This window comes from Ancylobacter amanitiformis (genome assembly GCF_030814815.1).
In the GTDB taxonomy this organism is placed as follows: Bacteria; Pseudomonadota; Alphaproteobacteria; order Rhizobiales; family Xanthobacteraceae; genus Ancylobacter; species Ancylobacter amanitiformis.
In genome coordinates this window covers 55994-113516 of record NZ_JAUSVR010000009.1, presented here as the reverse complement: position 1 = coordinate 113516, position 57523 = coordinate 55994, and the positions used below count along the sequence as shown (strand labels likewise).

General features: G+C 67.9%; 48 protein-coding genes, 1 other RNA gene and 1 riboswitch (2 of these 50 cut by a window edge). Of the genes, 28 read left to right on the top strand and 21 right to left on the bottom strand.

Annotated features, from left to right (window positions below):
* Positions 1-644 carry the 3' portion of a class I SAM-dependent RNA methyltransferase gene (locus QOZ99_RS14405; RefSeq protein WP_306890684.1) on the top strand. 607 nt of this gene lie to the left of the window's left edge, so only the last 644 of its 1251 coding nucleotides appear in the window; its start codon lies off the left edge, out of view; the stop codon is at positions 642-644.
* A gap of 24 nt (positions 645-668) precedes the next feature.
* Here the strand turns inward: QOZ99_RS14405 and QOZ99_RS14400 are convergent, their stop codons facing one another.
* From QOZ99_RS14400 to aroC, 4 genes are all read right to left on the bottom strand, one after another.
* Positions 669-1508 (bottom strand): DUF1194 domain-containing protein, encoded by an 840-nt coding sequence (locus tag QOZ99_RS14400; protein WP_370876863.1) that lies wholly within the window; start codon positions 1506-1508, stop codon positions 669-671.
* A gap of 158 nt (positions 1509-1666) precedes the next feature.
* Positions 1667-2971, bottom strand: a complete 1305-nt coding sequence (ribB, locus tag QOZ99_RS14395; RefSeq protein WP_306890683.1) for a 3,4-dihydroxy-2-butanone-4-phosphate synthase — start codon at positions 2969-2971, stop codon at positions 1667-1669.
* A gap of 130 nt (positions 2972-3101) precedes the next feature.
* Positions 3102-3500, bottom strand: coding sequence for a translational machinery protein (locus QOZ99_RS14390; RefSeq protein ID WP_306890682.1), 399 nt, complete (start codon positions 3498-3500; stop codon positions 3102-3104).
* A gap of 132 nt (positions 3501-3632) precedes the next feature.
* The gene (aroC, locus tag QOZ99_RS14385) at positions 3633-4745 is read right to left on the bottom strand and encodes a chorismate synthase (RefSeq protein WP_306890681.1); all 1113 of its coding nucleotides are present in this window, start codon (positions 4743-4745) and stop codon (positions 3633-3635) included.
* Positions 4746-4946: 201 nt separating this feature from the next.
* Between aroC and QOZ99_RS14380 the strand changes: the two genes are divergently transcribed.
* Positions 4947-6266: a hemolysin family protein gene (locus QOZ99_RS14380; protein WP_306890680.1), complete on the top strand. Its 1320-nt coding sequence runs from the start codon at positions 4947-4949 to the stop codon at positions 6264-6266.
* A gap of 140 nt (positions 6267-6406) precedes the next feature.
* On the opposite strand, the gene QOZ99_RS14375 is transcribed toward QOZ99_RS14380, so the two are convergent.
* Both QOZ99_RS14375 and hrpB read right to left on the bottom strand, forming a co-directional pair.
* The gene (locus tag QOZ99_RS14375) at positions 6407-6634 is read right to left on the bottom strand and encodes a hypothetical protein (RefSeq protein WP_306890679.1); all 228 of its coding nucleotides are present in this window, start codon (positions 6632-6634) and stop codon (positions 6407-6409) included.
* A gap of 240 nt (positions 6635-6874) precedes the next feature.
* Complete coding sequence (gene hrpB / locus QOZ99_RS14370; RefSeq protein WP_306890678.1) at positions 6875-9364, bottom strand: ATP-dependent helicase HrpB; 2490 nt, start codon at positions 9362-9364, stop codon at positions 6875-6877.
* A gap of 133 nt (positions 9365-9497) precedes the next feature.
* Between hrpB and QOZ99_RS14365 the strand changes: the two genes are divergently transcribed.
* On the top strand, positions 9498-11108 hold the full coding sequence (locus tag QOZ99_RS14365) for a peroxidase family protein (protein WP_306890677.1): 1611 nt from the start codon (positions 9498-9500) through the stop codon (positions 11106-11108).
* A gap of 58 nt (positions 11109-11166) precedes the next feature.
* On the opposite strand, the gene aptA is transcribed toward QOZ99_RS14365, so the two are convergent.
* The gene (gene aptA / locus QOZ99_RS14360; protein WP_306890676.1) at positions 11167-12516 is read right to left on the bottom strand and encodes an omega-aminotransferase AptA; all 1350 of its coding nucleotides are present in this window, start codon (positions 12514-12516) and stop codon (positions 11167-11169) included.
* A gap of 279 nt (positions 12517-12795) precedes the next feature.
* Here aptA and QOZ99_RS14355 point away from each other — a divergent pair, with 279 nt between their 5' ends.
* The 4 genes from QOZ99_RS14355 (at position 12796) to QOZ99_RS14340 (ending at position 18807) form a co-directional block, all read left to right on the top strand.
* Entirely contained in the window at positions 12796-14700 is a 1905-nt protein-coding gene (locus tag QOZ99_RS14355; RefSeq protein WP_306890675.1) for a tetratricopeptide repeat protein, read from the top strand.
* Positions 14701-14954: 254 nt separating this feature from the next.
* On the top strand, positions 14955-16070 hold the full coding sequence (locus tag QOZ99_RS14350; protein ID WP_306890674.1) for a TIGR03364 family FAD-dependent oxidoreductase: 1116 nt from the start codon (positions 14955-14957) through the stop codon (positions 16068-16070).
* 20 nt (positions 16071-16090) lie between these two features.
* On the top strand, positions 16091-16903 hold the full coding sequence (gene phnX / locus QOZ99_RS14345; RefSeq protein WP_306890673.1) for a phosphonoacetaldehyde hydrolase: 813 nt from the start codon (positions 16091-16093) through the stop codon (positions 16901-16903).
* A gap of 233 nt (positions 16904-17136) precedes the next feature.
* On the top strand, positions 17137-18807 hold the full coding sequence (locus QOZ99_RS14340) for a hypothetical protein (RefSeq protein WP_306890672.1): 1671 nt from the start codon (positions 17137-17139) through the stop codon (positions 18805-18807).
* Positions 18808-18860: 53 nt separating this feature from the next.
* Here the strand turns inward: QOZ99_RS14340 and QOZ99_RS14335 are convergent, their stop codons facing one another.
* Positions 18861-19205 (bottom strand): hypothetical protein, encoded by a 345-nt coding sequence (locus QOZ99_RS14335; RefSeq protein ID WP_306890671.1) that lies wholly within the window; start codon positions 19203-19205, stop codon positions 18861-18863.
* A 129-nt stretch (positions 19206-19334) separates the two neighbouring features.
* Here QOZ99_RS14335 and hisS point away from each other — a divergent pair, with 129 nt between their 5' ends.
* From hisS to hisG, 3 genes are all read left to right on the top strand, one after another.
* Positions 19335-21011 (top strand): histidine--tRNA ligase, encoded by a 1677-nt coding sequence (gene hisS / locus QOZ99_RS14330; RefSeq protein ID WP_306890670.1) that lies wholly within the window; start codon positions 19335-19337, stop codon positions 21009-21011.
* 323 nt (positions 21012-21334) lie between these two features.
* Entirely contained in the window at positions 21335-22450 is a 1116-nt protein-coding gene (locus QOZ99_RS14325; protein ID WP_306890669.1) for an ATP phosphoribosyltransferase regulatory subunit, read from the top strand.
* Positions 22447-23421 (top strand): ATP phosphoribosyltransferase, encoded by a 975-nt coding sequence (hisG, locus tag QOZ99_RS14320; RefSeq protein ID WP_306890668.1) that lies wholly within the window; start codon positions 22447-22449, stop codon positions 23419-23421. Before QOZ99_RS14325 ends, hisG begins: the two co-directional genes overlap by 4 nt.
* Positions 23422-23771: 350 nt before the next feature.
* Here the strand turns inward: hisG and cysG are convergent, their stop codons facing one another.
* The 5 genes from cysG to QOZ99_RS14295 all read right to left on the bottom strand — a co-directional run bounded on the left by cysG (position 23772) and on the right by QOZ99_RS14295 (position 28252).
* A complete protein-coding gene (gene cysG / locus QOZ99_RS14315) occupies positions 23772-25301 on the bottom strand; it encodes a siroheme synthase CysG (protein ID WP_306890667.1) in 1530 nt (509 codons plus the stop codon).
* A 139-nt stretch (positions 25302-25440) separates the two neighbouring features.
* Positions 25441-25938 carry a TIGR00645 family protein gene (locus tag QOZ99_RS14310; RefSeq protein ID WP_306890666.1) on the bottom strand — a complete coding sequence of 166 codons (498 nt, stop codon included), beginning with the start codon at positions 25936-25938 and terminating at the stop codon, positions 25441-25443.
* A 278-nt stretch (positions 25939-26216) separates the two neighbouring features.
* Positions 26217-26945, bottom strand: coding sequence for a hypothetical protein (locus QOZ99_RS14305; RefSeq protein WP_306890665.1), 729 nt, complete (start codon positions 26943-26945; stop codon positions 26217-26219).
* Positions 26946-27118: 173 nt separating this feature from the next.
* Positions 27119-27772: a peptide-methionine (S)-S-oxide reductase MsrA gene (gene msrA, locus QOZ99_RS14300; protein ID WP_306890664.1), complete on the bottom strand. Its 654-nt coding sequence runs from the start codon at positions 27770-27772 to the stop codon at positions 27119-27121.
* 177 nt (positions 27773-27949) lie between these two features.
* Complete coding sequence (locus QOZ99_RS14295) at positions 27950-28252, bottom strand: hypothetical protein (protein WP_306890663.1); 303 nt, start codon at positions 28250-28252, stop codon at positions 27950-27952.
* 401 nt (positions 28253-28653) lie between these two features.
* On the opposite strand from QOZ99_RS14295, the gene ccoN reads away from it, so the two are divergent.
* From ccoN to QOZ99_RS14240, 11 genes are all read left to right on the top strand, one after another.
* On the top strand, positions 28654-30288 hold the full coding sequence (gene ccoN, locus QOZ99_RS14290; protein WP_306890771.1) for a cytochrome-c oxidase, cbb3-type subunit I: 1635 nt from the start codon (positions 28654-28656) through the stop codon (positions 30286-30288).
* Between the two features lie 10 nt (positions 30289-30298).
* Positions 30299-31069: a cytochrome-c oxidase, cbb3-type subunit II gene (gene ccoO / locus QOZ99_RS14285; protein WP_306890661.1), complete on the top strand. Its 771-nt coding sequence runs from the start codon at positions 30299-30301 to the stop codon at positions 31067-31069.
* 10 nt (positions 31070-31079) lie between these two features.
* Positions 31080-31235, top strand: coding sequence for a cbb3-type cytochrome c oxidase subunit 3 (locus QOZ99_RS14280; RefSeq protein WP_183191288.1), 156 nt, complete (start codon positions 31080-31082; stop codon positions 31233-31235).
* Between the two features lie 5 nt (positions 31236-31240).
* Positions 31241-32140, top strand: coding sequence for a cytochrome-c oxidase, cbb3-type subunit III (gene ccoP / locus QOZ99_RS14275; protein ID WP_306890660.1), 900 nt, complete (start codon positions 31241-31243; stop codon positions 32138-32140).
* A gap of 308 nt (positions 32141-32448) precedes the next feature.
* Positions 32449-33912, top strand: a complete 1464-nt coding sequence (ccoG, locus tag QOZ99_RS14270; protein ID WP_306890659.1) for a cytochrome c oxidase accessory protein CcoG — start codon at positions 32449-32451, stop codon at positions 33910-33912.
* 14 nt (positions 33913-33926) lie between these two features.
* Positions 33927-34445 (top strand): FixH family protein, encoded by a 519-nt coding sequence (locus QOZ99_RS14265; protein WP_306890658.1) that lies wholly within the window; start codon positions 33927-33929, stop codon positions 34443-34445.
* A 135-nt stretch (positions 34446-34580) separates the two neighbouring features.
* Positions 34581-36719 (top strand): heavy metal translocating P-type ATPase, encoded by a 2139-nt coding sequence (locus QOZ99_RS14260; protein WP_306890770.1) that lies wholly within the window; start codon positions 34581-34583, stop codon positions 36717-36719.
* The gene (gene ccoS / locus QOZ99_RS14255) at positions 36716-36889 is read left to right on the top strand and encodes a cbb3-type cytochrome oxidase assembly protein CcoS (RefSeq protein WP_306890657.1); all 174 of its coding nucleotides are present in this window, start codon (positions 36716-36718) and stop codon (positions 36887-36889) included. The genes QOZ99_RS14260 and ccoS overlap by 4 nt, the downstream gene beginning before the upstream one ends.
* Positions 36886-38058 carry an MFS transporter gene (locus tag QOZ99_RS14250; protein WP_306890656.1) on the top strand — a complete coding sequence of 391 codons (1173 nt, stop codon included), beginning with the start codon at positions 36886-36888 and terminating at the stop codon, positions 38056-38058. Before ccoS ends, QOZ99_RS14250 begins: the two co-directional genes overlap by 4 nt.
* 219 nt (positions 38059-38277) lie before the next feature.
* Positions 38278-41706, top strand: coding sequence for an acyl-[ACP]--phospholipid O-acyltransferase (locus QOZ99_RS14245; RefSeq protein ID WP_306890655.1), 3429 nt, complete (start codon positions 38278-38280; stop codon positions 41704-41706).
* Positions 41703-42335, top strand: a complete 633-nt coding sequence (locus QOZ99_RS14240; protein WP_306890654.1) for a TetR/AcrR family transcriptional regulator — start codon at positions 41703-41705, stop codon at positions 42333-42335. The genes QOZ99_RS14245 and QOZ99_RS14240 overlap by 4 nt, the downstream gene beginning before the upstream one ends.
* Before the next feature lie 275 nt (positions 42336-42610).
* On the opposite strand, the gene QOZ99_RS14235 is transcribed toward QOZ99_RS14240, so the two are convergent.
* The 4 genes from QOZ99_RS14235 to ffs form a co-directional block, all read right to left on the bottom strand.
* Entirely contained in the window at positions 42611-42931 is a 321-nt protein-coding gene (locus tag QOZ99_RS14235; RefSeq protein ID WP_183191279.1) for a YbaB/EbfC family nucleoid-associated protein, read from the bottom strand.
* Between the two features lie 15 nt (positions 42932-42946).
* Entirely contained in the window at positions 42947-44980 is a 2034-nt protein-coding gene (locus QOZ99_RS14230) for a DNA polymerase III subunit gamma/tau (protein WP_306890653.1), read from the bottom strand.
* A gap of 164 nt (positions 44981-45144) precedes the next feature.
* Positions 45145-45342 (bottom strand): hypothetical protein, encoded by a 198-nt coding sequence (locus tag QOZ99_RS14225; RefSeq protein ID WP_306890652.1) that lies wholly within the window; start codon positions 45340-45342, stop codon positions 45145-45147.
* A gap of 28 nt (positions 45343-45370) precedes the next feature.
* Positions 45371-45466, bottom strand: an RNA gene (gene ffs / locus QOZ99_RS14220) — signal recognition particle sRNA small type.
* Between the two features lie 169 nt (positions 45467-45635).
* Here ffs and QOZ99_RS14215 point away from each other — a divergent pair.
* Positions 45636-47279, top strand: a complete 1644-nt coding sequence (locus QOZ99_RS14215; protein ID WP_306890651.1) for an AIPR family protein — start codon at positions 45636-45638, stop codon at positions 47277-47279.
* Positions 47280-47305: 26 nt separating this feature from the next.
* Here the strand turns inward: QOZ99_RS14215 and QOZ99_RS14210 are convergent, their stop codons facing one another.
* The 3 genes from QOZ99_RS14210 to QOZ99_RS14200 all read right to left on the bottom strand — a co-directional run bounded on the left by QOZ99_RS14210 (position 47306) and on the right by QOZ99_RS14200 (position 50114).
* A complete protein-coding gene (locus QOZ99_RS14210; protein WP_306890650.1) occupies positions 47306-47791 on the bottom strand; it encodes a cupin domain-containing protein in 486 nt (161 codons plus the stop codon).
* A 91-nt stretch (positions 47792-47882) separates the two neighbouring features.
* Positions 47883-48836, bottom strand: a complete 954-nt coding sequence (pip, locus tag QOZ99_RS14205) for a prolyl aminopeptidase (RefSeq protein ID WP_306890649.1) — start codon at positions 48834-48836, stop codon at positions 47883-47885.
* Positions 48837-48905: 69 nt separating this feature from the next.
* The gene (locus QOZ99_RS14200; protein ID WP_306890648.1) at positions 48906-50114 is read right to left on the bottom strand and encodes an MFS transporter; all 1209 of its coding nucleotides are present in this window, start codon (positions 50112-50114) and stop codon (positions 48906-48908) included.
* A gap of 186 nt (positions 50115-50300) precedes the next feature.
* Here QOZ99_RS14200 and QOZ99_RS14195 point away from each other — a divergent pair, with 186 nt between their 5' ends.
* A complete protein-coding gene (locus QOZ99_RS14195) occupies positions 50301-50753 on the top strand; it encodes an HIT domain-containing protein (protein WP_306890647.1) in 453 nt (150 codons plus the stop codon).
* A 12-nt stretch (positions 50754-50765) separates the two neighbouring features.
* A complete protein-coding gene (gene nudC, locus QOZ99_RS14190; RefSeq protein ID WP_306890646.1) occupies positions 50766-51749 on the top strand; it encodes an NAD(+) diphosphatase in 984 nt (327 codons plus the stop codon).
* 6 nt (positions 51750-51755) lie between these two features.
* On the opposite strand, the gene QOZ99_RS14185 is transcribed toward nudC, so the two are convergent.
* Positions 51756-52895 carry a 2'-deoxycytidine 5'-triphosphate deaminase gene (locus QOZ99_RS14185; protein ID WP_370876860.1) on the bottom strand — a complete coding sequence of 380 codons (1140 nt, stop codon included), beginning with the start codon at positions 52893-52895 and terminating at the stop codon, positions 51756-51758.
* Positions 52896-53032: 137 nt separating this feature from the next.
* Positions 53033-53113, top strand: a riboswitch (SAM riboswitch).
* 46 nt (positions 53114-53159) lie between these two features.
* On the opposite strand from QOZ99_RS14185, the gene QOZ99_RS14180 reads away from it, so the two are divergent.
* From QOZ99_RS14180 to argE, 4 genes are all read left to right on the top strand, one after another.
* Positions 53160-54368, top strand: coding sequence for an O-succinylhomoserine sulfhydrylase (locus tag QOZ99_RS14180; protein WP_306890645.1), 1209 nt, complete (start codon positions 53160-53162; stop codon positions 54366-54368).
* Positions 54369-54626: 258 nt separating this feature from the next.
* Positions 54627-55019, top strand: coding sequence for a Co2+/Mg2+ efflux facilitator ApaG/CorD (gene apaG, locus QOZ99_RS14175; RefSeq protein WP_306890644.1), 393 nt, complete (start codon positions 54627-54629; stop codon positions 55017-55019).
* A 136-nt stretch (positions 55020-55155) separates the two neighbouring features.
* Complete coding sequence (locus QOZ99_RS14170) at positions 55156-56607, top strand: TrkH family potassium uptake protein (RefSeq protein WP_306890643.1); 1452 nt, start codon at positions 55156-55158, stop codon at positions 56605-56607.
* Between the two features lie 160 nt (positions 56608-56767).
* A protein-coding gene (argE, locus tag QOZ99_RS14165) for an acetylornithine deacetylase (protein WP_306890642.1) crosses the window boundary here: on the top strand, positions 56768-57523 show its 5' portion. The gene runs 408 nt beyond the window's last position; the window shows 756 of its 1164 coding nt (coding positions 1-756); the start codon lies at positions 56768-56770; the stop codon falls past the right edge of the window.

Genomic DNA, 57523 nt, shown 5'->3' with positions numbered 1-57523 from the left:
AGCCCCGGATGGTCGCGACGCTGGCGGAGATTGCCGGACGCCATCGCCTCGCCCGCCTCACCCGCCATGGCGAACTGGTGCTGCAGCGCGAGCCGCCGGTGGTGACGATGGGCCGCGCCCGTGTCCCGCTGCCGCCGGGTTCCTTCCTGCAGGCGACGGAACTGGGCGAGGAGACGCTGGCGCGGCTGGTCGACGAGGCCAGCGCGGGGGCGACGCGCATCGCCGATCTGTTTTCGGGTGTGGGCACCTTCGCGCTGCGGCTCGCCGAGCGCGCGCGCGTGGCGGCCTTTGAATCGTCGGCTCCGGCGGTTGAGGCGCTGCTCAAGGCCACGCGCGGCATCGCCGGGCTCAAGCCGGTGACGGCCGAGATGCGCGACCTGTTCCGCCGGCCGCTGCTGCCGCTGGAACTGAAGGCGTTCGATGCCGTGGTGTTCGATCCGCCACGGCAGGGCGCGGAGGCGCAGGCGCAGCAACTGGCGGCCAGCAAGGTGCCGCTTGTGGTCGGCGTGTCCTGCGATCCCGTGACTTTCGCACGCGATGCGGCGATCCTCTGCCAGGGCGGTTATCGGCTGGAGCGCGTCACACCGGTCGACCAGTTCCTCTATTCAGCCCATGTGGAACTGGTCGGCGTCTTCCGGCGGTGAGGGAAGGGTCGGTTTGGGGCGTGGTCAATTGCCCCAGCGCTCCATCCACATGCGCTCGCCGACGGTGCAGGAAATGCGCGGCGCATCCGCGGCGCGGTGCACGAGGTGGCGCTGCGGCGGCACCACGCCGGCAATCTCCAGCACCAGCTTGGTCTTGATGGCGTCGGCGAATTCATGCTTGCCCTGCACGGGAATGACAAAGGCGCCCGGGCCGCCGATCACGCAGTCCTCGTAATAGATGTCGAGCTGACCGATATCGAGCATCGAGCCGGCGGGCTCCTTCAGCATCAGCGGCAGACCGTTAATGGTGATGCCGCGTGCCACCACCTCGTCGCGGGCGGCTTCCACCAGCGGGCCCTGGTTGTTGGTGCCGTCACCGGAAATGTCGATCACGCGGCGCAGCCCCTTGATCGCGTTGTGCTCGATCAGGTCGGCGCCATACTCGATCGCGCCGGAAATGGAGGTGCGGTAGACGCGGCGCAGCGGTGCATCGTGGATCGCCGCGGCGAAACGCTGCGCGTCGGCCGGGCCGGCGATGAAGGTCCAGTCCACCACCAGCTTCTGCTCCTCGATCCCGGCCCATTCCACATAGGCGATGGCCACGCGGCCATGGGGGCCGAGCTTGAGCGCGTTGAGGAATTCGGGGGAGGTGACGGCGGCGACATAACCCTCGCGCTGCAGCGCCAGTTCGTCGAGGTCCATCGAATAGGAGACGTCGACCGCCAGCACGAGTTCGACATCCACCGGCTCGTCGGCCCGCGCCGGGGAGACGGTGGCCACGACGAAGCATAGCAGGGCCAGCAGGCGCGCGGCGCGCATCGCCGCGGTGGCGCAAACGGAAGGCACGGCACGGCACACACGCATGCACGACATCGCGACCTCCGTCGGTGACGGGACCTCGACGTGTCAAAGACGCGTCCCATGAATGGTGACACGCCCTATCGGTGGCCAGAAGTTGAAATTGCGGGCAGCGGGCGCCGCGCGATGCCGTTCGCGTGAGCGCCCGTTACCCCGGTACGGCGTCAGACGTCCAGCGTCTCGGTGCCGAGGATCTCGATTCCAAAGCCGGCAACGCCGACATAGGTGCGGGCGCGCGAGGCGAGGAGGCGAATCGAGGAAATGCCGAGATCGCGCAGAATCTGGGCGCCGAGGCCAATCTCCCGCCAGTTCTCGTCGCGCAGCCGCGAGCTTTCCTGCTTCTCGTCGCTGCCGATTGTGTTGACCGGCACGCCGGTCGTGCCGTCGCGCAGATAGACCAGCACGCCGCGCCCCTCGGCCTTGATGCGCTCCAGCGAGGCGCGGATCGCCTTGCCGCCGGTGAACACGTCGCCGATCGGGTCGGCGCGGTGCAGGCGCACCAGCACGTCGCGCCCGTCGCCGATCTTGCCGTGCACCAGCGCGATATGGTTCACCGGCTCGAACGGGGTGACATAGGAAATCGCGTGCATGTCGCCGACCGCGGTGGGGGCGGTGAACTCGGCGGTGCGCGTCACCAGTTTCTCGCGCAACTGGCGATAGGCGATGAGGTCCGCCACCGAAATGCGGGTGAGCTTGTGCTGGGCGGCGAAGTCGGCGACCTTCGGGCCGCGCATCACCGTGCCGTCATCGTTCACCAGTTCGCAGATGACGCCGACCGGCTCCAGATCCGCCAGCCGGCACAGGTCGACCGCCGCCTCGGTATGGCCCGAGCGCATCAGCACGCCACCTTCGCGCGCGATCAGCGGGAAGATGTGGCCGGGGCGCACGAAATCGACCGCGCCGGCATTGGGGTTGGCAAGGCCGCGCACCGTGGCGGTGCGATCCTCGGCGGAAATGCCGGTCGTGGTGCCATGCTTGTAGTCGACCGAGATGGTGAAGGCGGTCGAATGCGGCGCGTCATTGTCCGTCACCATCGGGCTCAGGCGCAGCCGCTTGGCGTATTCCGCCGGCAGCGGCGTGCAGACGATGCCGGATGTGTGGCGGACGATGAAGGCGAGCTTCTCCGCCGTGGCGAACTGGGCGGCGACGATGATATCGCCCTCGTTCTCGCGGTCGTCGTCATCGGTGACGACCAGCATTTCGCCCCGCGCGAAGGCCTCGATCGCCGCTTCCACGCGGGCTTGCAGATTGTCGCTCATCAATGCCACCTCGACGCTATCAATTCCGAGAAAGTCGTTCGGCGTCACCGCCCCGCTTGTCGCGGCGGCGATGCGCGCGCCCGCTTCCCGGGAGACCCAGGCCTGCTGGTCGTTGCACAATGCGGTGATGCTGGCCGGCGACAGGCCGGCGGCGCGCGCGAAGGCACTGCGCGTTGTGCCGGTAAGGGTCAACCAATCCGCAAGTTTCATGCGCAGGAGTATAGGATCGGCACTTTTCAGCTGCAATAAAAGATTATTGTATTTTCAGCGATACTGAAATGGCGTTTTCGCCCGAGGGGAGCCCGCCGCTGGGCTGCACCGGCGGCGGGCCAGAGGCGTGTCAGGCCGAGCGCTGCGGCGACTGGTGGTCGGCATGGAAGGCGGCGCGCGCCAGCGCGACCAACTCGTTGTCGGTGGGATGGTCCACCGTTTTGACGGCGGCGATCAGCGCCTTCAGCTTCGGGTCGTGATGCTCGACATGCTTGACGAACAGGTCCTTTTCGTTCCCCGGGCCGGTCACGAGAACAGCCTTCGCATCGGCAATGGCGGTGGCGACGTGATGGAAGAAGGCCTGGTCTTCCGCCGAGCGGCCATCGCCCACGGCGTTCGCCTTGTGGTGAACGTGCTTCACCGGGTGCTCGGGATGGATCACCACACGCTCGGCGCTGGTGCTGTCGAAATGGAAGATCCGGGCCTCGTGATGGTCGATCCAGATAACGGCATGATACGGGCTGGTCATGGCAAAGCCTCATGGTCGAATGCTAAGGGGCGGCCGCTCGGGCCGAGCCGCCAGTCTCCCCCTGCGCGCACCCTATATGGGGTGGCGCATGCCGATCTTGCCGCTGCGCACGCCTTCAGCGCGGAAATGTCGTCAGCGCGGAAACGGCCAGACGGGCGGCGTGCCGACCTGCCCGCGATGGCGCAGCACATGGTCGGCGAGCACGCAGGCGACCATCGCCTCGCCCACCGGCACGGCCCGGATGCCCACGCACGGGTCGTGGCGGCCCTTGGTGACGATGTCGGCATCCTCGCCATGGCGCGTCACGGTGTGGCGGGGGGTGAGGATGGAGGAAGTCGGCTTCACCGCGAAGCGCACCACCACCGGCTGGCCGGTGGAGATGCCGCCGAGAATGCCGCCGGCATGGTTGGCGAGGAAGACCGGCCGGCCGTCATTGCCCATGCGCATCTCGTCGGCATTGGCCTCGCCGGTAAGGGCGGCGCTGGCGAAGCCCTCGCCGATCTCGACGCCCTTCACCGCGTTGATGCTCATCAGCGCGCTTGCCAGATCCGCGTCGAGCTTGCCATAGAGCGGCGCGCCGAGGCCCGGCGGGACGCCTTCGGCCACTACCTCGATGACGGCGCCGACCGAGGAGCCGGCCTTGCGGATGCCGTCGAGATAGGCCTCCATGCGCGCCGCGGCCGCCGCATCCGGGCAGAAGAACGGGTTGCGGCCGATCTCGGCGCTGTCCCAGTTGGCGCGGTCGATGACGATGTCGCCCATCTGCACCAGCGCGCCGGTCAGGGTGACGCCGGTCAGCACCTTGGCGGCGATGGCGCCCGCGGCGACGCGCACCGCCGTCTCGCGCGCCGAGGAGCGCCCGCCGCCGCGATGGTCGCGCAGGCCGTATTTCGCGTCATAGGCATAGTCGGCATGGCCGGGGCGGTAGCTCTCGGAAATCGCCGCATAGTCCTTGGAGCGCTGGTCGACATTCTCGATGAGCAGGGCGATGGGCGTGCCGGTCGTGGTCAGCATGCCGTCCGCCTCCGCGAGCACGCCGGAGAGGATCTTCACCTCGTCGGGCTCGCGACGCTGGGTGGTGAACCGCGATTGGCCCGGGCGCCGCTTGTCGAGCGCGGCCTGGACCTCTTCCAGCCGAAAGCGGATGCCGGGCGGGCAGCCGTCGACGACGCCGCCGATCGCCGGACCATGGCTCTCGCCGAACGTGGTCACGCGGAACAGATGACCGAAGGTATTGAAGGACATGGAGCGATCCGGGGATGGAGCCGTCGGCCGCGCGGTGATCCGGCGGAGTGTGGCACATGTTCCCGGCGCTTCTAGGCGTCCGCGCGGCAGGCGTCAAACCCGCGGCGGGCCTGCTGCCGCCACGGAAAATGGCGGCAGCGCATGGCGATTGGCGGTATCCGTGGTACATAATGCCGACACGAGGTTGCCAACCCAAACCCTATGCCCCTGTTTGAAATCGCCATCGTCATCCTGCTCGTCCTGATCAACGGCGTTCTCGCCATGGCCGAGCTTTCCGTGGTCTCCGCCCGCCCGGCGCGCCTGCGCGCCATGGCCGATAACGGCTCGGCGGGCGCGCGCATCGCGCTGTCGCTGGCGGGCGACCCCGGCCGCTTCCTCTCCACGGTTCAGATCGGCATCACGCTGATCGGCATTCTGGCCGGCGCCTTTTCCGGTGCCACGCTCGGCGACATGCTGGGCGAGTGGCTGCGCGAGCAGGGCATGGCGCCGGGCCTTGCCGGTGGACTGGGCTATTCGCTGGTCGTCGCGGCCATCACCTATGTCTCGCTCATCATCGGCGAACTCATTCCCAAGCGGCTGGCGCTGCAGAGCCCGGAAAAGCTGGCGAGCTTCATTGCGCCGGCCATGATGCTGCTCTCGCGCATCTCGCTGCCGGCGGTGTGGCTGCTCGATATTTCCTCGCGCGTGGTGCTGCGCCTGCTGGGTGAAAGCGGCAAGCGCGACGAGAGCCATGTCACCGACGAGGAAATCCGCGCCATCGTCGCCGAGGCCGAGACCGCCGGCGTGATCGACCCCGACGAGCGGCGCATGATCGCGGGCGTCATGCGCCTCGCCGACCGTCCGGTGCGGGCGGTGATGACGCCGCGCACCGATATCGACTGGATCGACCTTTCCGAGGATCCCGAGGCGGTGCGCCAGACGATCCGCGAGACCCGCCACACCCGCATGCCGGCCTGCGAGGGCACGGTGGAGGAGGCGGTGGGCGTCATCGACATTCGCGACCTGCTCGAAGCCTATCTCAACGGCAAGACGCCGGACCCGCGCCAGTTCGTCAAGCCGGCCGCCGTGCTGGTGGAGACCGCCGGCGCGCTGATCGCCATGAAGGTGCTGCGCCACGCGGAATCGCCGCTGGCGCTGGTGGTGGACGAATATGGCTCGATGGTCGGCATCCTCACCCCCGCCGACCTGCTGGACGCCATTGCCGGTTCGGTGGTGCTGGACGAGGCCGGCCAGGTGAAGCCGGATGTGGTGGAGCGCGCCGATGGCAGCTTCCTCATCGCCGGCTCGACGCCGATCGACGAACTGGCCGACGTGCTCGGCATCCGCATTCCGCAGGATGCCGGCTTCCATACGGCGGCCGGCTATGTGCTGCACGAGCTGAAGGCGCTGCCGCAGGAAGGCGTCTCGTTCGAGGCGACGGGCTGGCGTTTCGAGGTCGTCGACATGGACGGGCGGCGCGTCGACAAGATCCTGGTCAGCCGCGCCGTAGTGCCGCGCCGGCGGGCGCCGGTCATGGGGTAGGACGTCGGGCGCCCTGGGCTGCGGCCACGCGCCCGGTGCCGTCGTGAAACGACAAACGGGGCCGCCGGGGTAAAAACGTTCACCCCGGCGGCCCCGTTTCGATTCGGGCGCGGCTCCTCGGCAGGCGCGCGCGCGGCAGGTCAGCGCAGGTTGCGCTCCAGTCCGCTCGCCATCGAACTTGTCGGGCTGATCGGCGCGCCGCCATAGCGCGTGCCAAGGCCCGCGACGACGGTGACGATGGCCACCGCCAGCGCGGCGGCGATGAGGCCGTATTCGAGGCCGGTGCCGTGCGGGCGGCGGGCGACTGCCCCGCGCCGCCGGTGCACGACATCGCCTCCCGCCAGTTCCCTGTCCGCCAACTCTCTCATGGGCGTACTCTTCTTGCGTTTGACTGCATCCACATCTGTCTCGGGACAGCTTTTATTGTGGAGGCACCTTGAGCCCGAGAGATTGATCGGGCGTTAAAACGCTTCCGCCGCGCCAGCGCGCGGCGGCAAGACTTGGTCCGTGGTTAATGTTTTGCAGCCGGAGGTGGTGCCCGGGCACTCCGAGGAAGGTGCGGGCCCGGCAGCTGGCCGGCGGCTTTTCAGCTGCCGCGCGGCTTGGTGTCAGCTGCCGCGCGGCTTGGCGCGCCGGGTCGGCTCGGCGGCCGCGGGATCTTCCGGCCAGGGGTGCCGGGGGTAGCGCCCGCGCATGTCGGCGCGCACGTCGCGCCAGGAGCCGCTCCAGAAGGCCGGCAGGTTGCGCGTCAGCTGGATCGGCCGGTGGGCCGGCGACAGCAGGGCGAGAGTGAGGGGCACGCGCCCGCCGGCAATGGCCGGATGCGTGGTGAGGCCGAACAGTTCCTGCACCCGCACCGCCAGTGTCGGGCCGCCCTCGCCGGCATAGTCAATGGGCAGGCGCGAGCCGGTCGGCACCTCGAAATGGGTCGGTGCGTCCTCCTCCAGCCGGCGGGCAAGCTCCCAGGGCAGCAGCCCGGCCAGCGCGCGGCCGAGCCGGTCGGCATCGATCTGGCCGAGCGCGGTGAGCCCTTCCAGCGCCGGCGCCAGCCAGGCCTCGACCGTGGCCGCGAGCGTGTCCGCCGACAGGTCCGGCCAGATGCCGGGCGCGCTGGCGTGCAGGAAGCGGACGCGGTCCAGCAACTGGCGCTGGTGATCCGACCAGGGCAGGCGCTCCAGCCCGCGCGCCGCCGCCGCGTCCGCCAGCGCGCGCGCCGCCTCCGGCCCGGCTGAGACCGGGGCGGTGCGCTCGGCCAGCACCAGCGAGCCGAGCCGGCGCACCCGCCGGGCGCGCAGGGCACCGGAAGCGGCATCGAAACCGGTCTCCGTGCGCTCGGTGATGGCTGCGCCGAATTCCGCTTCGAGCTGGGCCTCGTCCAGTTCCGCCGCCAGCAGGATGCGCGCTTCGTCCGCCGTTCCGGTCAGTTCGGCGATGCTGAGAAAGCGGGCGCGGGCGAGCGGGGACGCGGGGTCGAGCCGGGCGCCGCGCCCGTTTGCCAGCACGAAGCGGCTACCATCGCCACGGCTGCGGCCGAGCCGATCGGGAAAGGCGAGGGCGAGCAGCACGGCGGGGGAGGGCATGTCCGCCTTGTTCCGGCTCGGCAGGCGCCCGGCGGCTCGCTCGCCCTCCTCCGCCCAGCGCCCGGCGAGGCGGCGGGCCTCGTCGGCGCGGCGCGAGCGATCGCGGCGCAGATCGTCGAGGCGGTGGAGCAGGTCCGGCGCATCGCCCCCCAGCCCGCGCTCGGAGACGATGGCGGCGATGAGCGCGGCGACATCGCCCGCGCCGCGCCGCGCGCCGTCGATCACCATGCGGGCGAGGCGCGGCTCCAGCGGCAGCCGGGCCATGGCGCGGCCGCGCTCGCTCACCTGCCCGTCCGTATCCAGCGCGCCGAGCGCGACCAGCAGGGCGCGCGCCTCGGTGATCGCCGCCGCCGGCGGGGGATCGAGGAAGGCCAGCGTGGCGGGGTCTCGCACGCCCCACATGGCTAGGTCGAGCATGAGGCGTGAGAGATCGGCGGCGAGGATTTCCGGCGTCGCGAAGGCGGGCAGGCTCGCCGTTTCCGGCTCGCTCCACAACCGCCAGCAGAGGCCGGGTTCCGTGCGGCCGGCGCGGCCGCGCCGCTGGTCGGCTCCGGCCCGCGAGACGCGCACCGTCTCCAGCCGGGTCAGTCCCACATCCGGCTCAAAGCGCGGCACGCGGGCGAGCCCGCTATCGACCACCAGCCGCACCCCCTCGATGGTGAGGCTGGTTTCGGCGATGGAGGTGGCGAGCACCACCTTGCGCCGGCCGGGAAGAGCGGGGGCAATGGCGCGGTCCTGCTCGGCGGGGGGGAGCGCGCCATAGAGCGGATCGATATCGACGGTGGGATCGCGCACGGCTTCGCGCAGCGCCCTCTCGGTGCGGCGGATCTCGGCGGCGCCGGGCAGGAAGGCGAGAATGGAGCCCGGCGCGGCGGCGAGCGCGCGCTGGATCGCTCCCGCCATCTGCCGCTCGATCGGCTCGCGCGGATCGCGGCCGAGATAGCGCGTCTCGACCGGGAAGGCGCGTCCGAGGCTCTCGATCACCGGCGCGCCCTTCAGCAGCGCGGCGACGCGCGCGCCGTCCAGCGTGGCCGACATCACGAGGATGCGCAGATCCTCGCGCAGCGCCGACTGGCAATCGAGAGCGAGGGCAAGGCCGAGATCGGCGTCCAGGCTGCGCTCGTGAAACTCGTCGAACAGCACGCCCGCCACATCGGACAATTCGGGATCGTCGAGCATCATGCGGGTGAAGATGCCCTCGGTGATCACCTCGATGCGGGTCTGGCGCCCGACTTTGGAGCCGAAGCGGGCACGATAGCCGACGCGCTCGCCCGCCTTTTCGCCCAGGCTCAAGGCCATGCGCTCGGCCGCCGCGCGCGCGGCGATGCGGCGCGGCTCCAGCACGAGGATCTTGCCGCCCGCCACCCACGGCTCGTCGAGCAGGGCCAGCGGCACCCGCGTCGTCTTGCCCGCTCCCGGCGGCGCGACGAGGACAGCGGACGAGCCCGCGCGCAGCGCGGCGGTGAGCGCGGGCAGGGTGTCGTCAATGGGCAGGTGGGAGGGGAAGGAGGGGGTCATGCCGCCAGACTTAAAGCGCCGAGCCCCGAAGCGCCACTAATTGACGGGAACAGGCAGAAAACGAAAATGCTACTTTTAGTTGTTAAAATTTGAGCTAAACTTCCCTTATAAGTTGCATAATGGGGGGGTGGGCATGAAGCGGCACAATCGTGACAATTTTTTCGTTGTCGGCGAGGGCATTCTCGGATTTGACGATCAGCATCAGCCCAGAACGCTGCCGGCCTCGACGGAGGCGGAGACGCGAAAATTCCGCTTTTCGCGGCTGGGGTCCAAAGGTGGCGTGCTGCCACGGAGCCTATTGGAGACGTTGGCGGAGGCGATGATCGCGGGGCCCCAGCAGGATTCGGCTCCTGCGATACCGGCCGGCTTCACCTATCTCGGCCAGTTCGTCGACCATGACCTGACCTTCGACCGCACCTCCGCCAAGCTGGGCAGCGCCGTTTCGGTGGAAGATCTGCTGCAGGGGCGCTCGCCGGCGCTGGATCTGGACTGTCTCTACGGCAATGGTCCCAACGATATCGAAAGCGCAGGGCTGTATGCCGATGGCATCCGGTTCAAAATGGGCACAACCCAGGGGACCACGTTCGGCAACGCCAATTTTGACCTCGATGGGTTCGATTTGCCGCGGGTCGGCTTCGGCTCCAAGAAGTCGGAGCGCCGCAAGGCCGCTATTGCCGACAAGCGAAACGACGAAAACCTGATCGTCGCGCAGTTTCATCTCGCGATGATGCGATTCCATAATGAAATGGTGACGTCGCTCGCCGATGCCGGAACGCCGAGCGCGGTGCTTTTCGAACGCGCCCGCGAGGAAGTGGTGCGCCATTACCAGTGGGTTCTCTGGCACGAATTCCTGCCGCTGATCGTGGATGGCGACATTCTCTCCGACGTTCTTTCCTTCGGTCGGCGCTTCTTCGAGCACGCGCCGCTGCCGGGCGATCGGGCAACGATGCCGATCGAATTCTCCGTCGGGGCCTACCGGCTGGGACACAGCATGATCCGGGAACGCTACGAGTGGAACCGCGTGTTCAACTCCGGTGCTGTCCCCGCGACGCTGGGTCTGATGTTCCAGTTCTCCGGCACCAGCGGCACCCTCTCGCCCGACAGCGTAGAGGGCGATCCCGAGAGCGGAAGTTTCGAGCGCCTGCCGACCAACTGGATCGTCGACATGCGGCGGCTGTTCGATTTCGGCGTGACCGGTCGGCCCGAGCTGACGGTGACGGGCGACCAGTTCAATGTGATCCGCCGTATCGACACCTCGATCGTCGATCCGCTTCGCACGCTTCCGCCGGGCTCGTTCGGTGATGAGAAGGTCGACGCGCCCATCGAACGGAACCTCGCCTTCCGCAATCTCATGCGCGCCAACATGGTCGAACTCGCGAGCGGCCAGCAGATGGCAAGCCTGTTCAACCTTCCCCCGCTGGATAACGAGCAGTTGCTGGTCGGCGCGGGAGGTGCGGATTTCTCGAACCTGCCGACGCAGGAAAGGGACGCATTCCTGGCGGCAACGCCGCTTTGGATCTATGTGCTGCGCGAAGCCGAGTGCAATCAGGGCGTGTTAACCGGCGTCGGTGGCCGTATCGTCGCGGAAGTGTTTCATCGCGCCACGCAAGGTAGCGAAATTTCCATCCAGCGCACGCCGGAGTGGCGCCCAACGCTGGTGCCCGAGGGGCAGCCCTTCCGCATGGCCGATCTGCTGTCATTTGCCTTCAAGGGCCGTGCAGACCTGCTCAACCCTCTGGGTTAGGGCGCGCCCAGGCGTTCCGCAGATAACAAGGGCCGGCGGCGAGCGCCGGCCCTTCCGCTCACATCACCGCGTCGATGGTCCGGCCGATCTTCTCGACGAGTTCGCCGACCTGCGCCTCGCTGATGACGAGCGGGGGGCTCACCGCGATGGTGTCGCCGGTGACGCGGAACATCAGCCCTTCCTCATGGAAGGCGTGCTCCATCGCCTCATAGCCGCGCTTGCCGGGGCCCTCGGCCTTGGGGGCCATGTCGAAGGCGGCGACCAGGCCGACGGTGCGGATGTCAAGCACGCCGGGCTTGCCCTTCAGGCTCATCGCCGCGTCGGCGAAGGTCGGCTCCAGCGCCTTGGCGCGCTCGAACAGGCCCTCGTCGCGATAGACGTCCAGCGTGGCGATCGCGGCGGCGCAGGCCAGCGGGTGCCCGGAATAGGTGTAGCCGTGGAACAGCTCGATCACGTGGTCCGGGCCGTTCATGAACGTGTCGTAGAGCCCCTTGCGCGCGATCACGCCACCCATCGGCACGGCGCCCGAGGTGACGCCCTTGGCGAAGGTGATCATGTCCGGGATGACGCCGTAGCGCTCGGCGGCGAAGGGGGTGCCGAGGCGCCCGAAGCCGGTGATGACCTCGTCGAAGATCAGCAGGATGCCGTATTTGTCGCAGATCTCGCGCAACCGCTTGAGATAGCCCTTGGGCGCGGGCAGGCCGCCGGTGGAGCCGGCCATCGGCTCGACGATGACGGCGGCGATGGTCTGGGCATCGTGCAGCGCGACCAGGTTCTCCAGCGCGTCGGCGCGCTCGGCGCCCCATTCCGGCTCGCCCTTGGAGAAGGCCTGCTTCTCACGGTCATAGGTATGGGGCAGGTGGTCGACGCCGGGCAGCAGGCTGCCGAAGAAGCGGCGGTTCGGCGAGATGCCGCCGACCGAGATGCCGCCGAAACCGACGCCGTGATAGCCGCGCTCGCGACCGATGAGGCGGGTACGGGTGCCCTGGCCGCGCACCGCATGATAGGCGAGCGCGATCTTCAGCGCGGTGTCGCCGGCCTCCGAGCCCGAATTGCAGAAGAACACGTGGTCGAGGTCGCCCGGCGCCAGCTCGGCAATGCGCGAGGCGGCGCGGAAGGCGAGGGGATGGCCGAACTGGAAGGTCGGCGCGAAGTCCATTTCGGCCGCCTGGCGCTGGATCGCCTCGACGATGGGCTGGCGGTTATGGCCGGCATTGGCGCACCACAGGCCCGCCGAACCGTCGAGGATCGGGCGCCCTTCGGGCGTGAAATAGTGCATGTCCTTGGCGCGCGAGACCATGCGCGGGCGGCGCTTGAACGCCCGGTTGGCGGTGAAGCCCATCCAGAACGCCTCGAGGTCGTTCGGGCTGGCGGAGACGCTGGCATCGATATCATAGGCGACAGACATGGGTGAGCTCCGGTGCAGGTGGCCCCTCGGCGGGGCCACTCGTCGTCATGCTTGCTTTCGGTCATGTATAATGCGTGGGCAGTGGTGGCCTCACGAGAAATAATGATGATGTGATCACTTTCGCTTCTGCCATCGTCGGCGCCAACCCCCGGTGCCTTGACCCTGTCGGCGCTCGCGGCCATCAACTCGCCGCAAGCCGTGCTAAAGTCACCTAACGTCACTGCTTTGCCTAGAAGTGTCCTCATCCTCGGGCCAAGGCAGGATCATGGGATTTCGCGAGTGTCCGACAGCGCATCAGCCGATCTGACGGAAGCCGGGCTGGTGCCGCCGGAGGGAACGCCGGAGGATGTCCGCGCCGATTCCGCGCGCCGGGCGCTGGCGCGCGTGCTGGAATCGGAAGAGCTTCGTTCATCCCCGCAGCTGTCCAATATCCTGCGCTTCATCGTCGAGGCGACGCTGGAGGGGCGCCGCGAGGCGATCAAGGGCTATACCATCGCCGTCGAGGCGCTGGGGCGTGACGCCTCGTTCGATCCGCAGGCCGATCCCATCGTGCGCGTGGAAGCGACGCGGCTGCGACGGGCGCTGGAGCGCTATTATGCCGGTGCCGGCGCGGCCGACGAAATCGAGATCGCCGTGCCGCGCGGCTCCTATGTGCCGCAATTCGTTCCCCGCCGGCTGGGCGAGCCCGCCGGCGAGGCGCCGGTGGCCGAGCCCACGAGACCGGAGGCCGCTGCAACACTCGTGGTGCCGGAAATGCCGGTCCGCCGGCGGCTGCGCCTCGGCCGGGTGACGATGATTGCCGGGCTCGCCCTCCTCCTGCTCATGGTTGTGGCCACCGTGACGGTCGAGGTGGTGGACCCCGGCGGCTGGCGGGCGCTGGTGGCGGGGGCGATGCTGAAGCCGCTGGAGCGCTCCAACCGCCTCGGCGTGCCCATGGTGGAGGTGCGCACCTTCGATTCGACCGGCGGCACGCCGCTGCCGCCCAGCGAGGTGACGGGGGCGGCGCAGGCGGTGACGGCGGGCGATTTCGCGGCGCGGGCGATCGAGGTGCGCATCCGCGACGCGCTGGCCCGCTTCGACCTGCTGGACGTGTTGGCGAGCCCCGATGCGCGGCCGGCGCTGCATTGCGGCGCGGAAGGCGTCTCGCCCGATTCGGCCTTCGCCCTTGCCGGGCTGGTGGAGAACCATGACGATGGCAGCCTCTCGCTGCTGCTGCGCCTCTCCGACCTGTGCGACGGCACCATCGTCTGGTCGCACGAGTTCGACGATATCCGCCGCGGCGGCGATACCGGCATCGCCGAGGCCTCGCTGGTGCGCGACATCATGGCCGCGATCGCGGAACCCTACGGCATCATCCAGGCCCGCGCCCGCGCCCGCGTCATCGCGGCGGGCGGGCCGACCAAGGCCGGGCCCTATGGCTGCGCGCTGATGGCCTATTCCTACTGGCGGTCCTACCTGCCGGCCGATCATGAGCGGGCGCATCACTGCCTGGAGCAGGCGGTGGCGGCGGACGGCTCCTTCGCGCTCGGCTACGCGCTGCTGGCCGAGCTGAGCCTCGACGAGGTGCGCAACGGCGTCAGTCCGCAGGCCGCGACGCCGGCCCTGAACCGGGCGCTGGCCGCCGCCGAGCAGGCGGTCGATCTGGCGCCGACCAGCGCCTATGCGCGGCGGGCGCTGATGGATGTGCGTTTCTTCCGGGGCGAGCGCGGGGCAGCGATTGCCGCCGGTGAGACCGCGCTGTCGCTCAACCCCTATGATATCGATGTGCTGGCCGACGTCGGCGGGCGCCTCATCGTGCTGGGCGAGCTGGAGCGCGGCGAGGCGATGCTGGCCAGCGCCGCGCAGGCCGTGCCGGGCATGCCGCCTTCGGTCGATTATCATCGCGTCATCGCCGCCTATCTGCGCGGCGATGCGCGGGCCGCTTCGGCAGCGGCCGACCAACTGATGGGCGATGGCTACGCGCCGGGCCTTCTCGCGCGCGCGCTCGCCGATCAACTGGCCGGCGAAACCGAGGCCGCGCGTGCCGATCTGCGCAAGCTCATCGAGACGGCACCAGCCTGGGGCAGCGAGCCGGACATGATGATCGCCCGTTTCTTCCCCAATCCGGACGTCGCCCGCCGAGTGCGCGCCGATCTCGCCCAGCTCGGCCTGCCGGTGTCGAAATCCTCCGCCTCGGCCAACTGAGTGGCGGGGCTCGGCGCTCCCCAGATTGTCCTTGCCGAAAGGTCGCGTGGCGCCGTGGGGTCGAAGCGGCTGGAGCCTTTTCCCATCGGATGGAACCATCTGATCGACAAGAAAATGCTCTAGATTCAATGGGCTGGAGCATGTTCTGATCGCAAAAGTCATTCAACTTTTGCGGAACATGCTCTAAGAGCGTTCCGATCGGAAGCGTTCCATGTTCGGGCGCCTCATCTGCCGTTTCCAACCGGGACAGTCTCATGTCGGACAGCTACGATCTCGCCATTGTCGGTGCGGGCGTCGTCGGGCTCGGCCACGCCATCGCCGCGCGTCGCCGTGGCCTCAAGGTGGTGGTGATCGACCGTGATGCTCAGGCGAACGGCGCGTCCGTGCGCAATTTCGGCTTTGTCACCGTCACCGGCCAGCAGCGCGGCGAATGCTGGCGGCGAGCGGTGCGCTCGCGCGACATCTGGGCGGAGATCGCCCCGCAGGCGGGGATCGAGGTCATTCATCGCGGCCTGCTCGTGGCCGTGCGCCGGCCCGAGGCGATGCCCGTGCTGGAAGCCTTCCGGGCGACCGAGATGGGCGAGGGCTGCGAACTGCTGACCGCGGACGCGGCGCGCGACCGGCTGCCGGCGCTGAATGGCGCGCTTTCCGGCGCGCTGTGGAGCCCGCACGACATGCGCGTGGAATCGCGTCAGGCTATCCCCCGGCTCGCCGCGTGGCTGGCCTCGAACGGCGTCGCCTTCCGGCGGGAGAGCGCGGTGACGGCGGTGGAGCCGGGCCGGGTCGTCACCTCGGGCGGCACGGTGAGCGCCGCCCGCATCGTGGTGGCGCCGGGCGATGATTTCCACACGCTGTTCGAGGAGCGCTTCAAGCTCTACGGCGTCACCCGCTGCAAGCTGCACATGCTGCGCGTCCGCGATCCCGCGGCGGGGCGGCTGCCCGGCTCGGTCATGACCGACCTCTCGCTCGCGCGCTATCTCGGCTATGCCGAACTGCCCGAGGCCGAGCCGCTCCGGCGCCGGCTCGAAACCGAGCAGGCCGAGCATCTCGCCCATGGCGTTCATCTCATCGTCGTGCAGTCGGCCGATGGTTCGCTGGTCGTCGGCGACAGCCATCATTACGGGGCGACGCCCGATCCGTTCGCGCCGGAATTCGTCGATGAACTGATCCTCGACGAATATGCCGCGCTGTTCGGCCGCCGGCCGCCGGTCGTCGAGCGCTGGCTCGGCACCTACGCCTCCGCCGCCGACCGGCTGGCCTTCATCGACCGGCCGCATGAGGCGATCCGGCTGGTGGTGGTGACCAGCGGCACCGGCGCCTCCACCGGCTTCGCCATCGCCGAAGAGGCGATCGCGGAACTGTTCGACTGAAGCACACAGGGGAGACGGACATGGCTGAGGCTTCGACGCTCAAGGCGCTCATTCTCGACTGGGCCGGCACGGCCGTCGATTTCGGCTCGCGCGCGCCCATGGGCGCCTTCGTGGAGGCCTTCGGGCAGGTCGGCGTCACGATCTCGATCCCCGAGGCGCGCGGGCCCATGGGGCTGCCCAAGCGCGACCATGTGGCGGCGCTGCTCCACAGCCCGGACATCGCCGCGCGCTGGCAGGCCGCGCACGGCGCCGCGCCGACCGAGGCCGATATCGACCGTGTGCTCGCCATTTTCGAGCCGCTGAATGTCGAGGTCATCCCGCGCCATGCCGATCTCATCCCCGGCCTGCTCGACGTGGTGGCGGAGGCACGCCGGCGCGGCATGAAGATCGGTTCCACGACCGGCTATACCCGCCCGATCATGGAGGTGCTGGCACCGCTGGCGGCAGCCGCCGGCTATGCGCCGGACAATGTGGTGTGCGCGGGCGACCTCGCCGCCGGGCGGCCGAGCCCTCTCATGATGTACCGCACCTTCGCCGATATCGGCGTGTGGCCGCCCGCCGCCTGCGTGAAGCTGGACGACACCGAGCCCGGCATCGCCGAGGGGCTGGGGGCCGGCACCTGGACGGTGGGCCTCGCGCTTTCCGGCAATGCGGCGGGCCTGTCCAAGGCCGAACTCGACCAGCTGGCGCCCGATGACCGCGCGGCGCTGCGGGCCCGCGCGTCCGCGGCACTGTTCGCGGCGGGCGCGCATTTCGTCATCGATACGGTGGCGGACCTGCTCCCGGTGCTGGACGCGATCGAAGCCCGCCTTGCGGCGGGGGTGCGGCCCTGAGGGATTTCCATCCTATCTGACGCCCGCCATCTCCCTTGACGTCGGGCCTGCGCGTTCGGATGCGAACGCTTCCTGCCGCGGAAGAGGGGGCGATCGTGCAGGACTTGTGCCGATAAAAAATACAACTTAAAGTAACATAAGGTGTTGATCTGCATCCTTGGATCGTTCGGGGGCATGCGATGGTGGTACCTCCTCAACTGCCTTGGAGCAGACCCCCGAGCGAGACGCGCCAGGTGATCATCGCCGGCGTGGCGGCCTTTATCAGCATCGGCCTCGTGCTCATCGTGACGATGCTGATGGCCTTCATCGAATATCAGGGGCGGCTGGCGAGCTTTCAGCCCACCATCCAGTCGCGCGATATTACCGAGCAGGCCGAAACGCTCGACCAGCTCGACGCGACGGTGCTGCGGTACAAGGAGTTGCGCGCGCAGTTCGATGCGGCGTGGCGCAGCTTGCTCGACGCGCAGACGCAGAGGTTCGGCCGCACAGATCGCGTGTGCTCGCGCTATGAGGGTGCCCTGCAGGAGGAGTGCTGGATCTTCCTGCGCAGCGTGCCGTTCGATGGGGCCCTCGACATCGCGTCGGCGTCGGTGAACGATGGATTGTCCAGGACGTCGCACTCGCGCCCGCCCGCCAGCGGATCGCCCAATTCCCCCGGCTTTGCCGCCACCGTTCTCCGGAATTTCGTCAACCACATGGAGCATGCGGCCAATCGCGCGGCCGCTGACGGGCCGGCCAGCGCCGGGTTCGGCCGGCCCGGCGGCGATCAGGCCTATATCGGGCTTTTCTCCGACGATATCGTCCAGATCGCCCGGCTCAATCATCGTCTCATTACCGAGCTGATGCAGAAGCAAGACGCCGCGCGGGTGCAGGCAACGTCCCTCTGCGCGCAAGCCGCGATACTTGCCTCGCTTATCAAGGACAGCCGGGCCAGCGATCTCGACTGCGGGGCTCTGAGTGAGACGGCGATCCCGTCATCGGTATCGCAAGCGCCGCCCATGGTGGGCGCGGGGGCTCCCCCGACCGACACGCCGCCCCCGGCGACACCGGTCAACGCCGCGCTTCCACCGGCGACACCGCCTCAAGGAACACCACCTCAAGGAGCACCACCTCCGGGAATGCCGGTTGATGCGCAGCCGCCGAGCCAGGGCGCTGTGGGGGTGCCTCCATTCTCGGCGCGCCGGGCCAATCCGGACGCGATGACCGATCAGCACCGCTTCGATCTGGTCAATCAATTGCGCAACTACAACTACATCAGCGGCGGCGTGGCCCGCTTTCTCCTGCTGAGCCCGCCCGATTACCTCGCGGCGTGGCTGCTGCTGTTCGGCGGCGCCATGGGGGCGATGCTGAAGATCCTGTTCTGGCACATCATGCCGGCCCGCACGATCAAATGGTCCGATCTGTTCATCGAGCCCGCGCAGGGCATGGTCTGCGCGGTGCTCCTGTTCATCCTGTTCCGCTCGGGCCTGATGGTGATTTCCGGCGGCGGGTCCTCGTCCGAGACATCGACGCTCAGCCCTTTCTTCGTGGCCTTTGTCGCGATCGGGGCGGGACTGATGTCGGATCAGGTCATCTTCGCCGCCAGCCGTGCCGCCGGCAGCCTGATCGGCGGCGCCTCCATCCGGCAGACGCCGCGCTGGGCCGTGGGCCTTGCCGCGCGGCTGAAGCCGAATGCCGAGGGAATGGCGGTGCATGACCTCGCCCGCCGTCTCGTGGTGAGCGACGATCGCGTGGCCGCGTGGAGCGCGCTCAGGAGCCCGGTCGAGGGCGAGTACCAGGACAAGATCGCGCTGGTGCTCGGCGTGCCGCCGCATCTGCTGTTCACCGATCTCAGCCCGCGAGTGGAGGAGCGCGAGGCTCCGCCCGCGCCGCCGTCCGCCGCCGCGCCGCAGGCGGCAAGCTGACGGGGCACGGCGCCGCAACGCGGCGGGGCAGCCGCCGGATCGGCCCATGCCCTTCAGGGCACGATCTGGCCGGGCACCGGTCCGAAGGACATCTGGCAGTAACAGGGCATGCCGACCGGTGCCGCGCCCGGGATGAAGCACAGGCCCGCCTGGCTGGCGCAGCGGCTTCCCATCATCGGCGGGCGCGGGGCGCCATAGCCGGCATTCGGCCCGCCATAGCCGGGCGGGGCCATCTGCGGCGCGACCATCTGCGGCGCATGGGGCCAGGGCTGCGGCGGCGGGTAAAACTGGGCGGAGGACGGGGGCGTGCCGAGAAGGAGGGCGATTGCGGCGGCGAGCGCCAGGCCCGCCCGCGAGCGGAGCCGGCGAGCGGTCGATCGATGGCCCTGTGGCGGCATGAGATATCTCCAACCAATGGTTGAATATATCATCAAATGCAATCATTGAGGAGTGGTTGCGGCGGGAAACTTGCCCCCGTCCCCTCCCTCCTCTAAACCCGCGCCGTATCTCGTGAAGGACGGCGCGACATGGCCAAGGACAAGCCCTCGAAACTCAAGGCCCGCAAGCCGCAGGCGCAGCTGCCACGCGGCTTCGCCGATCGCGGGCCGGCGGAGCTCGCGGGAACGCGCGCGATGCTGGAGACCATCCGCAAGGTCTATGAGCTCTACGGCTTCGAGGCGCTGGAGACGCCGTTCATCGAATATACCGACGCGCTGGGGAAATTCCTGCCCGATCAGGACCGGCCGAACGAGGGCGTGTTCTCCTTCCAGGACGATGACGAGCAGTGGCTCTCGCTGCGCTACGACCTGACCGCCCCGCTCGCCCGCCATGTCGCGGAGAATTTCGACAAGCTGCCCAAGCCCTTCCGCTCCTACCGCGCGGGCTGGGTATTCCGCAACGAGAAGCCCGGCCCCGGCCGCTTCCGCCAGTTCATGCAGTTCGACGCCGACACGGTGGGCGCCCCCAGCGTCGCGGCCGATGCCGAGATCTGCATGATGGCGGCGGATACGCTGGAAGAGCTGGGCATCCAGCGCGGCGACTATGTGATCAAGGTCAACAACCGCAAGGTGCTCGACGGCGTGCTGGAGGCCATCGGCCTCGGGGGCGAGGAGAATGCCGGGCGGCGCCTGACGGTTCTGCGAGCCATCGACAAGTTCGACAAGGTGGGTCCGAGTGGCGTCGAGGATTTGCTGGGCGCCGGCCGCTGGGAGAATCCGGCTACCGAGAGCGGCGACTTCACCAAAGGGGCAAATCTAAGCAATTGGCAGGTTGACGGAATTATGCGCTTCCTCAATGTCGAGCCGAGCGCCGGCATTCGGGCCGACAGTCGTAGATTTTCTAAGGCCGAATTCGAAGAGAAGTGGGGTTCTGATCCGGTTGAGTGGTTTCGTCATAGGGATCAGCCGGCCCTCGCCACCGAGCTGCATAACTTCTTCAATGATTGGCTTGGAATTTTCGGTGCTGCGCCGCCAATCTTTGATGATGGGATCGCGGAGTTGCGAGAGATCGCCAAGATCGTGGGTGTCCTTGATTATGGGGCCGACCGCATCCGCATCGATCCCTCCGTCGTCCGTGGCCTCGAATATTACACCGGCCCGGTCTTCGAGGCCGAGCTCACCTTCGAGGTGAAGGACGAAAAAGGCCGTCCCGTCCGCTTCGGCTCGGTGGGTGGCGGCGGGCGGTATGATGGCTTGGTCGGGCGTTTCCGCTCGGAGCCGGTGCCGGCAACCGGTTTCTCCATCGGCGTCTCGCGCCTCGCCTCGGCGCTGTCCTATCTCAACAAGGCCGAGGCCAAGCCCGATTTCGGGCCGGTGGTGGTCGTGGTGATGGATCGCGACCAGAGCGCGCATTACATGGGGCTGGTCGCGAAGCTTCGCAAAGAAGGCATCCGCGCCGAGATGTATCTCGGCAACCCGAAGAATCTCGGCAATCAGTTCAAATATGCCGACCGGCGCAACAGCCCTTGCGTGGTCATTCAGGGCTCGGACGAACGGGCGGCAACAGACGAAGTCGGCAACCCCCGACCAATGGTGCAGATCAAGGACCTGATCGAGGGCGCCAAGGCCGCCGCCGCGATTGCCGACAATGCCGAATGGCGCGAGAGCCGGCCGGCGCAGTTCGCCTGCGCGGAAGCGGAACTGGTGGCGAAGGTGCGCGAGGTGCTCGACCATCACGGCGTGCCGCATGGCGAGGCGCTGGGCTGACGCGGAAGGTCTCTGGATCCCGGACCAGCGGCACGACGTGCGGCGCCGATCCGGGATCCAGCGCAAGACGTCGCGACGCGGCGTATCGCTTTGAAGCGCCTGCGCCGGTGTCCCGCGGCGGGGTCCTGCGCCGGGGGGGGCCTGCGCCGGGTTTCGGCTCGGCGCTCCCGCTTCGCCTCCGCCGGTCCAGGACACAGGGCTCCGCGCCGGGACACGGCGGCGGAAACCATGTCATCGTCGTCGCATGGACCGCGCCGGCCCGCTTTGCTAGAAGCGCGCAGCCTGACCGCGACCTTATGCACGCACACCGGACCCGAGATATCATGATCGCCGACATCAGCCACGCCGAGGAATTGCTGGCGCTCTATGCGCGCGCCGGCTTCTCCCGCGTCGAGCCGCCGGTGCTGCAGCCCGCCGACGCGTTTCTCGACCTCTCGGGCGAGGAAATGCGGCGCACCATGTTCATCACCACCAGCCCGCAAGGCCATGAACTGTGCTTGCGCCCGGACCTGACCCTGCCTGTCTGCCGGCAATATCTGAGCGAGGGCGCCGCCCAGCCGCGCGATTTCGCCTATCTCGGCCCGGTGTTCCGCTCCGACGTGCCGGCGGGCGAATTGCTGCAGGCCGGCGTGGAATCGATCGGCCGCACGGATCGCGAGGCGGCCGATGCCGAATTGCTCGCGCTCGGCCTTGAGACGGCGACGCTGTGGGGCGTGATCGACCCGACCATCCGGCTGGGCGATGCCGGGCTGTTCGCCGCGCTGCTCGCCGCGCTGGACCTGCCGCCCGGCTGGCGGCGGCGGCTGATCAAGGATTTCGCCCGCTCCGGCCATCTGGGGGCGGACCTTGCCGCGCTGAAGCGGCCCGATGGCGGCGGAGTCGCCTCGCATGCCGGCGTGCTCTCGGCGCTGGCGGGCTCCGACCCCGCGGCGGCGCGGGCGCTGGTGACGGACCTGCTCTCCATTGCCGGCATCTCGACGGTGGGCGGGCGCACCGTGTCCGAGATTGCCGAGCGCTTTCTCGAACAGGCGGCACCCGGCGATGCCGAAGGGCTGGCGCCGGAAAAGATCGCCGTGCTGGAGCGCTATCTCGCGGTGCAGGGCCACCCGGACGCGGCGGCGACGGCGCTGCGCGCGTTGGCGCAGGATGCGGGAATCGATCTGTCGGCGGCGCTCGATGCCTTTGACAGCCGCACCAATTTCATCGTCGCGCAGGGCATCGAGGCGGAACGGCTGAGCTTCGCGACCGCGTTCGGCCGCCCGCTCGACTATTACAGCGGCATGGTGTTCGAACTGCACGAAAATGGATCGGGCGCGCCGCTGGTCGCCGGCGGGCGCTATGACGGGCTGCTGGCCCGGCTCGGCGCGGCCGAACCGATCCCGGCCGTGGGGTTCGCCGTCTGGCTCGACCGGCTCGACGCGGTGGAGGCCCGCCTATGAACACGCCGCTCATCGTTGCCGTGCCCTCCAAGGGCCGGCTGCAGGAAAATGCCGGCGCCTTCTTCGGCCGCGCCGGCATGAACCTCACCCAGTCGCGCGGCGCGCGTGACTATCGCGGCACGCTGACCGGGGTCGAGGGGGTGGAGATCGCCTATCTCTCGGCGTCCGAGATCGCCAGCCAGCTCGCCGCCGGCGCCGTGCATCTGGGCGTCACCGGCGAGGATCTGGTGCGCGAGAGCATTCCGGATGCCGATGCCAAGGTGCTGCTGGTGGAGGGGCTGGGCTTTGGCCATGCCAATGTGGTGGTCGCGGTGCCGCAGGCCTGGATCGACGTGCGCACGATGCGCGACCTCGACGACGTGGCGACGCATTTCCACGCCACGCGCGGGCGGCGGGTGCGGGTGGCGACCAAATATCTCAACCTGACGCGCAGCTTCTTCGCCCGGCACGGCATTGTCGACTACCGCATCGTCGAGAGCCTGGGCGCCACCGAGGGCACGCCGGCGGCCGGCACGGCGGAACTGATCGTCGACATCACCACGACCGGCTCCACGCTGGCGGCCAACGCGCTGAAGGTGATCGACGACGGGGTGATCCTGCGCTCGGAAGCCAATCTCGTCGCCTCGCTCAATGCCGACTGGAACGCGGATGCGCGGGCGGCGGCGCGGGCGCTGCTCGACCGCGTGACCTCGGCCAAGCTCGCCGCCACCATGCGCGAGGTGAAGACGCGGTTCGTGGCCTGCGACGGCGCCGTGGTGGAGGAGGCGGTGCGCCGCTTCCGGGCACGGGCGCCGTTCGGGGCACCGACCTCGTCGGGCATGGTCACGCTGCATTGCCCGCCGGACACGCTGCACGCGCTGGCCGTGTTCCTGCGGGAGAAGGGGGCGGCGACCGTGTCGGTCGGCCCGCTCGACTATGTGTTCGCGGCGTCGAACCCGCTCTACGAGAAGCTGGAATCCAAGATCGGGTAGGGCTTCGCCCTGCAATCCTGTCGTCATCCCGGAACGGCGACCGGCTCGACCAAGCCCGTGTGTTGAGCTTCGCCTTGCAATTCAGTCGTCATCCCGGACGGCCGCAGGCCGATCCGGGATCGTTTGCCAACCTTGATGACGATCCCGGCTCTGCGCTTCGCTGGGCCGGGATGACGGCTGGCGGTTTCCCGGCCCAGCGGAGGCGAAGCCGAAGCGCCGAGCCGGGATCCAGCGCACGATTCGGCCGAAGGCACTTTCGAATCTGCTGACGTTATTCAGCCGCTTCGCGCAGTTCTGCGCTGGGTCCCGGATCGGCGCCGTGCTGCGCACGGCTTGTCCGGGAAACGGCGTCAGCCCCGCGCGGACTGCGTCTCGGCGCCGATCTGCGCGTCAGCGGCGTCGGCGGCGGCGGGCAGGGGCGCGGCGAAGGCGGCGGCCTCGCCCATGGCATGGCCGAACAGGATGAGGCAGGGGCCCGTGGCGCCATCCGCCACCGCCTGCTCCAGCGCGAGCGCCAGCGTGGCCACCGTGGCCGGCACCTGCCGCTCGTCCGGGCGGGTGGCGGAGAAGATCGCGATGGCGGGCGTCGCGGGGTCGAGCCCGGCCGCCATCGCCTTGGCCGCGAGTTCGGCCCAGGTGCGCTGGGGCATGTAGACCACGGTCGTGGCCGCCGGGTCCGCCAGCGCGCTCCAGTCGAGATCGCGCGGCAGCTTGCCGTCGCGCGCATGGGCGGTGATGAATTGCAGCCGGCGGGCGTGATCGCGGTGGGTCAGCGAGACCGCGAGCCGGCTCGATGCGCCCTGCGCGGCGCTGATGCCGGGCACCACCTCGACCGGAATGCCCGCCTCGCGGGCGGCGGAAATCTCCTCCCCCGCGCGGCCGAACATCATGGGATCGCCGCCCTTGAGGCGCACCACGCGCTTGCCCTGCCGGGCCAGCGCGACCATCAGCGCGTTGATGTCGTCCTGCTTGCAGGAGGGGCGATAGCCGGTCTTGCCGACCAGCATCTTCTTCGCCTCGCGGCGGGCCACATCCAGCACGGCGGGGGCGACGAGGTCGTCATAGAGCACGACGTCGGCCGATTGCAGCACCCGCACGGCCTTCAGCGTGAGCAGTTCCGGATCGCCCGGCCCGGCGCCGACCAGCGCCACCGAGCCGCGCGGGGCGTCCGCGCGCTCGCTCTGCGCCCGCGCCAGCAATTCCTCGCGCAGGGTGGGGGAGGGCTCGGCCTCGGGCGTCTCCAGCGCGCACGCGGTGAAGCGCTCCCAGAAGCGGCGGCGGCCCTGATAGGACAGCGCCAGCGCGGAAACGGACGGGCGCCAGCTGCGCGCGGCCTCGGCCCAGCGCTTGAAGCCCTGCGGCAGCACCGCCTCGATCTTGGCGCGCACCGCCTGCCCGAAGACCGGGGCGGCGCCGTCGGTGGAAATGCCGACCACGAGCGGCGATCGGTTGACAATGGCGCCGAAGGCGAAGTCGCAGAAAGCCGGCTTGTCCACCACGTTGACCGGCACGCCGGCGGCGCGTGCCGCGCGCGCGAAAGCGTCGCCCGCCGCATCGTCCTCGATGGCGCCGATGGCCAGCGCGGCGCCGGCAAGGTCTTCCTTCTGCCAGTCGCGGGCGATCAGCCGCACCGGCCCGCCCGGCGGGTGCTGGGCGAGAGCGGCGAGGTCCTCGCAGGGGGCGGGGGAATAGACATCGACCACGGCCCCGGCGGCCGAGAGCAGTTCCGCCTTCCAGCTCGCCGCTTCCGATCCACCGGCCAGCACCACGCGGCGCCCGTCGAGCGCGAAGAACACCGGCAGGCGGGCCAGCGGCGCCATGCGCGAGCCGGCCGGGCTCGCCTTGCGCGGCGGAGGGGGGAGGGAGGCGGCGTCGCTCATGGGGCGGGGCGGATCCGGGTGCGTGGGCCAAGTGAACCGGCACATCTTATCACACGAAATCCGCGTCCATTGAAGTCAATAAACGGAGATTGTGCGGAATTGGGCCTTGCGCGCGCCGCATGGCGCGCCGCCGTCCGCTTCAGTGCGATTTTTCCGACAGGCGGTCGGTCCAGGCCAGCACCACGCCGGACAGCACGAACACGACGTGGATGATGACCAGCCACATGAGCTGCTTCTCGTCGACGCCGCGATCGAGATTCATGAAGGCCTTCAGCAGGGCGATGGCGGAGATGGCGACGATGGACGCCAGCAGCTTCTGCTTGAGACCGGCAAAGTCGACCTTTGTCATCCATTCCGGCCAGTCGGAATGGCCCGACGCGTCGATCTTCGAGACGAAATTCTCGTAGCCGGAGAAGATGACGATGATGACCAGGCTGCCGGTGAAGGTGAGATCGATCAGCGACAGGATGCCGAGGATCGTATCGCTCTCGTCGAATTGCGGGGCGTGGGTGACGAAGTGGAACAACTCGGCGCCGAATTTGAACAGCAGCACCATCAGGGCGATGACCAGCCCGATATAGAACGGCGCCATGATCCAGCGGCTGATGAAGATGAAGCGTTCGATGAGCCTTTCCATGCGCCGTGACCCCGTCCTTCCCTTCGCATTTCGCGAGTGCGAGATGGGTGCCACGCCCGCGCGGCCGCTTCAATAGGCAAGACAACACGGCGCAACCGCGGGACGGGACGGCGCCGCCCGGGGGACAGCTGGCCCGGGTGAAGCCGGAGGCTGGCGCGAGGCCGGTGGCGAGCCGCTAGAGCTTTTCCGGTGAATTCCGGTTCACCGGAAAAGCTCCAGATTCTTGGTTTGACGCATTTTCTTCACGCGAACCGGAATCCACTTCGCTGGAAAATGCTCTAGTTCGGCACGACCTTCTGGTAGGTATTCTTGAGATTGTCCTGAATCACGATCGCCTTGCCGTGGGCGACCAGCATCAGGTCCGCGTCCGGCGTGCGCGTCGCGTAGCTCCAGCCGGCGGGCAGCTTCAGGCGCGGGCCGAGCGTGGCCAGATCGTCATAGGTCAGCGCCGGATCGACGATCTGCGCATAGGACTGCATCACATAGACCGCGCCATCGGGCGCCGTCAGCTGGAACACCGGCTTGCCAGCGTCGAACTGGTAGCTGGTGTCGCGGTCGATCGTCTGCTCGGTGAAGGCGGGTTCGGTGGCCTGACGCACGGAGAGCGAGACCTCCGCCCGCTTGGCCATGGTGATGCCGCCGACGCTGATCACCTCGCCGGCCTTGGTGGCATCGAAGGCGGCGATCTTGTCCATGAGGAAGAAGCGCGGGCCGTTCATGACGATCTTGAGCACGTCGAACCGCCGGCGCAGATCGCCTTCGGTGATCGCCTTCCACTTGTCGGCCGGACAATCGTCGAAGCCGAGCGTGTTGTAGACCGCGGCCTTGAGCCCCTCCGTGGTGAGGCTGATCGGCAGGATCTCGCAATAGCGCGCATTGCGGATGACGGCCGGAGCTTTCGCCGCCGGCGCCGGGCTTGTCTCCTGCGCGCCGGCCGGCGCGGACAGGAACAGGCCGGCGCCGCCGAGAAGGGTGACGGCGCGGATCGCGAGGCGAGAAATGTTCACGGAAGACCCCCAGGGCAGGTGGATGCGGGGGCACACTACGATCGAGTTCATCCACGGCGTAAGACGCAAAGCGGATGCGGTCAAAATTCGTCGCGTGGCCGCCCCGCCCGCCGGAGGCGCACGCCCGGCGTGGACACGGCGGGTGGCCCCCGCCGCGCCCGCGCCCGCCATCATCAGGCCGCGACGCCGGTACCGATCGGGCAGGAGACCCCGGTGCCGCCCAGCCCGCAATAGCCGCTCGGATTCTTGGCGAGATATTGCTGGTGATAGTCCTCGGCGAAGTAGAAGATCGGAGCGTCGACGATCTCGGTGGTGATCGGCGGGAAACCCCTCGCCTTCAGCGCTGTCTCGAAGGCCGCCCTGGTCCGCTCCGCCGGCGCGCGCTGCTCGGGCGCGGTGAGGTAGATGCCGGAACGGTAGGTGGTGCCCACGTCATTGCCCTGGCGCATGCCCTGCGTCGGGTCATGGCTTTCCCAGAACAGCTTCAGCAGTTCCTCGTAGGAGACCTTGGCGGGGTCGTAGACCACCAGCACCGCCTCGGCGTGGCCGGTCAGGCCGGTGCAGGTCTCTTCATAGGTCGGGTTCGGCGTGATGCCGTTGATGTAGCCGACCGCGGTCGCCCAGACGCCGGGTGTCTGCCAGAACTTGCGTTCGGCGCCCCAGAAGCAGCCCAGGGCGAAGATCGCGGTCTCGAAGCCTTCGGGGTAGGGGCCCTGCAGCGCATGGCCATTGACGAAATGGCGCACGGCGGTGGGGATCGACTGGGCGCGGCCGGGCAGCGCCGTGGCGGCGGTGGGCAGGTCGAGGCCCTTCTTCAGGAAGAACATGGCAAGCCCTCTTTCTCATCGCCTCGCCGGCAAATGGCTCGTGCGGGACGAGCCCAATGTAATCGCTGTCGGCCCTCACCGCGAGGGTGAGGCAAGCTGGCGGGCGATCACGCCTTCGCGCTCCAGCTCCGGCGCTCCAGCCCCGGCGCTCCAGCCCTTGCTTTCGAACTCCGGCGATCACCGCGCCGGCCGGCGCCAGCCCAGCACCAGCAGCCCCGCGCCGATCACGCCCAGCACGAGGAAAAGCGGGGCCTGCAGCAGCGGCGGGGCGATAACGTCCCACACGCGCGGCGACAGCTTCTCGGAAATGAAGGCCTGCACGTGGCCCAGGCTCTCCTCGCTGGTGACGAGCCAGGCGACGCCGAGCGGGGTCATGACGACCTGCGACGCGGCGATGGAGCGCACACCGTCCAGCACAAGCGCGACGAACCCGCCCGCCAGCACCCACATGCCGATGAAACGCAACAGGAAACGGATCATGCGCCGGCCTTGTCCCCGCGAAAGGTCCTCCGTCGCCGGAAGGTGCCGGCGCCGCTTCTCCTCTTAGACGCCATCGCCGAACCCCCGCAAGGGTTGGCGGGGGACATCCTGTCGAACGGGCGGGGCACTGCCGCGCCGTTTTGTGCGGCGCGGCATTCGGTCGCCCACCTCGCGGGTCCGTGAAGACCCTTAGCCTTGATGTGCATCAACGCCTCACCGCTTCCGCAAGGCGAATGGTCGATCCGGAGAAATGGAGTCGTTCCAGATCCAAGGCGATCGGCTGGATCGCGCATGATCGGGACGTGGAGGGTCGAATGACTGAGCTAAACAGCTCCGCCGGGCAGGGGATCAGCGGTTCGGGCGCCACCGAGCCGGGCGTCGATCAGTCCGGCCGGAAAAGGATGACGTTCGGCGAGGGCGGTCTCGCCTTCATCTTTGGCGTCCTGGCGCTTGCCTGCATCACGGTAGCCGCCAAGGCGCAGGACAGCGCCTATGCCTTCCACGCCTATCTCTCGGCTTTCGCGAGCCTGGCGACGGTGTTCGTCATCCTCAACCGCTATATCGACCGGCCGGCGCAATTGCCCGCGCTCGAGATCGACGGCAAGCCGAACTACAATTTCGGCCCGGTGAAGTTCGCCACCCTCGCGGCGGTGTTCTGGGGCATTGCCGGCTTCCTGATCGGCGTCATCATCGCCTTCCAGCTCGCCTTCCCGGTGCTGAACTTCGACCTGCCCTGGATCGCCTTCGGCCGGCTGAGGCCACTCCACACCTCGGCGGTGGTCTTCGCCTTCGGCGGCAACGTGCTGCTGGGCACGTCATTCTACGTGGTGCAGCGCACCTCGCGGGCGCGGCTGGCGGGCTATCTGGCGCCGTGGTTCGTGGTGCTGGGCTACAATTTCTTCATACTTCTCGCCGGCACGGGCTATCTGCTCGGCATTACCCAGAGCAAGGAATATGCCGAACCCGAATGGTACGCCGACCTGTGGCTGACCGTGGTGTGGGTGACCTATCTGCTGGTCTTCCTCGGCACGCTGTGGCGCCGCAAGGAACCCCACATCTACGTGGCGAACTGGTTCTACCTCGCCTTCATCGTCACTATCGCCATGCTGCATCTGGGCAACAATGCCAGCGTGCCGATCTCGGTGTTCTCGCCGAAATCCTACATCGTCTGGTCGGGCGTGCAGGATGCGATGGTGCAGTGGTGGTATGGCCATAACGCGGTCGGCTTCTTCCTGACCGCCGGCTTCCTCGCCATCATGTATTACTTCATTCCCAAGCGCGCCGAGCGGCCGGTCTATTCCTACCGGCTGTCCATCGTGCACTTCTGGGCGATCATCTTCCTCTACATATGGGCCGGTCCGCATCACCTGCACTACACCGCGCTGCCGGACTGGGCGCAGACGCTGGGCATGACCTTCTCGATCATGCTGTGGATGCCCTCCTGGGGCGGCATGATCAACGGCCTGATGACGCTCTCGGGCGCCTGGGACAAGCTGCGGACCGACCCGGTCATCCGCATGATGGTGGTCTCGGTCGCCTTCTACGGCATGTCCACCTTCGAAGGCCCGCTGATGTCGGTGAAGGCGGTGAACTCGCTGTCCCACTATACCGACTGGACCATTGGCCATGTGCATTCCGGCGCGCTCGGCTGGGTCGCCTACATCTCCTTCGGCGCCATCTACTGCCTGGTGCCCTGGCTCTGGCAGAAGCGTGAACTCTACTCGCTGCGCCTGGTGAACTGGCACTTCTGGATCTCGACCATCGGCATCGTCTTCTACATCTCGTCGATGTGGGTGGCGGGCATCCTGCAGGGCCTGATGTGGCGCGCCTATACCTCGCTCGGCTTCCTCGAATACTCGTTCATCGAGACTGTCGAGGCGATGCACCCCTTCTACATCATCCGGGCTCTGGGCGGCGTGCTGTTCCTGATCGGCGGGCTGATCATGGCTTTCAACGTCTACATGACCATCCGCCAGCCGGGCACGGTCGCCGCCGATACCGGCGCGCGCACCCCGTCCCTCGTGCCGGCTGAGTGAGGACACGACAATGGCGGATTCAACCGCGACCAATCCCCCGCCCCACAAGCCCTCGCTCTGGGCCCGGCACGCCTTCTTCGAGAAGAACTCGATCTGGCTGCTGATCGGCATCCTGATCGTGGTCGCCATTGGCGGGCTCGTGGAGATCGTGCCGCTCTTCTATCTCAAGAGCACCATCGAGCAGGTTTCCGGCGTGCGCCCCTGGACGCCGCTGGAACTGGCCGGCCGCAACATCTATGTCCGCGAGGGCTGCTATAACTGTCACTCGCAGATGGTCCGCCCGCTGCGCGATGAGGTCGAGCGCTACGGTCACTACTCGCTGGCGGCCGAGAGCATGTATGACCGGCCGTTCCAGTGGGGCTCCAAGCGCACCGGGCCGGACCTCGCCCGCGTCGGCAACAAGTATTCCGACGAGTGGCAGCGCCAGCATCTCGCCGATCCGCGCTCGGTCGTGCCGGGCTCGATCATGCCGGGCTACCCGTTCCTCGCCCACGCGCCGCTGCGCTACGAGAACATCGGCGAGGACCTCGCGACCAACGCGCTGCTGGGCGTGCCTTATTCGCCGGAAATGGTGGCCGGCGCCATCGCGGATCTGCGCCTGCAGGCGACGCCCGATGGCGACGCGAGCGAGTTGCAGAAGCGCTATCCCGGCGCGCAGGTGCGCGACTTCGATGGCAATCCCAAGGTCGTTTCGGAAGCGGACGCGCTGATCGCCTATCTCCAGACGCTCGGCACCATGGTCGACTTCAAGCTCTACGACGACAAGGCGAACATTCGCTGAGGGACATGAGATGAACGAGACCTATCGCGCCGTCGCCGAGTTCGCCCAGACCTGGGGGCTCATCTACTTCGTCGGGCTCTTCGTCTGCGTGCTGATCTATGCGCTGTCCCCCAGCCGCAAGCGCCAGTTCGAAGATGCCGCCCGTATGCCTCTGAGCGAGGACTGAACATCATGGCCGAGATTCCCGCGCCCGATGCGCACAAGCACGAGGTCGACGCCGTCACCGGCGTCGTGACGACCGGCCACGAGTGGGACGGCATCCGCGAGCTGAACAATCCGCTGCCGCGCTGGTGGTTGTGGACCTTCTATGCCTGCATCCTCTGGTCGGTGCTCTACTGGATCGCCTACCCGGCCTGGCCGCTGGTCTCCGGCTACACGGCGGGCGCGCTCGGCTGGAAGTCGCGCGACGCGGTGCAGGTGCAACTGGCGGACCTGCGCGCCCAGCGCGCCGTGTTCGCCGACAAGCTGGCGGCCGCCTCGCTCGAACAGATCGAGAGTTCGCCGGAACTGCTCTCCTTCGCCCGGGCGCAGGGCCGAGCCGCCTTCGGCGATAATTGCGCGCCCTGCCACGGCGCCGGCGCCGCCGGTTCCAAGGGTTATCCGAACCTGAACGATGACGACTGGATGTGGGGCGGCTCGCTGGAGCAGATCCAGCAGACCATCCTGCACGGCATCCGCTCGACCGACCCGGATGCGCATGTCGGCGACATGCTGGCTTTCGGCCGCGACGGCATGCTGCAACGGCCCGACATTGTCGCCGTGGCCGATTATGTGCGCTCGCTGTCGAACCTGCCGGCGCCGGTCGAGGCCAGGACCGATCTCGCCAAGGGACAGGGGGTGTTCGAGGCCAATTGCGCCGCCTGCCACGGAGCGGACGCCAAGGGCAACCAGGAACTCGGCGCGCCGAACCTGACCGATGGCATCTGGCTCTACGGCTCGGACCGCGCCAGCGTGATCGCCACCATCACCAATGGCCGCGGCGGCATCATGCCGGCCTGGGCCGGGCGCCTCGATGCGGGCACCGTCAAGGCGCTGACCGTCTATGTCCACGCGCTGGGCGGGGGGAAATAGTGAGGCTACTCCCTCTCCCCGAGGGGGAGAGGGGTGGGGTGAGGGGGGCACACCGCTCCGCGATCACGTTTCCCCTCACCGACCCGCTTCGCGGGCCACCTCTCCCCGACGGGGAGAGGGAAGGAAAGTGGATGGCGGCTCCCCGTCCGACACGCCCCGCCTCCCTGCGGCGCGGCGCCTCAGCGGCGGCACGCCCCAGCGACGTGCCGCCGCATAAGCATTTTTCCGCCCGGCAAGGCCCGGATCGATGCCCTAGCTTCGATTCATTAAAACAAGCGCACTCCCGGGACCGGGTGACGGGGACCGACATGAACATAGCGACCAAGGTGGCGCCCGCGGCGGGCGGAGACGATGACGGCCCGCTCTACGAGGCGCGTCGGAAGATCTATCCGATCGCGGTGCAGGGCACGTTTCGCCGCATCAAATGGACGCTGCTGGTCATCACGCTCGGCATTTATTACCTGCTGCCCTTCCTGCGCTGGGATCGCGGGCCGAATGCGCCTTCGCAGGCGGTGCTGGTCGATCTCGCCAATGGCCGGTTCTATTTCTTCTTCATCGAGATCTGGCCGCAGGAGATTTATTACCTGACCGGCCTGCTCATTCTCGCCGCGCTGACGCTGTTCCTCATGAACGCGGTCGCCGGGCGGCTGTGGTGCGGCTATCTCTGCCCGCAGACGGTGTGGACCGACCTGTACCAGGCGATCGAGCGCATGGTCGAGGGCGATCCGCGCGAGCGCCGCGAGAAGCTGAAACACGCCTCGAAGGCCCAGCGCGCCTTCGAGGCGATCGCCAAGCACACGCTCTGGCTGATGATCGCGTGGTGGACCGGTGGCGCCTGGGTGCTCTATTTCGCCGATGCGCCCACGCTGGCGATGGATCTGCTCAAGGGGACTGCCCCGCCCGTCGCCTATCTCTGGATCGGCATCCTCACCTTCACCACCTATGTTCTCGCCGGCCACATGCGCGAGCAGGTCTGCACCTATATGTGCCCGTGGCCGCGCATCCAGGCGGCGCTCACGGATGAGTACGCCTATAACGTCACCTATCGCTACGATCGCGGCGAGCCGCGCGGCTCTTTCAAGAAGAGCGAAGCGCTGAAGCTCAAGGGCCTGCCGGCGGGCGATTGCGTGGATTGCCGCCAATGCGTGGCCGTCTGCCCGACCGGCGTCGATATCCGTCTCGGCAGCCAGCTCGCCTGCGTGCAGTGCGGCCTATGCATCGATGCCTGCGACAACGTGATGAACAAGGTGGGCCGGCCCACCGGGCTGATCGCCTACGACACCGAGATGAATGTCGAGCGCCGGGTCAAGGGCCTGCCGCCGGTGCACCGCTTCGTGCGCGCCCGCACGGTGCTCTATGTCGCGCTGATCGTCATCGTTGGCGGCGTCATGCTGGGGACACTGGCGACGCGGGGCTCGGAAGGCGTCGCCGTCATCCATGACCGCAACCCGCTTTTCGTGCAGCTGTCGGATGGCTCCATCCGCAATGCCTATACCGTGCGCATCGTCAACAAGCAGACAATCCCGCGCCGCTTCGCCATCGCCGTCGAGGGCGTGCCGGAAGCGCGGGTCGAGGTTGCCGGTGCCGTGGGCACGGTGGAGGACGGTCGTCCCGTGGTCGAGGTCGGCCCGGACCAGACCTATGAACTGCGCCTGCTGGTCTCCACCCATGCCAGGCTGCCGGCGAACGCCTCCCTGCCCGTGACCTTCCGCATCACCGACGTCGCCGGCGGCGAGACGAGCGCGGCGCCCGACCATTTCAAAGGCCCCTGACCGAAGGGACACCGATGCCCGCCCCCTTTTCCCCCGCCCCGCTTTCCGCCCCGCGCGTGAAACAGCGTCCCGGCCGGCCGCTGACCGGTCGTGCCGTGCTGTTATACCTCGTCGCCTTTTTCGGCGTCGTCTTCGCCGTGAATTTTTTCATGGCCCGCGTGGCGATGTCGACCTTTGGCGGGGTGGAGACCGACAGTTCCTATCAGGCCGGCCTCACCTATACGAAGGAGCGCATGGCGGCGGCGGCGCAGGATTCGCTCCGCTGGAAGGTCGACGCGCATATCGAGCCGGGCCGGCTCGATATCGCCGCGCGCGATGCCGAGGGGCGCCCGCTGACCGGCGTCACGCTGAGCGCGGTGCTGCATCACCCGACCGACCGCCGATTCGATGTGACGCTCGATCCCGTTTCGCTGGCGGCGGGCCAGTGGCGGGCGACCGACCAGGTCCAGTCCGGCCAGTGGGAACTGGTGCTGGAGTTCAGCCGCGACGGCGAGCGCCTGTTCCGCTCGACCAACCGCGTCGTCCTGCGCTAGGCGCCGGCCATGGGCGTTGAGGCTCTCTCCTTCCCCACCTCACCGCGCCGCGCGCCGGTCGTCTCCGCCGCCGGCGGCGATGGGGTGCAGGACTATTCGCTGTTCCTGCGCGAGGATGCCAGCGGCGCAAGGGAGATGGCCTTCGCGGTCGAGGGCGTCGACTGCGCCGCCTGCATCGACGAGATCGAGGACCTGTGCGAGGCGCTGCCCGGCATCGCGCGGGCGCGGCTGAACTACACCACGCACCGGCTCACCGTCGGCTGGGCGGCGAGCGCCGAGGCGCGGCCCGGCGAACTCATCAACGCGCTGGCGCGCATCGGCTACCGCGCCTATCCGTTCGAGGCGGACCGGCTGGAGGAGATCGACAACGCGACCTCGCGCCATCTGCTGCGCTGCCTCGCCGTGGCCGGCTTCGCGGCGATGAACATCATGCTGCTGTCGGTCTCGGTGTGGTCGGGCAACGTGTCCGACATCACGCCGGAGACGCGCGACCTGTTTCACTGGCTGTCCGCGCTCATCGCCCTGCCGGCCGCCGCCTATGCCGGCCAGCCCTTCTTCCGGAGCGCGTACCGGGCCGTGCGGGCCCGCGCGCTCAACATGGACGTGCCGATCACGCTCGGCGTCGGGCTGGCTCTCGCCGTGTCGTTCTACGAGACGCTGCATCATGCCGAGCATGCCTATTTCGATTCGGCCGTGATGCTGCTCTTCTTCCTCCTCACCGGCCGCTATCTCGACCATGCGATGCGCCGGCGCACCCGTTCTGAAGCCGGCAACCTTGCCGCGCTGAAGGCTTTGAGCGCCAATCGCGTCGCGCCCGACGGCACGCTGATCACCGTTCCCGCCGCGGCGATCGTGCCGGGCGACGAGGTGCTCGTGCGCGCGGGCGAGCGGGCCCCGGTCGACGGGCGGGTGCTGGCCGGCATGGCGGCGGTGGACGAGAGCCTGATCACCGGCGAGACCCTGCCGCGCCGGCTGGGCGTGGGCGAGACCGTGCATGCCGGCGCGCTGGTCCATGACGGCACGCTGCGCCTGCGCACCACGGCGGTGGGCGAAGACACGTTCCTTACCGAGATCGAACGGCTGCTCGACAAGGCCTCCACCGCGCGCGGGCGTTATATCCGCCTCGCCGACCGGGTGGCGAGGCTCTACGCGCCCATGGTGCACCTCACCGCGCTGCTCTCGCTGGCCGGCTGGTTGATCGCCGGGGCGTCGCTGCATCAGGCGGTGCTGATCGCGGTGGCGGTGCTGATCATCACCTGCCCCTGCGCGCTGGCGCTCGCCGTGCCGGCGGTGCAGGTGGTGGCGGCCGGCACGCTGATGCGCCACGGCATCATGCTCAATGCCGGCGACACGTTCGAGCGGCTGGCCGAGGTCGACACCGTCGCCTTCGACAAGACCGGCACGCTGACCCTGCCCGACCCCGCCGTCGCCAATGCCGACAGGGTGCCGGCGGTGCTCCTGGAAATCGCGGCGCGTCTCGCCTTGGCCAGCACCCACCCGCTGGCGCGGGCGGTGGCGGCGGGGCGGCCCGGTTCGGTGCCGGTGGCGGCCGCGCGCGAGACCCCCGGCGCGGGCGTTGAGGCGATGATCGAGGGCGCGCCGGCCCGGCTCGGCAGCACCGCCTTCTGCGGCTGCGAGGACCTCGTGCCCGCCGCCAGTGCGGAGGCCTCGCTGGTCGCCGTGCGCTGGGGGGAGGCGCGCGCGCTGATCGAACTGCGCCAGGTGCTGCGCCCGGATGCGCGGGCGGTGATCGACGCGCTGCGCGCTCGCGGCAAGCATATCCTCATTCTCTCCGGCGACCGGGCGGCGGCGGTGGCGCCGGTGGCGGCCGAACTGGGGGTGGAGGACTGGTGGGCGCAGGCCCGCCCGGCCGACAAGATCGGCGTGCTGGAGAGCCTCGCCGGGCAGGGGCGCCGCGTGCTGATGGTTGGCGACGGGCTCAATGACGCACCCTCGCTCGCCAGCGCGCATGTCTCGCTCTCGCCCATCACGGCAGCCGACGTCACCCGCGCCCATGCCGACGCGGTGTTTCTCGGCGAGCGGCTGGCCCCCGTGCGCATCGCGCTCGATGTCGCGGCGAATGCGCGGCGGTTGATGCGCGAGAACCTGATGATCGCGGTGGTGTATAATCTCATCGCCGTGCCGCTGGCGATTGCCGGCCAGGTCACGCCGCTGGTGGCGGCGGTGGCGATGTCGGGTTCGTCGGTCATCGTCACGCTCAATGCGCTGCGTGCCCGCTCGGGCGGCCTCGCGCGGGCGAAGGAGGCGTCATGAACGTGCTGCTCTATCTCGTGCCGGCAGCGCTCTGCCTCGGCCTTGTCGGTCTCGCCGCCTTCATGTGGTCGCTGCGCTCGGGCCAGTATGACGATCTCGACGGCGCCGCCGTGCGGGTGCTCAGCGACGATGATCTGGCGGACGCGCCGGGCGCGGCAGGGCGCGGATGAGCGCGGCCGATTTTCCCCGTGCGCGGCTGGAGGCCGAAACCGAGGCGGCCCGGCTCGGCCGCCTGGGCTGCGCCTGCCCGGAGGACGCGCCGCGCGCGCTGCGCCGTCAGGTGAGCGAGGGGCGGCTCGCGGCCGGCTTCGCGCTGGTCGTGCTGGCGCAGGCGCTGACGCTGGGCGTGCTGCCGCTGGCCGGAACCATGCTGGCGCCGCGCCCCGAACTGGGCGTGCTGCCGCTGGCCGCCCTGCTGGCCGGGGCGGCGATGGCCAGCCTGCCGGCGAGCGTGCTGCTCGATGCGTTCGGCCGGCGGGCCGGTTTCGCGCTCGGCGCCAGCCTCGGCGTCGCGGGGGGGCTGATCGCCGCCTATGCGATGATGATCGCCGCCTTTCCGCTGCTGGTGCTGGGCGCGGGCTGGCTGGGCGCGGCGCAGGGCTTCGGCATGTTCTACCGCCATGCCGCCGCCTTCGGCGCCGGCACGGATGGCCGGGCCGCGGCGGTGGCGCGCGTGCTCGGTGCCGGCGCTCTCGCCGGTCTCGCCGGTCCCGTGCTGGCGGGGGAGGCGGAGGCGCTTGCGGTACCCTACACGTTCGCGGGCATGCTCATCCTCGCCGCGCTGGCCCAATTGGGCACGCTGGTCTTCGCGGTGAGCCTGCCGGAGGCGCGGTTCTCGCATGCCGAATGGACGGTCGAGGCGATGGCGCAGGCCGCGGCACGGGCGGAGCTTCCACGACCGCTGGCCTGGCGCGCCATGGCCGGGCCGTTGCTGGTCGGTGCGCTGGCCTGGGGGGCGATGACGTCCGCCATGGCCGGGGCGCCGCTGGCGCTGGCCGGCTGCGGGCTCGGCGTGCCGCTGATTTCCGGCGTGGTCGCCTGGCATGTGGTGGCGATGTATGCGCCGGCGCTGGCCGGGGGCGTGCTGGCCCGCCGCCTCGGCACCACGCCGCTCGCTGTTCTCGCGCTCGCCGTCTGCCTCAGCGCGGCCGTGGCGGTGCGCCTGCTGCCGGACGCGACGACCATCGGCGCGGCCTTTCTGGCGGTCGGCGCCGGCTGGTCGCTCGCCACGCTGGCCGCGACGCTGCGCCTGCACGAGCAGGGCACGCCCTCGCGCCTGCAACTGGCGGTCAATGACGGGGCGCTGCTGGTCGCCGCGCTGGCCGGCGTGTTCGTGTGAGCCGCGCGGCACGATCCTGACAGCGGGTGCCCGGTTGCCCAGATGGCCGGCACCGCGCGCGACGATTTCAGGTGCCCCGTCCATCGCACCGGCGACCTCTGCCGCCATTCCCACCCGGCTACCTGAATTCGTCGCCTCGCGGCGGGCGTGGAGCGCTTGACCGGCGTTGCGAGTTTATGTAAGTGATCGCTTACTAACATAATATGGGAGGGTCGTCCGGTGTTCACGCGGTTGATGTCGGCTCGGCGCTTCGCCCCGCTGTTCTGGTGCCAGTTCTTTTCGGCGTTCAACGACAATTTCGTCAAGAATGCCATGGCGCTGCTGATCCTTTACGGCCTCGGGGAGACGCATGGCGGCGCGCTGGTCACGCTGGCGGGCGGCGTGTTCATCCTGCCCTTCTTCCTGTTCTCCAGCCTCGGCGGCCAGCTTGCCGACCGTTACGACAAGGCGCTGATCGCCCGGCGGCTGAAATTCGCCGAGATCTGGATCGTGCTGCTGGCCTGTTCCGGCTTCGTGCTGCAATCGCTGCCCATGCTGTTCGTCGGCCTATTCTTCATGGGCACGCTCAGCGCGCTGTTCGGGCCGGTGAAATATGGCATCCTTCCCGACCATCTCGCCAAGGATGAACTCGTCTCCGGCAATGCGCTGGTGGAGACCGCGACCTTCGCCGCCATCCTCGGCGGCACGGTGGCGGGCGGCATCGCCGTCACCCATACCGGCCAATGGTCGGTGGCGGGCTTTACCTTCGTGCTGGCGGTCATCTCCTGGCTGTCCGCCCGCGCCATTCCCCACACCCATGAGGGTGCGCCCGACCTCAAGATCGACCGCAACATCTGGCGCGGTACGAACGAGCTGATCGCCGAGCTGCGCGCCACGCCCAATATCTGGAAGGGCGCGCTCATCGTCTCGTGGTTCTGGCTGGTGGGCGCGGTGGTGCTGTCGCTGCTGCCGACGCTGGTGAAGGAGAATATCGGTGGCGAGGAAAGCGTGGTGACGCTGTTCCTGGTGATGTTCACCGTCGGCGTCGCGCTGGGCTCGACCCTGGCGGCGAAGGCGTCGGAGGGGCGCATCCTGCTGGCGCTGGTGCCTGTTGCCGGGGTGCTGATGAGCGGCTTCGCCATCTATTTCGGCCTGTATCTGGAGAGCGCGACGCCGGTCGCGGCGGGCATCGGCTGGCGCGACTTCCTGTTTTCCGCCGGGGGCTTCCATGCGGGCATGGGCCTGATGGGCATGGCGGCCGCGGGCGGCGCCTTCGTGGTGCCGACCTTCGCCTATATCCAGGCCGAGGCGGGCGAGGACCGGCGGGCGCGGGTGATCGCCGGCAACAACGTGCTGAACGCCGCCTTCATGGTGGTGGGCGCGGTGGTGGTGGCCGGCCTGCAACTCGCCGGGGCGGGCGCCCCCACGCTGCTCTTCATCATCGGCGGGACGACGCTGCTGGTCGCGCTCCTGGTGGCGCGCGCCTTTCGCGGCCATGTGCTGCGCGATCTCATCCGCATCGTGTTCCGTGTCGCCTTCCGCGTGGAGGTGAAGGGCGCCGAGCATCTCAAGGCGGCCGGTCCCGGCTCGGTGATCGCCATCAACCATGTGAGTTTCCTCGACGCCCCGCTGATCATGGCGCTGCTGGACAATGATCCGGTCTTCGCGGTGGATGCCAGCATCGCCGAGCGCTGGTGGATCAAGCCCTTCCTCAAGCTGGTGCGGGCCTTTCCGCTCGACCCCACGCGGCCGCTGGCGACGCGCGACCTGATCAAGCTGGTCAGCCAAGGCGAGCAACTGGTGATCTTCCCCGAGGGGCGGATCACCGTCACCGGCTCGATCATGAAGATCTATGACGGCTCGGCGCTGGTCGCCGACCGCGCGCAGGCCGCCGTGGTGCCGGTGCGCATCGAGGGGCTGGAGCAGACCCCCTTCTCCCGCCTGACGCCGGACCAGACGCGCAAGCGGCTGTTTCCCAAGGTGCGCGTGACCATCCTGCCGCCGGAGCGCATCACCATCGATCCCGAATTGTTCGGCCGCAAGCGCCGGCGCGCGGCGGGCACGGCGCTCTACAACATCATGTCCGACCTGATGTTCGAGACCTCCCACACCAACATCACCGTCTACCAGGCGGTGGAGGAGGCGGCGGTGCGGCTCGGCATGGGGCGGACCGTGGTGGAGGATCCGCTCGGCACCTCGCTCAACTACCGCAAGCTGCTGATGGGGGCGAGGATCCTCGGCGGCAAGCTGGCCGCGCTCACCCGGCCGGGCGAGAATGTGGGCGTGCTGCTGCCCAATGCCGCCGGTGTCGCGGTCGTGCTCATGGGCCTGTCGCGCTTTGGCCGGGTGCCGGTCATGCTCAACTACACCGCCGGCGCGGTGAACCTGGTGGCGGCCTGCGTGGCGGCGGAGGTGAAGATCGTCGTCTGCTCGCGCGCCTTCGTCGAGAAAGCCAAGCTGGAATCGGAAGTGGCCGAGCTGTCCAAGCATGTCCGCGTGCTGATGAGCGAGGACATCCGCGCCGGCGTCACCACGGGCGACAAGGTGAAGGCGCTGCTGCCGCAGATGCTGGTTCCCGGCGGGCCGCCCCGGCCCGCCAGCCCGGACGAGCCGGCCTTCATCCTGTTCACCTCCGGCTCGGAGGGAAGCCCCAAGGGCGTCGTGCTGTCCCACCGCAACATTCTCACCAATGTGGCGCAGGTGGCGGCGCGGATCGATTTCTCGCCCGCCGACATCATGTTCAACGTGCTCCCCGTTTTCCATTCCTTCGGGCTCACCGGCGGGCTGATGCTGCCGCTGGTCTCGGGGCTGAAATGCTTCCTCTACCCCTCGCCGCTGCACTACCGGATCATCCCGGAACTGGTCTACGCCACCAACGCCACCGCCATTGTCGGCACCGACACCTTCCTCATGGGCTATGCCCGCACCGCCAACCCCTATGATTTCCGCTCGCTGCGCTTCGTGGTGGCGGGAGCCGAGCCGGTGAAGACCGAGACGCGGCGCGTGTGGATGGAGAAGTTCGGCCACCGTATCCTGGAGGGCTACGGCGTTACCGAATGCGCGCCGGTACTGGCGGTGAACACCCCGATGTTCAACCGCGCCGGCACGGTCGGCCGGCTGCTGCCGGGCATCGAGCACCGGCTCGATCCGGTGCCGGGCATCGACGAGGGCGGGCGGCTCAACGTGAGGGGGCCGAACATCATGCTGGGCTATCTGCGCGCCGAGGCGCCGGGTGTGATCGAGCCGCCGGAAAATGGCTGGTACGACACCGGCGATATCGTGGCGCTGGACGAGGAGGGCTTCGTCGCCATTCGCGGTCGCGCCAAGCGCTTTGCCAAGATAGCCGGCGAAATGATTTCACTGGCGGCGATCGATGCCATGGTGGCCGGGCTGCGGCCGGATGCCGAGCATGTCGCGGTGACGATTCCCGATGCCAAGCGCGGCGAGCGCATCCTGTTGCTGACCACCGCTTCCGATCTCACCCGCGCGGCGCTGCAGGCGCGGGGGCGCGAACTGGGCGTGACCGAGCTGATGATACCGGCGGAGATCCTGCCGATGGAGGAATTGCCGCTGCTCGGTTCCGGAAAGGTGGACTTCACCCGCGCGCGGGTCCTCGCGCTGGAGGCGATCGCCGCGCGTGGGCCGGCGGCAGCGGCGGGCGGGACATGAGCGCGCGCGGCCAGCCCGCGCCCACGCGCCGCGTTTCCCGCGCCGCCGTGCCGCGCCGTGGCCGGGATGGCACCGCGACCCGCGCGCGGATCGAGGCGGAAGCGCTGACGCTGTTCGCCGAGAAGGGCATAGACGGCACCAGCGTGCGCGACATCGCCCTGCGCGCGGGGCTGAGCGAGGGCGCGCTCTACCGGCATTTTCCCTCCAAGGAGGAACTGGCGCGCGAGCTGTTCCTCTCGCATTACGCCACGTTGGCGCGCGCGATCTGCGCGGTCGATGCGCGCGATGTCGGCCTTGCCGAGAAGCTGCGGGACGTGGTGGCGCTTGCCTGCCGGCTGTTCGACGAGGAGCCCGCGCTGTTCGCCTATCTGCTGATCCACCAGCACGACCATCTGCGCCATGTGCCGGCGACGCCCGATGCCAATGTGGTGGAGGCGGTGGCGTTGCTGCTGCGCGGCGGCGGCCTCGCGCCCGAGCGTGCGGCCCTGGCCAGCGCCATGGCGCTGGGCTGCGTGGTGCAGCCGGCGGTATTCGCGCTCTATGGACGGCTCGAAGGTCCGCTTGCCGCGCATGCCGACGCGATCGCGCGGGCGGTGACGGGGGTTGTCGAGGGCGCGCGGGGGGCGTGACCCGCGCTCGGGGGCTCAGGCAGTCCAGCCCCGCTCGCCGCTGCGTCCGCCGATGACAGGCCGGGCGGGGCAGGCCGGGCGACCGGCGTCGCGCTGCCCGGCGTGCCGGCAGGAGCGAGAGGGGGGGCGATCCCGATGATCGTGAGGAGGGCAGGGCAACCCGCCCATTCCCCACCGCCACGGCATCGAACGTAACGGGCGGCCCCGCCGGAACCGGCGAGGCCGTGGCCGCGAATAGAGTGCCGGCAAAGGAAGCTGGCGTGACGTTCCGAGGATCAGAACAGCTTCAGGCCCGGGGGAATGGGCAGGCCGGCGGTCAGCGCCTGCGTCTTTTCCTGGATCAGCCGTTCGCCCTTGGCGCGGGCCTCGGCATGGGCGGCGACGATCAGATCCTCGAGGATTTCCGCCTCTTCCGGCACCAAGAGGCTCGGATCGATGCGGAGCGCCTTCAGCGTGCCCTTGGCGGAGAGCCGCACGGTGACGAGCCCGCCGCCCGACGCGCCGTCGACCTCGGTGCTCTCCAGCTCGGCCTGCAGTTGCTCCATGCGCCCCTGCATCTCCTTCACCTTGGACATCATCCCGAGAAGGTCTTTCATGCACGGCTCCTGTTTCTAGAATTCGAAATCATCGTCGGACGAATCCTCGCCCGGGTTCTGCGCGTCGCGCGCGGCCATCATCTCGTAATCGTCGAGCGAGCCGGGCGGGGGGCCTTCGTCGGTGGTCTGCGTGCGCACGTCGACGATGGAGGCGCCGGGAAAACGCCCCAGCACGGCGGCGACCAGCGGGTCGGCGCGCACGTCGGTCAACAGGCTCTCGCGGGCCGAGCGGGTCTGCTCGGCCAGGGTCGCCTCGCCCTCCTCGCGGGAGAGCGCGACCAGCCAGCGCTTGCCGGTCCAGTCGGAAAGCTTGGTCTGCAACTCCTGCAGCAGGCTGGACGAGCCGCCGGGCGCCAGCGCCAGTTCCAGCTTGCCATCCTCGAAGGCGACCGGCCGGACATGGTTTTCCAGCGCGAATTTCAGCTTGAGATCGCGTTTGGTGACCGCCAGCGCCACCAGTTCGGTGAGATTGCCGACGCTGACCGTCGGCTTCTCCTGCGTCGCCGGCTGCGGGGCGCTTGCCGGGCGCGGCGTGCCGCGGGCGGCGAGCGACAGGTGGCTCGGAGCGACCACGGGGGCGGTGTTTGCCACGGGTGCGCTGAAGCTGCGCGGCGCCATGGCCGCCATGGCCGACCCGCCACTCCCGGAGCCGCCACTCCCGGAGCCGGCGCCAGCCCCGCCACCCGACCCGCCGCCGGACGGGGCAGGGGCGGGGCGCCCGGCGGGCTCCTCGGCCGCCCCGTCGCGCAGGCGTTTGAGCGCTTCGTCCGGGGTCGGCAGGTCGCTGGCATAGGCGAGACGCACCAGCACCATCTCCGCCGCCTGCATCGGCTTGGCGGCCTGTTGCACCTCGGCGAGGCCCTTTGTGAGCATCTGCCAGGCCCGCGCCAGCACGCGCATGGACAGGGTTTCGGCGAAGCCGCGCCCGCGCGTGCGCTCGGCCTCGACGAGGGCCGGATCGTCCGCCGTCTCGGGCAGGATCTTCAGCTTGGTGACGAGATGGGTGAACTCGGCGAGATCGGTGATGAGCACGGCCGGGTCGGCGCCGGAATCATACTGCTCGCGCAATTCGGTGAGGGCCTGCCCGATATCGCCGCGCATCAGCGCCTCGAACAGGTCGATGACGCGGCCGCGATCGGCGAGGCCGAGCAGCGAGCGCACCTGCTCGCCATGCACGATGTGGCCGGTGGCCTGCCCGCCGGCCGATTGCGCGCCCGAATGGGCGATGGCCTGGTCGAGCAGCGAGAGCGCATCGCGTACCGAGCCTTCCGCCGCGCGGGCCACCAGGCTCAGCGCCTCCTGGTCGATGCCGACGCCTTCCGCCTCGCAGATGCCGCGCAGGTGCCGCGCCAGCGTGCCGGCATCCACCCGGCGCAGGTCGAAGCGCTGCGTGCGCGACAGCACGGTGACGGGAACCTTGCGGATTTCGGTCGTGGCGAAGATGAACTTCACATGCTCGGGCGGCTCCTCCAGCGTCTTCAACAGCCCGTTGAAGGCGGCGGTGGAGAGCATGTGCACTTCGTCGATGATGAACACCTTGTAGCGCGCCAGCACCGGCTTGTAGCGCGCCGCCTCGATGATCTCGCGGATATCGCTGATGCCGGTATTGGAGGCGGCGTCCATCTCCTGCACGTCGACATGGCGGCTCTCGATGATGTCGCGGCAATGGCGGCCCAGCACCGGCATGTCGAGCGTGGGCGCGCCGCCGGAAGCCAAGCCCGCATTCGCAGGGCCGTCCATCGGCTCGTAGTTCAGCGCGCGGGCGAGGATGCGGGCCGTGGTGGTCTTGCCCACCCCGCGCACGCCGGTGAGGATATAGGCCTGCGCGATGCGGCCGGAGGTGAAGGCGTTCTTCAGCGTGCGCACCATCGCTTCCTGACCGATCAGGTCGGCGAAGGTCTGCGGCCGGTATTTTCGCGCGAGCACGCGATAGGGCGCGGCCGTGGCCGGGGCCATGGCCGGCACCGTCGGCGCGGGGCCGAGATCGAAGCCCGGCCCGTCATCGCCGGGATGCGTCAGGTCGGACATGTCGGGGGTGTCGGCGCTCATATCCCTTCATAGCATCGCCGGCGCCACCGGGCACAACGCCGCAATGACGCGCGCGGGAAATTTCCGGGGATGGCGTGGCCGGTGCAAGGCCGCCCCCGGCTGGGTCGGCAAGGCCGCAAGGAAGGCCGGGGAGCGCCCCGCCTCCGATCAGCCTCCGATCCGCCTCAACGCGGCTGCCGGCGCGCCAGACGCCACAGCGCCCAGGCGCCGCCGAGCGAAAGGACTGCGATGGCGGTCACGATCACACCGTCGACCAGGCTGTCATGCGGCAGGCGCGAGACCGCCGCCATGCCCGTCAACAGAACGACGGCGGCGCCACCGCGCGCCGCGCTCGACCCTGCGGCTCGCGTCTTCTCCGCCATCATTGTCGCCCGGCAAATGTCGAGAAGGGTGGGAGGCTGACATGCGACCCGAGACGGGCTCGTTGGGGCTGCTTCCTTCCGGACCTGACCCGGTTGGCGAGTGGCTCGTCCACCGCCAACCTCCCGCCGCCTATATCGGACAGATGGGGATGGGATGCAAGGGGGGGAGGATATTGAACCGCCCAATACCATGATAAGGAAAGTGCACTGGCGACTGTCACGAGGGGGGGGCTATGACACAGCTGCGCGTTAAGCAAATAAGTACTCGGTTGCGTGCTCTATACGAGCCCTTCTTGGATTTATCCGACGTAGGGGAAAGGGATGCGGAGCGTGATAAGAAAATACTCTCACGCTGTCTCGCCGCTCATGCCGTCTTCATCGAAGCTGAATGCACTCCAGAGGAAGCGGCGCTATCGGTTTGGGACGGATCTGATGATAATGGAATCGATGCTGTATTCTTGGATGGTACCAGCGAAAGAGTTATTGTCGTACAATCGAAATGGATAAGCGCAGGCGCCGGAGAGCCGTCAGCTGCTGATATTGGATCCTTCGTCGACGGAATTAATGATTTAATTGAACAAAATATCGGAAATTTTCATGCGAGACTTCAGTCTAAATTGAACGATGCTGGGCAAGCTATTCTTACGCCAGGATGCACCGTGGAGGTCGTTCTTGTTTCGACGGGTAGCAGCACAATTGCGCGGCACGGGACGGCGAAACTTGATGGTATTCTGACGTCCTTAAACGGATATTCGGATCAAGCGCCCATAGCGACTAAGAAAGTTTTCGGTATAGAAGATATTTATTCGAGTTTAGCGTCGGCGTCGCCTGGAAAAATTATCATCGATGCGACTATAACAGATTGGTCATATGTGGCTCATCCCTACCCTGCGTATTTTGGTATAATTGATGGATATCAACTAAAGCATTGGTGGGGTAAATATGGAAAGAGGTTAGTTGCTAAAAATATACGTCACTCGTTGGGTGCGACGGATGTAAACGACGGAATTAGATCCACTGCTGAAAATATACCGGGAAATTTTTGGTATTTTAATAATGGAATTACGCTAATTGCTGATGATTCGTCGAGGGCTCCGGCGGCCGCTGCTTCGCGATCTGCAGGGAATTTCGAGTTCCGAGGGGCGTCCATTGTCAACGGCGCTCAAACGGTCAGCACGCTCGCGCGTGTCAATTCTGATGAAGCTTTGGGAAAAGTTCGCGTCCCTATCCGGATCATTCTTTTAAAAGACGCGCCTGATGGTTTTGGTGTAGAGGTAACTCGTACCAATAACCTGCAGAATCGCGTAGAAGGACGTGATTTTGTTGCACAAGATCCCGAGCAAAGAAGAATACAGCAAGAAATGTCTCTGGAGGATATAGATTATCAGTTATTGCGAAGTGAGGATGTTGTTAAATCGTCTCATTCGTGTGAATTGATAGAGGTAACGACAGCACTAGCATGTGCTTCGGGTGACGCTGCATTAGCGGTGCAGGTTAAGACTGGTATTGGTCGATTTTTCAGCGATCTAAAGAAGGCGCCATATAAATTAATATTTAATCCGTCGTTAAATGGGGCTAAAGCATTCAATGCCACTCTGATCCACAGAGAAATTGATAGTTGGATTGATCACAAGAAAAGCTCTCTCGAAAAGCGCAGCGGTTATGCTTGGGGTGTATTGGTGCACGGGAATAGAGTGATTGAAGCTGGAATTTTTCGAATCATTGGTGCATCATGCTTAGATTGTCCGGTAGAAGAATTTAGAAATAAAATATCGACACTAAATATTTCAATTATAGGAGAAAGATTTCATGAATCTATGGTTGGTGTATTAGAAAAAGAATTTCCAGGTAAATTTTTGGCGGTATTATTTAAGAGTCCATCTTCAAGTTCAAATGTATTCAACAAAGCAATTAATGAATATACGAAGAGTATATAATATGTTCCGAGTGCGGGAGAGAAAGTTCACTCCCCACCCGTCTCCCGATCATAATACCCCACCGTCTCCTCCGCTCGAAACATCTTGTGCAGGCCGCCTTCGCCTTGGCCGGTGGCGAGCATGACCTTGTCGGAATCGGGGTATTCGCACACATCCACCTCGGACAGGGTCGACAAAGCGAGGTAGCGCAGCGTCGTGGTGCCGGTGTTGATGATCTGGTGCGCCACCTCGCGCCCGCCGGGCGGGCAGGCGATGACGTCGTGGCGGCGGATCCTGTAGCGCGCCGGCCCGAAGCGCAGCTCGCCTTCGCCCTCGATGATGAGGAACATCTCCTCCTCGCCATGATGGTTGTGGAACGGGCACTGCACCTTGCCGGGCGGCACCTCGGTGAGGTTGTAGCCGAGTTTTTTCGCGCCGATGTGGCGGCCAATGCTGGCGCGGCGCGAGGTGTAGAGGCCGTTCGCCTCGATGTCGTCAAACGCGGCATCATTGAGATTCATGAGAGGCTTCACGGCGCGGTCCTCCGGTGGCGGATGGCGGGCGCGGGAAGCTTCGCCCACGCCCTTCCATCCGGCAACCGGCATCGGTGCCGCGCGACAAATGTCAGCCGCCGAACTGGTCCGTCGCCCTTATCAGCCGGTCGAGGATGCCCGGTTCGAGATAGGCGTGGCCGGCGCCCTCGATGATGTGGAATTCCGCCTCGGGCCAGGCCTTGTGCAGTTCCCACGCATAGCGCGCCGGGCAGGGCATGTCGTAGCGGCCATGCACGATGACGCCGGGAATGCCCTTCAGCAGATGGGCGTTGTCCAGCAGCTGCCGGTCCTTCAGCCACCCGTCGTGGAAGAAATAGTGATTCTCGATCCGCGCGAAGGCCAGCGCAAAGTGGCCGTCATGCCAGGGCGCGGTGAAATCCGGGTTGGGCAGCAGGGTGATGGTCTCGCCCTCCCAGATCGACCAGGCCTTGGCCGCCTCGATCTTGCGGGCCTCATCAATGCCGGTGAGCAGGGCGCGATAGGCGCGCACCGGGTCGGCGCGCTCCTCGGGCGTCGTCAGCGGCGCCAGGAAGCGCTCGAACTTGTCGGGGAACATTTCGGAGACGCCGAAACGGTAATACCAGTCCAGTTCGGCGCGGGTGACGGTGTAGATGCCGCGCAGGATGAGTTCGCTGACGCGCGCGGGATGCGCCTGCGCATAGGCCAGCGCCAGTGTCGAGCCCCAGGAGCCGCCGAATACCTGCCATGTGTCGAAGCCGAACTTCTCCCGCAGCCGCTCGATATCGGCCACGAGATGCCAGGTGGTGTTGGCGGTGAGGTCGGCATAGGGCGTGGAGCGGCCGCAGCCGCGCTGCTCGAACAGCACGATCTCATAGCGGGCGGGATCGAACAGCCGGCGATAATCCGGCGAGAGGCCGGCGCCCGGCCCGCCATGCAGGAACACCGCCGGCTTGCCGCCCTTCCTGCCCACGCGCTCGTAATAGATCGAATGCCCGTCGCCGACATCCAGCATGCCGGTCTCGAAGGGTTCGATGGCGGGATAGTAGCTGCGCAACTCGGTCATGGGTGAACCTTCGGGGAGAGGCCGGCGCCAGCGGCGCCGAGGAAGAGGAGAGGCGCCCGGCCGGCGGAATCAGGACACCCGCGCCTCGCGCAGGCTCGGCAGGAACCAGGCGAGCAGGCCGAAGGCCGGCAGGAAGGCGCAGACCTCATAGACCGCGTCGATGCCGTGATGGTCGGCGAACACGCCGAGCGCCGCCGCCGCCAGCCCGCCGAGGCCGAATACCAGGCCATAGAAGAACCCGCCGATCAGCCCAATGCGGTTCGGCAGCAATTCCATGGCGTAGACGAGGATGGCCGCGAAGGCGCTGGACATGATGAGGTTGATCACCACGGTCAGCACGCCGGTCCAGAACAGGCCGACATGCGGCAGGATCACCGTGAAGGGCAGGGCGCCGAGAATGGAGAACCAGATGATCTTGTTGCGCCCGATCCGGTCGCCCAGCATGCCGCCGAACAGCACGCCCGTCGCCGAGGCGACGAGATACAGGAACAGCATCAGCTGCGAGGCCTGCACCGACACGTCGAAGCGTTCGATCAGGTAGAACGTGTAGAACGAGGTGAAGCTCGCGATATAGGCGGTCTTCGAGGTTAGCAGCAGGATCAGGATGAACAGCGCCGGCGCCGCCTGCCGCAGCGAGGGGCCGGGCGTGTCGGCCGCGAGGTGCGGGCCGCCGCGCGCCACCATGCGCCCCATGGCTCGCGCATGATGGTGAGCGGTCCACGCCAGCAGCGGCATGGCCAGAAGCGCCACGGTGGAAAACCAGGAGAGGCTCGTCTGGCCGTTCGGCACGATGATGAAGGCGGCGAGCAGCGGGCCGATCGCCGCGCCGCTCTGCCCGCCGACCTGGAACAGGCCCTGCGCGAAGCCGTGCCGCCCGCCGGACGCGTTGCGCGCCATGCGCGTCGCCTCGGGGTGGAAGATGGAGGAACCGATGCCGACGCAGGCGCTGGCCACCAGCAGGAGCGGATAGCTGCCGGCATAGGCGAGCCCGATCAGCCCCACCAGCGTGAAGCCCATGCCCGCCACCATGGAATAGGGCAGCGGGCGGCGGTCGGTATAGAAGCCGATCACCGGCTGCAGCAGCGAGGCGGAAATCTGGAAGGTCAGCGTGATGATGCCGATCTGGCTGAAATCGAGCGCGTAGGCTTCCTTGATGATCGGGTAGGCCGCCGGAATCAGCGACTGGATCATGTCGTTCAGGAAATGGGCGACGCTCAGGGCGACCAGCACCGGCATGACCGCGCTGCGCGCGGTGCCGGCCGAAGCATTCAGGGACATGACCGTCTCGTGACCTTTTCGCGCGCGTGCGGCACGCACTTTCGCGGATCAACTTTCGCGGATCAACTAGTGCAATTGCGGGCCGACGGCAAACGGCAGATGCGTCCTGATCCCGGCTCCACCGTCGCGGTGGCGCGCGCGCCACCGCGCGGCTATAGCTGTCACCGCCCGCATCGAGGCCGGGCCATGCGCAGACGACACGCCACGATGAACGAGCTTTCCAGCGACACGACTTTCCAGCTCGACCCGCGGATCGAGGCCGATACGTTTCCGGTCGCCGATCTCGCGCTGTCGACGCTGCGCCTGATGAACGATTCCCGCTTTCCCTGGGTCATCCTCGTGCCGCGCCGTGCCGGCCTTGCCGAACTGATCGATCTTGAGGGCGAAGCGCGCGCCACGCTCACCGCGGAGATCGACGCGGTGAGCCGGGCGCTGCGCGCGCTGACGCAGTGCGACAAGCTGAATGTCGGCGCGCTCGGCAATCAGGTGCGGCAGCTGCATGTGCACGTGATCGCCCGCTTCGCCACCGATGCGGCGTGGCCGCGCCCGGTCTGGGGCGTGGGCGAGCGGCGGACCTACGCGGCGCCGCAGGCCGTGCTGCTGGTGTCGCGGCTGCGCGCGGCGCTGGGTGGGCAATGAGGGAGAGGCGCAATGGCGACGAGTGAACGGATCGCGGGTGAACTCGGCTGCTGGCCGCATCTGGGCTATGTCGGCTCCCGGCTCGATCGGGCCAGCGAGCGGCGGGCGGAGACGCCGGACATGCTGCGCGACACGCGGGCGCTGGCCTGCCTGGTCGCCGGCGAGAGCGTGGTGCTGCGGCGGCTGCCCGGGACGACGGGCGATGATGAGGCCGGCGGCTTCGAGGCGCTGATCGATCTCGGCCGCGCGGTCGCGCTGGGCGGGCGGGTCAGCGAGGCCTGCCTGCTGGGCCTTGCCGACGGGGTTCCTCATTTCGTGCTGCCGCTGCATGCGGCCTCGCTTGCCGCACTCGCCGAGGCGCCGGACCTTCGGGTGACGGACCTGCGCAGCGTGGCGGTCGGCGAATGGGTCTCGGCCGAGGAACTCGGCGAACTGGCTACCGCCAAGGCGATGATCGCCTGGCATGCGCGGCGCACCTTCTGCTCGAACTGCGCGCACCGGCTCCATGTGGCCGAGGGGGGCTGGCGGCGCGAATGCCCGGAATGCGGCGCGCAGCATTTTCCGCGCACCGACCCGGTGGTGATCATGCTGACCCATGACGGCGACAATTGCCTGCTGGGCCGCTCGCCGCGCTTCGCGCCCGGCATGTGGTCGTGCCTGGCCGGCTTCGTCGAGCCGGGCGAGACCTTCGAGGAGGCGGTGCGGCGCGAAACCATGGAGGAGGCGGGCATCCGCACCGGCGCGGTGCGTTATGTCGCCTCCCAGCCCTGGCCCTTCCCCATGTCGGTCATGATCGGCACGCATGCGCAGGCGCTCTCACGCGAGATCACCATCGATGCCAACGAGCTTGAGGCCGCGCGCTGGTTCTCGCGCAAGGAGGCGAAGCTGCTGCTGACACGCACCCATCCCGACGGGCTGATCGCCCCGCCGCGCATGGCGATCGCCCACCACCTCATCCGCGCCTTTGTCGAGGGACGCGATCCACCGGCGGGGTGAGGGCGCTCAGTCCCGTATCCAGGGCTTGAAGTGCTTGGAAAGCTTCAGCCCCTGCGCCTGATAGTTGGAGCCGATGCCCTCGCCATAGAGTCGGCGCGGGTGCTCCAGCATCTTCTCATAGACGAGGCGGCCGACGATCTGGCCGTCCTCCAGGATGAACGGCACCTCGCGCGAGCGCACCTCCAGCACGGCGCGGGCGCCATGGTGCGGGCCGGCGCGCCCGCCGGCGGCGGCATCGCCGAAGCCGGGGTCGAAGAAGCCGGCATAATGCACGCGGAATTCGCCGACCAGCGGGTCGAACGGCACCATTTCCGCCGCATGGCTGGCGGGCACGCGCACGGCTTCCTTCGAGGCGAGGATGTAGAAGGCGTCGGGATCGAGCACCAGTTCGCGCCGGCCTCGCGTCAGCAGCGGCTCCCAATAGTCCTCCACCTCGCAGGCGGCGCGCTTGTCGACATCGATCAGCCCGGTATGGCGCTTGGCGCGAAAGCCGAGCAGCCCGCCAAAGCCCTCGCCCGAGAGATCGACGCTGACCGCGATGCCGGCGCCGGCAATATCGGGAGCGGCGGTGTCGACCAGCCGCTCACGGGCGTTCAGTGCGGTAAGCTCGGCTTCATCGAGCAGCGCATGGCCGCGCCGGAAGCGGATCTGCGACAGGCGCGAGCCCTGCCGCACGAGGATCGGGAAGGTGCGCGGGCTGATTTCCAGATAGAGTTTGCCCGCATAGCCCACGGGGACGATGTCGAAGGCGCGGGCGCGGTCGGCGATGACGCGGGTAAACACGTCGAGCCGGCCGGTCGAACTCTTCGGGTTGGTCGAGGCGGCGATGTCGGCGGGCAGCGCCAGCGCTTCCTCCAGCTCGACCAGATAGACGCAGCCGGTTTCCAGTACTTCGCCGCCGGTCAGGTCGAGCTGGTGCAGGGCGAGCCGGCGGAGCCGGTCGGCCACCGTCTCCTGCGGGCCGGGCAGGAAGCTGGCGCGGATGCGCCACGCGGTGGGGCCGAGCCGCAGGTCGAGGCTGGCCGGCTGCACCTGGTCGTCATCGAACGGGCGGGCGAGGCGGATGGCGCCACCCGCGGCCAGGGCGTCGATGGCGTGGCCGGGCAGGATGCCGTCCCCCGTTGCGGGAAAACCCAATTCCGACACGCTCAACTCTCCCTGCGCCGCTGGCGGGCGGACCCTCCCGGTGGGCGGCCCGTGCCCGATGTCATCAAAGCGGACATCCCGCCGTTCGCTTTACCGGACGCGCCCCTTGACGCCAAGTCCGGCGCGGGAGTAAGCGGAAGGGGTAACGTGGTCATTTGAGCCGGCCGGCTTGCCGCCACGCTAAACAAGGTTGCTAAACAGGCCGGGGCTACGCGACACGGCGCGTGAGCGACCCCGGTTATGCGCGAGACACCGGAGCCGCCAATGACCGACACCTCCAAGCTGACCCCCGCCGAGATCGCCCAGCTGCGGCCCGATACCCGCCTCGTGCAGGGCGGCATCCTGCGCTCGCCCTTCGGCGAGACGGCGGAAGCGCTCTATCTCACGCAGGGCTATGTCTATGACACGGCCGAGCAGGCCGAGGCGCGCTTCAAGGGCGAGGATCCGGGCTTCATCTATACCCGCTATTCCAACCCGACCGCGGCGATGTTCGAGACCCGGCTCGCTCTGCTGGAAGGCGCGGAAGCGGCGCGGGCCACGGCTTCCGGCATGGCGGCGGTGACCGCGGCGCTGCTGTGCCAGCTCAAGACCGGCGACCATGTGGTGGCGGCGCGGGCGCTGTTCGGCTCCTGCCGCTATGTGATTGAGGAATTGCTGCCGCGCTTCGGCATCACCTCGACGCTGGTCGACGGCACGGATATCGGCCAGTGGAAAGCGGCGGTACGGCCGGAAACCCGGGTGTTCTTCCTCGAAAGCCCGACCAATCCGACGCTGGAACTGGTCGACATCGCCGCGGTGGCGGAGGTCTCGAAGGCGGCGGGCGCGAATCTCGTGGTCGACAACGTGTTCGCGACGCCCATGTTGCAGAGCCCGCTCGCGCTCGGCGCCGATATCGTCGTCTATTCCGCCACCAAGCACATAGACGGGCAGGGCCGCTGCCTGGCTGGCGTGGTGCTGTGCTCGGAAAAGTTCCTCACCGACCATCTGCAGACCTTCCTGCGGCAGACCGGCCCGTCGGTGTCGCCCTTCAACGCGTGGGTGATGCTCAAGGGGCTGGAGACGCTGCCGCTGCGTGTCGAGCGCTCGCAGGCCAGCGCGGGCACGCTGGCCGATCGTCTTGCCGGCCGGGACAAGATCGCCAAGGTGATCTACCCCTACCGCGCCGACCATCCCCAGCATGAACTGGCCAGGCGCCAGATGCGCGGCGGCGGCACGCTCGTGACCTTCGAGGTCGAGGGCGGCAAGGCCGGAGCGTTCCGCTTCCTCAACGAATTGAAGGTGGTGCGCATCTCCAACAATCTCGGCGACGCCAAGAGCCTCGTCACCCATCCCGCGACCACGACCCACCAGCGTTTCAGCCCCGAGGCGCGCGCCGAGATGGGGATTTCCGACGGCATGGTGCGTCTCTCGGTCGGGCTGGAGCATGTCGACGACCTCACCGACGACATCGCGCGCGCCCTGCGGGCGGTGTGAGGGCGGCCGGCCTCTGATCGCAGGCGAGGTGAAGCGGTCGGGAGCCGGGCGTGCTCCCGATCGCTGCCGTCCGGCACAGGGATGTGAGGGGAAGCGCGGGCGCGGCGCTTGCCCTACCCGATCAAAAGCCGTTCACTGGCGTGGCAAGCGGCGGCTGGTTCGCAGTCGGAACGTGGGTGGAACCAGTCCGTGAGCGGGCGTCGCGCGAGGGGAACCACGCCGACGCCCGCGCGCGCCGACAAGTAGAGGGCCGTTCAGATGTATCGGGCGACGACCAGAGGCGTTCAGGTCACGGTGACGCCGCGCTTCTCCCCCGAACGGTCCAATCCCGAGCGCAGCCAGTATTTCTGGGCCTACACGGTGGAGATCGTGAATCTGGGCTCCGAGACGGTGCAGCTCACCTCGCGCCACTGGATCATCACCGACGCGCTTGGCCGGGTGCAGGAGGTGCGCGGCGCGGGCGTGGTCGGCGAGCAGCCGGTGCTGCCGCCGGGCGGGCAGTTCGACTATACCAGCGGGGTGCCGCTCACCACCGCCACCGGCATCATGGAAGGCAGCTATAGCATGGTGACACCGGGCGGCGAGGTCTTCGAGGCCGCCGTGCCGGCCTTCTCCCTCGACATGCCCGGCGCGAGCTACACGCTGAACTGATGCATGCCGATGCGAGCCGGAGACAGCCGCGCGGCGGCTCCAACGCGCCGCTTCCGGCCATCGGACGAAGCGGCTATGGTGGCGGCAGCTTTCACGTCCTCGGGCGCTCCACCGCCATAAACGGTCCCTCAATCCTGTGATCGATCTCCGCCCGATCGCCGCCATTCTGGGCGTGCTGCTTGCCATCCTCGGCACCACGATGATGATCCCCGCGATGGTCGACATCGTCGCGGGCAAGGGTGATTTCCTGGTTTATGTCGCGGCGGCGGTCATCACCGCCTTTGTCGGCTTCTCGCTCTGGCTTGCCGGACGCAACAGCGCGGTGGAGCGGCTGGACCTGCGCCAGGCTTTCGTGCTGACGACGGCAAGCTGGGTGCTGCTCTCGGCCTTCGCGGCGATTCCGTTCATGTGGTCGGAAACCGACCTGCCCTTCGTCGATGCCTATTTCGAGGCGATGTCCGGCCTGACGACGACGGGTGCGACGGTGGTTTCCCATCTCGATACCCGCCCGCCCGGCATCCTCATCTGGCGCGCCTTCCTGCACTGGTATGGCGGCATCGGCATCATCGTCATGGCGATGGCGCTGCTGCCCATGCTGCAGATCGGCGGCATGCAACTGTTCCGCGCGGAATCCTCGGACAAGTCGGAAAAGGTGCTGCCGCGCGCGGCGCAGATGGCCAAGAGCATCGTCGGCACCTATGTGCTGCTCTCGCTGGCCTGCGCCGTTACCTATATCGTCTGCGGCATGAGCGTGTTCGACGCGGTGGCGCATGCCATGGCGACCATCTCCACCGGCGGCTTCTCCACGCACGATGCCTCGATCGGCTATTTCCACAGCCCCGCCATCGAATATGCGGCGATCTTCTTCATGCTCGCGGGGTCGCTGCCCTTCGTGCTCTATGTGCGCGTGCTGGCGGGTGATTTCAGCCGGATGGTGGCGAATACCGAGGTGCGGCTGTTTCTGGGGCTGGTGGCTTTCTTCACCGTCATCACCACGTTCGAGCAGGTTCGCGGCGGCATCGCGGTGGGCGAGACGGCGCTGCGCCAGGGGCTGTTCAACGTCGTCTCGATCATGTCGACCACCGGTTTCGTGGCGACCGACTACACCCATTGGGGGCCTCCGACCGAGGCGCTCTATTTCATCCTGCTGTTCCTCGGCGCCTGCACGGGCTCCACCGCCGGCGGCATGAAGACCTTCCGCATCGCCATTCTCGGCTCGGCGCTGGCCCAGCATCTCAAGCGCATCATCTACCCGAACGGCGTGTTTCCCGTGCGCTATGGCGGGCAGCCGATCGGCGACGACGTGGTGGCCTCGGTGCTGTCCTTCGCCTTTCTCTACCTGTCCTCGTTCATGCTGATCGCCATTGCCATCAACGCGCTGGGCTTCGACCTCATCACTGCGTTCTCGGCCTCGATCACGGCGCTGGCGAATGTCGGGCCGGGGCTGGGCACGGTTGTGGGGCCGGCGCAGAACTTTGCCGGGCTGCCGGACCATGTCATCTGGCTGTTGTCTTTCGGCATGCTGATGGGCCGGCTCGAACTGTTCACGGTGCTTGTGCTGTTCCTGCCGAGTTTCTGGCGGCGCTAGAGCCGGATCCGGTCGGGTTGACCAACCGGATCGGTGCATCCGTCTCCAAGCCAATGATAGAGACCGCGTGATCCGATCGGATTGCGCCGCCATCAGATCCGCGCGTGCTCTGGTACGCATTCGGTTCTATGATGGGGCGACGCGTGCAACGAGGACGATCATGCTGGCCGGACGAACGACGACCGAAGAACTGCTCGCCCACCTGGTCGCCTTCGACACCACGAGCCGCAACTCCAATCTTGCCCTCATCGGCTTCGTGCGGGACTATCTGGAGGCCTATGGCGTCGCCAGCGTGATCGTGCCGAGCGAGGATGGCCGGAAGGCGAGCCTGTTCGCCACTATCGGCCCGGCTGAAATCGGCGGGGTGTGCCTGTCCGGTCATTCGGACGTGGTGCCGGTCGACGGCCAGCCCTGGAGCACCGATCCGTTCGAACTGACCCCTCGCGAAGACCGGCTCTATGGTCGCGGTTCCTGCGACATGAAGGGCTTCGTGGCGACCTGCCTGGCGCTGGTGCCGCAGATGACGGCGGCGAATCTTTCAACGCCGATCCACCTTCTGGTCTCCTATGACGAGGAAATCGGCTGCACCGGCGTCGTTCCGGCCGTGCGCCGGCTGGGGGTCGATCTGCCGCTGCCCCGCGCCTGCATCGTCGGCGAACCGACCTCGATGCGCGTGGTGGATGCCCATAAGTCCGGCATCGCCTATCTCACCACGGTGACGGGGCGGGAGGCGCATTCCTCCATGCCGCAACTGGGCGCCAACGCCATCTTCGCCGCCGCCGAACTGGTGGGCGAACTGGACCGCTACCGCGCGGAACTGATCGAGGCTGGCGACGCGAGCGGGCGCTTCGACCCGCCCAACACCACCGTGCAGGTGACGGTGATCGATGGCGGCACCGCCGGCAACATCGTGCCG

Bases quoted from the DNA above. Each gene is read 5' to 3' on its own strand.
- QOZ99_RS14265 (WP_306890658.1), top strand. From the start codon at position 33,927: ATGCCCGCCCCCTTTTCCCCCGCCCCGCTTTCCGCCCCGCGCGTGAAA.
- hrpB (WP_306890678.1), bottom strand. From the start codon at position 9,364: ATGACCCCCTCCTTCCCCTCCCACCTGCCCATTGACGACACCCTGCCC.
- aroC (WP_306890681.1), bottom strand. From the start codon at position 4,745: ATGTCCTTCAATACCTTCGGTCATCTGTTCCGCGTGACCACGTTCGGC.
- QOZ99_RS14235 (WP_183191279.1), bottom strand. From the start codon at position 42,931: ATGAAAGACCTTCTCGGGATGATGTCCAAGGTGAAGGAGATGCAGGGG.
- hisS (WP_306890670.1), top strand. From the start codon at position 19,335: ATGGCCAAGGACAAGCCCTCGAAACTCAAGGCCCGCAAGCCGCAGGCG.
- QOZ99_RS14390 (WP_306890682.1), bottom strand. From the start codon at position 3,500: ATGACCAGCCCGTATCATGCCGTTATCTGGATCGACCATCACGAGGCC.
- QOZ99_RS14280 (WP_183191288.1), top strand. From the start codon at position 31,080: ATGAACGAGACCTATCGCGCCGTCGCCGAGTTCGCCCAGACCTGGGGG.
- QOZ99_RS14180 (WP_306890645.1), top strand. From the start codon at position 53,160: ATGACCGACACCTCCAAGCTGACCCCCGCCGAGATCGCCCAGCTGCGG.
- msrA (WP_306890664.1), bottom strand. From the start codon at position 27,772: ATGTTCTTCCTGAAGAAGGGCCTCGACCTGCCCACCGCCGCCACGGCG.
- QOZ99_RS14250 (WP_306890656.1), top strand. From the start codon at position 36,886: ATGAGCGCGGCCGATTTTCCCCGTGCGCGGCTGGAGGCCGAAACCGAG.
- ribB (WP_306890683.1), bottom strand. From the start codon at position 2,971: ATGAAACTTGCGGATTGGTTGACCCTTACCGGCACAACGCGCAGTGCC.
- QOZ99_RS14380 (WP_306890680.1), top strand. From the start codon at position 4,947: ATGCCCCTGTTTGAAATCGCCATCGTCATCCTGCTCGTCCTGATCAAC.
- QOZ99_RS14195 (WP_306890647.1), top strand. From the start codon at position 50,301: ATGCGCAGACGACACGCCACGATGAACGAGCTTTCCAGCGACACGACT.
- aptA (WP_306890676.1), bottom strand. From the start codon at position 12,516: ATGTCTGTCGCCTATGATATCGATGCCAGCGTCTCCGCCAGCCCGAAC.
- QOZ99_RS14310 (WP_306890666.1), bottom strand. From the start codon at position 25,938: ATGGAAAGGCTCATCGAACGCTTCATCTTCATCAGCCGCTGGATCATG.
- QOZ99_RS14375 (WP_306890679.1), bottom strand. From the start codon at position 6,634: ATGAGAGAGTTGGCGGACAGGGAACTGGCGGGAGGCGATGTCGTGCAC.
- QOZ99_RS14325 (WP_306890669.1), top strand. From the start codon at position 21,335: ATGATCGCCGACATCAGCCACGCCGAGGAATTGCTGGCGCTCTATGCG.
- QOZ99_RS14350 (WP_306890674.1), top strand. From the start codon at position 14,955: ATGTCGGACAGCTACGATCTCGCCATTGTCGGTGCGGGCGTCGTCGGG.
- phnX (WP_306890673.1), top strand. From the start codon at position 16,091: ATGGCTGAGGCTTCGACGCTCAAGGCGCTCATTCTCGACTGGGCCGGC.
- ccoN (WP_306890771.1), top strand. From the start codon at position 28,654: ATGACGTTCGGCGAGGGCGGTCTCGCCTTCATCTTTGGCGTCCTGGCG.
- QOZ99_RS14240 (WP_306890654.1), top strand. From the start codon at position 41,703: ATGAGCGCGCGCGGCCAGCCCGCGCCCACGCGCCGCGTTTCCCGCGCC.
- QOZ99_RS14400 (WP_370876863.1), bottom strand. From the start codon at position 1,508: ATGCGTGTGTGCCGTGCCGTGCCTTCCGTTTGCGCCACCGCGGCGATG.
- pip (WP_306890649.1), bottom strand. From the start codon at position 48,836: ATGACCGAGTTGCGCAGCTACTATCCCGCCATCGAACCCTTCGAGACC.
- cysG (WP_306890667.1), bottom strand. From the start codon at position 25,301: ATGAGCGACGCCGCCTCCCTCCCCCCTCCGCCGCGCAAGGCGAGCCCG.
- hisG (WP_306890668.1), top strand. From the start codon at position 22,447: ATGAACACGCCGCTCATCGTTGCCGTGCCCTCCAAGGGCCGGCTGCAG.
- ccoG (WP_306890659.1), top strand. From the start codon at position 32,449: ATGAACATAGCGACCAAGGTGGCGCCCGCGGCGGGCGGAGACGATGAC.
- nudC (WP_306890646.1), top strand. From the start codon at position 50,766: ATGGCGACGAGTGAACGGATCGCGGGTGAACTCGGCTGCTGGCCGCAT.
- ccoO (WP_306890661.1), top strand. From the start codon at position 30,299: ATGGCGGATTCAACCGCGACCAATCCCCCGCCCCACAAGCCCTCGCTC.
- ccoP (WP_306890660.1), top strand. From the start codon at position 31,241: ATGGCCGAGATTCCCGCGCCCGATGCGCACAAGCACGAGGTCGACGCC.
- QOZ99_RS14365 (WP_306890677.1), top strand. From the start codon at position 9,498: ATGAAGCGGCACAATCGTGACAATTTTTTCGTTGTCGGCGAGGGCATT.
- QOZ99_RS14335 (WP_306890671.1), bottom strand. From the start codon at position 19,205: ATGCCGCCACAGGGCCATCGATCGACCGCTCGCCGGCTCCGCTCGCGG.
- QOZ99_RS14295 (WP_306890663.1), bottom strand. From the start codon at position 28,252: ATGATCCGTTTCCTGTTGCGTTTCATCGGCATGTGGGTGCTGGCGGGC.
- QOZ99_RS14225 (WP_306890652.1), bottom strand. From the start codon at position 45,342: ATGGCGGAGAAGACGCGAGCCGCAGGGTCGAGCGCGGCGCGCGGTGGC.
- apaG (WP_306890644.1), top strand. From the start codon at position 54,627: ATGTATCGGGCGACGACCAGAGGCGTTCAGGTCACGGTGACGCCGCGC.
- QOZ99_RS14260 (WP_306890770.1), top strand. From the start codon at position 34,581: ATGGCCTTCGCGGTCGAGGGCGTCGACTGCGCCGCCTGCATCGACGAG.
- QOZ99_RS14230 (WP_306890653.1), bottom strand. From the start codon at position 44,980: ATGAGCGCCGACACCCCCGACATGTCCGACCTGACGCATCCCGGCGAT.
- QOZ99_RS14200 (WP_306890648.1), bottom strand. From the start codon at position 50,114: ATGTCCCTGAATGCTTCGGCCGGCACCGCGCGCAGCGCGGTCATGCCG.
- ccoS (WP_306890657.1), top strand. From the start codon at position 36,716: ATGAACGTGCTGCTCTATCTCGTGCCGGCAGCGCTCTGCCTCGGCCTT.